This is a genomic window from Paenibacillus whitsoniae, from assembly GCF_003955665.1.
Taxonomy (GTDB): domain Bacteria; phylum Bacillota; class Bacilli; order Paenibacillales; family NBRC-103111; genus Paenibacillus_E; species Paenibacillus_E whitsoniae.
The window spans coordinates 403,701-461,371 of sequence record NZ_RXHU01000015.1; the positions used below are offsets into that span (position 1 = coordinate 403,701).

Consider the following 57,671-nt stretch of genomic DNA (forward strand, 5'->3'; position numbering starts at 1 on the left):
TTGTTGTCCGTAAGCCTCCAACAGTTTATCCAAAACTTCCCCGGCTACCCATCTGTCGTGAATTTCGTCGATTAACACACGGGCATCTTCTTTTTGCATCGTTCCAAGATCCGTAAACGCAACGCTCAGTTTTTTGATACGAATTGTATCCGGTATCGCAAACAAAACATCCTTGTTTAGCTCATAATATCGTTGAAGTACTTGATCCGAAACCGTAGATTCCTGCCCAATGTTCTTCTTTAGTTCCGCCGCCAGATTACCGATCACAATTCCATAATAGGCCTTTTCGTCGAAGCTTACAGGCCCATAAATTGCCTGTTTCTTTCTTACAGCTTCTTTTCTCCTTTCATTCTCGGCTTGAAGCTGTTGCACAAAGGCCGGATAACTGATATCTTTCACGACGCCTTTCTGCTTGGCTAAAAGCTGCTGAATTTTAATGTTAACGCTTTCATTTAGCGCTTTAGTTTTGAGCTTTTCTATGGGCACCTCCCCTCCATAGTTGCCGTTCCAGAATCGGAGGCTGTCGTCAACATTGTATTTACTTTTAAAATAGGTATAAGTCGAAGCTCTGTTTTTTGCGAGCAGCAATTTGAATTCTTCCGTTGTCAGAGGTTCGCCGTTAATCGTCGCAACGACTGAATTGCCTCCGGCTCTGCTTAAAGGCTCTTTTATGAAAAGCATGCAAGCGATACCCGCTACAGCCGAAACAAGGGATATCGTCATGATAATCAATGCTTTTCTGCTGACTCTCATCATCTCCTCACTCCCACCGATGGGTCTGGGTCGGATAAACTTCCCCGCGGCTTGCCGTGGGGAAGTTTATCCAGCAGCACCTCTTAGTTTTTGTTAAAATCGTCCAAAGCATCTTGGTAAACTTTGATTAATTCATCGGCCTTCATATCCTTGAGTTTCTTTACATACGAATCCCATTCCTGATCGATTCCGCCGTCGACAACCCACCTTGCCAGCGTTTTGTTGACATACCCCAATACATCCGTCGAGAGCGCGGCTTTCTTGTCATTCTGCTCGGATGTAAATACGACCGGAGGATAAAAGTTTTCGACAGAAGCAACGTAAGGCTTGTATTTATTCACATTTTTTGCGCGCTGTCCCTGCTGGCCTCCCCAGATCATCTTATCCATCAAATCGGGCGTCATGAGAAGAGCGAGCGTGTTGGATGGTATCGTTTTGCCCAATTCGTCTGCATTTTTATCGGGCAACTGCTTGATTTTTCCATCCGCCTGCTTTTCAAGGTAATCTCCGAACATCCCGTACATTCCCTGAATGGACCAATCCTGGTTCGCTACCGTATCGATCCAGCGGATGCTAGCCTCGGGGTTTTTGTTGTTTTTTGTAATCGCAAAATAGTTTCTATCCACGGTGTTCAACTGCTGTCTGAACAGAGGCTTATCCACACCTGGGCCTTTCACCGGCATCATGGCGTCATAGATCTGCTCCGTCAAATCGATATTAAAGTAGGAGCTGAATACTCCGGCTATAGGCGGATTGGAACGCGTCTTGGCCAAGTACGTGTTCCCGTCGTCCGTAAAGCTCTCTGGAGGAATCAAGCCTTCTTTATACAGCCGGTTCAAATACTTGATCGGCTCCTTGATTGCCGGATTGACGGCTTGGAATTGAACTTTTCCGTCTTTGACGATGATGTAATCAGAGTTAGGAACCAGGACGCCAAATGATCCGAAAATGTCGAAATTGCCACCGACAAACTGATTCCACCTGTAATACCACGGAATTACATTTTTCGGAATGCTGCCTTGGCCAGCATGACCCTTGAACGACTTAAGTACTTGATAGTATTCTTCCGTTGTCGTCGGCATCTTGAGTCCGAGTTCGTTTAACCATTTGACATTGATCAGCCACTGGTCGCGGATGCCGGAATTGGTCTCATCCATTCTTACAATTGGAAGACTGTATATCTTGCCGTCTTTCATAGTCGCGACTTTTTTCAAATACGGGTACTTGGCTAGTGCCTGTTTCCAGTTTGGTGCATACTTATCGATCAAATCATTCAAAGGAATAATATCGCCAGCTGCCGCCGCATCCAGTATTTGCTTATCGTTCGCTCCCCGCAAAATCATGTCAGGAAAATCACGGCTCGCAAACATCAGGTTAAACTTTTCCTGTTCGTTTGTACCGAAATTTTGAAATTCTACATGTACGTTCGTTTCTTTCTCCAGGTTTTGAAAATAGATTAATGTATTCCAGTTGTTGGTGGGCGCTACGACATTAGCAGTTAATTTTACCTTTTCCTTCACGATTGGCAGCCCCGTTTGGTTCACATTACTAGATGCTGCGGACGACTTTTTTTCCGGAGATGCCGTTTCATTATTCGTACAGCCAATGGTCAAGCCTACTGTCAGAGCGAACGCAAGCACTAGAGCTACTCTCTTAGTCATGGAAACTCCTCCATTTTTTATGGCTTCAAGCCCAGGCATTAACTGCATCCAACCAAGCTTTTGCTATTAAAGCATGTCCGGCTGGCGACGGATGAACTCCGTCAGTCGTCCAAAAAGCCGGAGGCGCATGTACGCTTGCTGCCGCAAAAAGACCGTCAAGCGGAACAAGCAAGGCATGATACTCCCGTGCAAGCTCTCTTACAGCGTTGATTTTAGGATCCAGGTCCTCTCTCCATTGCTTGCTGTCCTCCGGTAGTGGAAGTACGAACGGCTCGATGAGAACCAGCTTGGCATCCAGCTTTTCTTTGGTCTGCTCAATCAGATTCCGGTACCCTTGAGTAAATGTTTCCACAGATGTAGGATCATTATGAGAATAACGCCGCCAAGTATCGTTAATGCCAATATAAATTGAAACCCACGTAGGGTTTAGATCCAGGCAGTCCTGCTCCCAGCGCTGCTGCAAATCTGTGACCCGATTTCCGCCTATCCCCCGATTGATAAACTTCACTTGCTTTTCCGGATAATTGCTGGAAAATATAGCCGAGGCCATCATCGCGTAACCGCTGCCCAAATCATGTCCGTCTTCACGATTGCGCCCGAAATCCGTAATGCTGTCTCCTTGAAACAAAACGGTAGCCCGATCTTCAATTTTGGTCACTTGAGTTATGCTCCTTTTAACAAGGTATAGACTGATATTTAGCTCAGCAGCTTGCGAAATTGTTCGATCCGATGGAAAGTGAGATGATTCGCATCATGGAAATTTTTCGCACCGTTAATGGCGGTTCTGGAAAGGAAGAGGATGTCCTCTCCGTCAATCAGCCAATCCACGTATTGAAATGCGGTTTTCGACCGATCCTCGTACCATCCATTTTCTTCATAATTCAGAACATCGATAACGAACGACCAATCCAACAAATTTGACGACTTCGTCAGAGCTAATATATTTCGCTGCGCACCGTTATTTGTCGTCACCCTGTTCCCAAGAGACAAATAATGACCGGTTTGCCCGTCGTAATGAATGGCGAATTTCGTTTGACTTCCCGGGAAATCGATGACTTCCCGAAAAGCAAGGGCGCTGTCCGGCTGCTCCAAATTCACGTCCAATACGACCGCTCGGCCGATGGCCGAATCGCCTTCGATTGTATTATATCGCAGCACATTGACTAGACCGCCTGCCGGTGTAACTACGACATTTCCCTCGATCAGCACTGCCGTCTTGCAGTTTGCGACAGTCCCCTGCCAATGGCGGTCATATGGCAAGAAAGGAGTGACGGTCCATTGTTCCTTATCCAAAAGATCGGCTTCGACCGGTGCAGAGACGACCCCGGCGTCAAATCTAAGGTTATCCCACGTACCGAACTCTACGGCCGACCATACGCGGCCTTGATGCACAACTACCGGAACAGGAGCTTTGTGAATCCCGCCCGGGATCTGCCAATCATCCGGCGTAATCAAAACGGTAGGTTCCGACCACGTTTCTCCGCCGTCATCGGAACGGCCGATGAGGAGGGAGCCGTATTCCGTGCTGGCAGCCAGCATGTACAGGCTGCCGCGGAGCACGAATAATTTCCCCCAGAAGCAGGGAAATACATCCGTCAGAAACCTCCAGGTTTTGCCGCCGTCATCGGAACGGAATATTTTGGACAAAGATTGACCCGAACCGCGGTCCCCGAAGATGTCGTGCGAAGCGACCAAGCCTCCATCCGGAAGCTGCGCGATCGACGGACTTGCGGCGTAGTGCCCGGAAAACTGATACGCGTCATCGTCAGGGTGAATATAGTTCACGACGGTACCCGGGACGATGCCCGGACGCACGAGGCGCTCCAGGCTTTCCGATACAACCGTATTCGAGCCTGCGGCATAAGCGATCACGCGAACGGCGTAATTCTCGCCGTTGACCAATCCCGAAACCGTGAAGCTCATCTCTCCGTCCGCGACCGGATGTGCGGAGATTTCGTCTCCGCCTTTTAAACCGACCGTCAGCTCATACCGCAGAGGCAACACGTTTTCACTCGCGACAAGCATCATCCAATCCACTGTAACAAGTCCGTCACCCGGAGCCAATCTGACAATTTGCAAGCCAGCTCCGTTCGTATCCTCCGTCTTCTTACCCGGATCGAATACATGCTTGCTTCCCCATGATTTATGCAGCGTTTTCATCTAATAATACACCTCCTACTGTTTATTAAAGTCGTCCAAAGCATCCTGATACACCTTGATCATTTCGTCTACTTTCATATCTTTAAGTTTCTTTACATAAGCATCCCATTCCTGATCGATACCGCCTTCGACGACCCACTTCGAAAATGTTTTGTTCACATAGCCCAATACATCCGTCGAGATGGAAGCTTTCTTGTCGTTTTGCTCAGAAGTGAATAGAACCGGAGGATAAAAGTTTTCAAGTGGTGCGACATAAGGCTCGTATTTTTTTACATTTTTTGCTCGTATTGCATTTTGGCCGCTTAGGGTCATCTTATCCATTAACTCCTGTGGCAACAACAGAGCGATCGTGTTATTCGGTATGTTCGTGTTCAGATCAGCTGCGTTTTTATTCGGCACCGATTTAATGGTACCATCGGCCTGTTTTTCAAGAAAGTCGCCAAACATCCCGTAATTTCCTTGGATCGACCAATCCGGATCGGCAATCGTATCGATCCAGCGCATAGACGCCTCAGGATTTTTGTTTTTCTTTGTAATTTCAAATAAATTGCGGTCGACGGTGTTCACTTGCCGTCTATAAAGCGGTTTATCGACGCCTGGGCCTTTGATCGGTAACATGGCATCATAAATTTGCTCGGTCATATCAGGATTATGAAACGTGCTGAATGACCCGACTACAGGGGGATTGGAACTATATTTGGCTGCAAACGTATTCCCATCGTCCGTAAAGCTTTCCGGAGGAATCAATCCTTCCTTATATAACCGGTTCAAATACTTGAGCGGTTCCTTGATTGCCGGATTCATCGCTTGAAATTGAACTTTTCCGTCCTTGACGGCAATGTAATCGCCATTATAGACGAGCACGCCGAACGATCCGAAAAGGTCAAAATTACCACCAGAGAAATTATTCCATAAATAATACCACGGGATGACGTTTTTCGGGATGCTGCCTTTGCCAGCGTTTTCCTTGAATGCCTTGAGCACCTGGTAAAACTCTTCTGTTGTGGTCGGCATCTTGAGCCCGAGCTCATTCAGCCATTTGGTATTGATCAGCCACTGATCGCGAATGCCGGAGTTCGTTGTATCATTTCTGTAAATCGGCAAGGTGTATATATTACCGTCTTTCGCGGTAATGACTTTTTTCAAATAAGGGTTCTTGGCCAGCGCCGCTTTCCAATTCGGAGCGTATTTGTCGATCAAATCGTTCAAAGGAATAATGTCTCCTGCCGCCGCTGCATCCTGAATTTGCTTATCCAATTGTTTGTTATTGGCTCCCCCTCCACCCAAGATGATGTCAGGAAAATCCCTGCTGGCAAACATCAGATTGAATTTTTCCAGCTCGTTATTGCCGAAGCTTTGAAATTCGACATGCACATTCGTTGCTTTCTCTAAATCCTGAAAATATTTTTTCGTATTCCAATTGTTAGTGGAAGATACAACAGTGGCCGTTAGGTTCACTTTCTCCTTCACAATCGGCAGTCCGGTCTGGTTTAAATTATTCGATGCTAAGGAACCTGAAGGTTGACTTGAACCAGTTTCTTCTTGCTTGCTGCAACCAATAGCTATGGATGCTGTCAAGGCGATAGTTAACAAAACCGTAAAGCTTTTTTTCATGGGAACCCCTCCAACTTATAATTATGCCAATACTTGTAGTTCCAACCTGACGTTCCTTCCGTTTCATCGTTTGGTGGCATCACCTCCTTCAAAATCCAAGACCGGCCTTAGCCTTTAATGGCCCCAACCATGACGCCTTTCACGAAATACTTTTGGATAAAAGGGTATAGAATCAGCACTGGCAAACTGGAAACGATAATAATGCCGTATTTCATTAAATTAGCAGCTTCTGCCAATTTGTTTGCATTTTCATTTTGCACCTGATCTTGACTAATTTGCGTCTGAATCAGAATATCCCGCAAGATAAGCTGCAGTGGGTAACGGCTGCGATCCTTTAAATAAATAAGTCCGTTGAAAAATTCGTTCCAGTGGCCGACTGCGTAAAACAGAACCAATACCGCTATAATCGCTTGGGAGAGCGGCAGCACAACCTTAAAGAAATATTGGAAGTTCGAACATCCGTCCATGACGGCCGCCTCCCATAGCTCTTCGGGCAAGCTGGTCTGGAAATAGGTTCGCGCTATGATCAAGTTCCACACGCTGATGGCTCCCGGGATCACCATGACCCAAAACGTATTGTACAGGCCAAGGCCTTTGATCAGCAGATAAGTTGGAATTAACCCCCCGCTGAAAAACATCGTAAAAGCTATAAACCCCATGAACACATTCCTGCCGACAAGATCCTTTCGGGAAAGCGCATAGGCACCTGTCACGGTAAGTGCCACATTCAGAAATGTGCCAATAATCGTATAAGCGATGGTATTTCGATAACCAATCCATAAATCGCTCTGTGCAACGATCCTTGAATAACCTTCCAAGGTAATTCCCTTCGGCAATAAAATCACTTCCCCCAAACTTACAGCCGAAGGATTGCTGAAAGATGCGATGACAATAAAATACAGCGGGTAGGCAACAGTGACTAAGGCTACTAACAGGATCAGAAATCCAGCCGCATCGAACAATTTGTCGCCCCGGCTTTGATGAACCGTATGCATATCGTTCCCTCCCTATCGCTTACCAAAGGCTGCTCTGCCCTAATTTTTTTGCAATTCGATTAACCACTATTAACAAAACAAAATTGATGACCGAATTAAACAATCCCATTGCCGCGGAAAAGCTATACTGTGACGACACCAATCCGATCTTGTACACGTAGGTGGTAATAATTTCGGAAGTCGACAAATTCAGCGCATTTTGCATCAAAAAGACTTTCTCGAATCCGACCGACATAACGCTGCCCATATTCAGGATCAGCAATATGACGATCGTAGGTGAAATTCCCGGCAGATCGATATGCCAGATCCGTCTGAGTTTCGAGGCTCCGTCCACAATAGCCGCTTCATGTAAGCCCGGATCGATGCCCGCAAGCGCCGCCAAATAGATGATGGTTCCCCAGCCAGCATTTTGCCAGACGCCAGACCATACATAAATGGAACGAAACCAGCCTTCATCGGCCATAAAAAAGACGGAATGTCCGCCTAGTGCTTTGATCCATACGTTGATGATTCCGGTTTGCGGCGATAAATAAACCGAGAGCATTCCTACCACAACAACCGTGGATATGAAATGAGGCGCATATGTCACCGTCTGAACCACTTTCTTAAATCGTTTGCCCCCTGCGCTGTTCAGCAATAACGCAAGCACTATCGGCATCGGAAAACTCGCAAGCAATTGGTATACGCTGAGTGCAATCGTGTTGCGAATGAGCGGGCCGAAAGAATCCGAGCTGAAAAACCGCTCGAAATTCGCCATGCCAACCCACGGACTTCCTACAATCCCTAGATGAGGTTTGAATTCTTTAAACGCGATCGTGACACCGTACATCGGGATATAACAGAAAACTATGAAATAAACCAATGTGGGCAATAAAAATAAATACAATTGGTAATTGGAAATGATTTTCCGTCCCACTACACCACCTCATTCTGTTGTCTTTGTTGTTAGCGCTCGGTTATTTTGCGATGAAAGCGCTTAAGCTTACGGCAATGACTTTATTATGGCGAAGACCCTCTCCTCCGTAAATAAGTCAATCTGCAACCATATGCGAGTATGAAAACCATGCGAAATACACAAAGGAATATGCGAAATGTGGAAAACTAGAAAAAAAAGAAGCCTATTACTTCGAATAGGCTTGCCGATTTCAACCAATATGGATTTTACGGAACGTGCCTGGCGTCGTCCCGATCGTGTGCTTGAATTTGCGGACAAAGCTCGATACGTCCGAATACCCGATTTGCCTAACAATTTCGGAAAGAGAAAAGTCGGTGGTGAGTAGCAATTGTTTTGCCTTTTCCATTCGCAGATGATTGACATACTCGGAGATTGTAAACTCGTGCTTCTGTTTAAAATAATAATTTAAATTTGAAGATGACATCTGGAAATGATCCGCCATGTTCTGGATCAGAAATTGATTATCGCCGAAGTTGTTTTGGATATAATCTTTCATCCGATCGATCATATCTTGTTTCTGCCTCTCTCCTTTGTTCTGGATCGAAAGGCAGATATCGAGGCTGAATGTCCGGACTGCCGTCCAAAGTTCATCTACTGTTTCAAATCCAGCTAACGAAATCACATCGGGATATTCGTTTGTGTTATCGTGAATTTGGGTTTTGTTGATCATACACATCGATTTGATGACCGTATTGATGATATCGAAGCATAGGCAGCGCACTTCAAATAGCGGCATATCGATTTGATCGATGAGAGTAAACAGGCGATCCAAGATTCGCCGCGTCTCGTCAGAATTGCCTTCGAACACGGAATGTTCAAGCGCTTTGAGCTGTTGGACCGGATAATTGTAATTGAAGCCGACTCGGGGCGGAATGTCCCGAAAAAAAATGATCTGATTGCGTCCCTTGATTAATCGGTAATCCACCGCTGTCGATGCTTCGATATACGATTTCCCGATCCAACCGACTTCTTCCCACTCATTGCCGATTCCGATCGTTGTTTGCAGACCCCATTTCGTATTTAATACTTCATGCACGCTCGAAAAATAACCGTTCAATTGTGCCTCACTGCTCTCTTCAGCAGCAATTAACAAGATCAGTTTTCCATCTTCGGCGCTAACGGTTCCATAAGCCTCCATCTCAGGCGGAAGCTGGGACTCGATAAACGAGATTAACTGGCTACGATCAGGCCTTCCGTTAAAGTCGTAATCTTTAAAAAGGAACAGCGCGACTCGAAATTTAGGTTTCGTAAATGCGAGACCAATTTCCTTACCTTCCAGGTTGCATTCCCTGATTTCGGCATAATGACCTTTTAACAATTTGGCTAAGATGTACTCCTTGACAGCCAAAGAACTGTTCCGCACCCATTCTTCCTTGGCTGTTGCTATATGATCTATCGTAAAACGAAGCGCTTCAATTTCATTCACATTATGCAAAAGCTTGCCCAGCTTGTTTTCGGCGAATGCCTTCAACTGCCTTAAAGGACGATAGTTGAGTCTCATTGTGTATGCGATGACTCCTGCTGCCGCCATAAGAATGCAAAAGAGGGCAATGGCAAATAGGGTCTTCGTATAGGTTAATTGCTTCATGGCTTCATTCGCGGGCAACAAAATCAAATATCTCCAGCTCGTATTCGGCGACTCGACGGTCCAAGTATTAAACTCGTGCTCTTCCAGCATGATAGAAGATGAACCACCTGTCGTTCTCTGTTCAATTAAGGAATGCAGCGAATCCGATCGCAAATAACCGGCATTTTTTGAGGAAGTAATGATCTGGGAAGCTTCGTTGACAAGGATAATATCGCCATCCCCGTAGGCAAGCATCTTGTTCACCGCCTTCTCGTCAATCATAAAGAAAACGGTGATTTGGTTTCCCAGGTACGAGGAGTTCGGGTTTGGCACAATGTAGGTGATCATTTTCGTATCTACCCCGTACATCGAAACATCATCTGCCTGCCGTGTCGTATTATTACGAATCGATTTCATATCTTGAAAGAAGGAATCCCTATTCCAATTGGCGTAATGAAAATATTGCAAAAAATCGGCTGCAGAATACGCAGACGAAGAAGAGTACAACCGATCTAAGTCGTTATAGTAGACAAACACCTCGTATGGCAAATTATTGCCAACCATGTACTTTTTCAATTCCGTAATGCCGTCCTGTACGCTCAACGGCTTCTCGACTCCCATGTTGTATGACGTCAATTTGGGATCGTTGTATATTTGATACGCGATTTTGTTCATCTCGATTAGCTTGTTATCAAACGTATACTGCAATTGCATCAGCACGTTCTTATTATTTTTACTCAGCTCATTCGCCAATATATTGAAGAAGCTGTAATAAATCAGTACTCCTAAAATAATCAGAGGTATTAGAAGAACGGCAACATAAGAAAGCAAGTACCGCAAAAACAACTGTGATTGATTCGAACGATTCTCGCGTACTCTGCCAAACCGGTTCAACCATCTTTGAGTCATTTCGCTCCCCCTTAACAAGAGCGGTATGGTTCAAATGAAGATTGTAACCGCTCCCATAACTTCAGTATATCATTTTTCACGTATCATAACAGAATGAAATAAAATTCCAGGGGCATAGTTAAGTTGCCGTTCTTTTGATAAATGAATTGGAATTCCATGGTCAAGCTTCCCGAAGCAGTATCTTTTCCAGAGACGTGCCCAAATCGACGTGGAATTCGGGATCGGGATGATTGATGCCATTTGACAAACGGGAATGAATATTAATTCCTTCCCGTTCCATACGCTCCCACATTCCGTATGCGTCCAAGCAGGGAACTTGATTAGCCGATGCGAAATGCCGTAACGCATCGGCGTACGACCTCAGATGCCCCTCTTCGGCCAATTTCACGAATCGGGGGACGAGCGGTTTGTGCACATCTGCGACCCTGTCGTTGACCCGCCTCATCATCATGCATGGAGTAATCACCATAATATCAGATTCGGTCTCGGCCCGGACCAGGCCAATCAAATCTCTAATGGCTTGAATGTAGGGAGCGAGCCCGTCTTCTCCTCCGTGAGCATCATTGTGCCCGAAGAAGATCGTCACCAGATCGGGATTATACTGCAGAACATCCCTCTCCCAACGGGAACGGGAGCCCGCGGCTGTATCTCCGGAAACGCCGGAATTAATCACATTGAGCACAGTGCCCATATAGCGCCGCTCTATTCTTCTTCTGCAAACTTGATGATAGACTCGTTCATATTCGACGATGCCGTTCTGCATGCAGCCTTGCGTCACACTATCGCCAATAGCAACATAAGTGACGGCCCTGGCGAATGCATTTTCAGCTTTTTCCAGCAGCCTTGTATGAAAGCGTTCAAAAGGACTCATCTTTTCCCCTACCATTCCAGAATAATCCCCAGAAAATGTTCATTTTTGTCTACAATTACCCGCCATGCCTCGTCTGCTCGATCGACGGGGAACCTATGTGTTACAAGCGAACCGGTCTGCAGCCATTTATCGTGGACTCCGCTCAATGTTGCGTCCATCCGTTCTTTGTTCCAACCGGCAGGCGCATGCAGCGTAATTTCCTTATCGCGAAGCATCTGAATATCGATATTTCCATTCGAACCGTAGAAACCGGCTGAGACAAAATGAGCGTTACGCTTCATGAATGGAAACAATTGCTTCACGGTGTCCAAATCGCCGACCGTATCTACGAGGACAGCGATTCCTTCAGCGCCGGCGAAAGCATTAACCGCATCCGGAATGGAACCGTACTTTGCATTGACACCGACCACCACTTCAGGCAAATAACGAAGCCGATCGTCGTGACGGCCTACAACCAATACATTCGCCCCGCGATGCAGCAGCGTTTGCGCCGTCCAATGACCCACAAGTCCATCCCCTATAACAATGGAACAGTCGCCTGCTTGAACTTGTCCCCGCATGCCGCAGTTATATCCGACTTGGGTCAGCACCAGACCGCTGTAATCGAAAGGGCTCGAATCCGCCGGTAGCTTCCACACTTGATCTGCGGACGTCACCGCCGGACTGACATGACCGCCGAATGAATCGAACATGCCGGACACCCTGCTAATCGTGCAAAATACGCGGTCTCCTACCTTTACCCCCGAGACGCCGGAACCTACTTGCCTGATCGTACCAACCTTCTGATATCCGGCCACAATCGGGAAAGGCCATGGGGCTCCCGAATGGTACGGGGTATCCCCGGCAATTCTTTCGCCGCGCAGAAATGATGATTCTGTTCCGTTGCTGATCCAGGAAAACTCTACATCGATCACGACCTCATCTTGGCGCGGTTCGGGAATGTCTACCTCTTGAACGGATACTATGAATCGATCAGTGAAGACAACCGCTTTTCCTTTCATCTTACACTCCTCCTTCTAGGACGCCATCCTGCATCTCCAATAGCTGCTTATATCGTAGTTCGGTTCCATTGACGGTTTGATATTGTTCGGAGAAGGCTTTGGACAGCCGATGCAATTGCTCAACTTCAAGCCGATTGGTCGCAGTGAACTCATGATGATTTTTTGAGCGCGAATGGTAATTCGAGTAGACGCCTTCCAGCATGAGATAGTACTTCGCATTGACAGGGTATAATTGTTTTTCAATGAGCGAAGCCATACTAAGGAAATCGGCCAAATGGTCGGCCTCTTCCCGCTTGACCGACCATTTGCGCATGAGCCAAACATATAAATCGGGATGAAAATTGCCCATGATGCCGCTGTATCCCGAAATGCCTAATTGTAAAGTTTTAAGCAAAGTGGCCGTGTTTGCGTTGTAAATTTTCAGCCCGGTGCCTTTAACCGCTTCCATTTTCGCCATTATGTTGTCGATATCGCAGCTTGTATCTTTCAGAAACAGAAATCTTCCCGAACCCGCGCACACTTTCAGTAGCTCAGGCGAAACGAGCCGTTTATAAGGAAACGGACATTCATACAAGCCGAGAGGCATATGATCCGGCAGCTCTTCGAGCAACCTTTCCAGATTACTTTGCCAAACATGATCCGATTCCTCTTGCCTGGCTAACCGATTCGTAATTAACACCAGTGCATCGATTCCCGTCTCGGCCATGCGTTTCAATTCGTTGACCTGATCGTCAAAAGAGTCCGCAATATGTCCTGAAGCAATAACCGGTATTCTGCCGGCAGATTGCTCCTTTACAAACGATGCAATCTTGACTCTTTCTTCCAGGCTCAGGAAAAACATCTCGCTCGACTGACATACGGCAAAGAGACCGTCTACGCCATGATGGATATACCATTCAATTGCTCTTTCCAGGGCATTGAAATCAACCTCATTGTTTTCGGTAAAAGGAGTGACCATCGTCGGCCAAACGCCATCTGCAATCTTTTTCATAGTTACATTCCTTTCAGTCCGCATCATTTATTTTCGCCCGTTTAAACAAAATCCTTGCCCGGATAAAAATGTACTTTGATCGCTGTCTGCGATTTCAACAATTCGACAGCTTCTTTATAACGTGTGAATGGAATATGATGAGTCTGAATGCATTCCGTATCTAAGCCTTTATTTGCTACGGCATCGATCAGAAGCTCCCGGTCACGGACTGTGAAACGGCGATACTGATACGATTCCAGCTTCACCCCTTTAAACCACAGATGATCCTCATACTGCACCGTGCCTCTCAATACGCCGAAGATGACGACGTGCCGATCGACGATACGAAGCAGAGTCTGTACGGAAGGTGCCGCTCCGACGCAGTCGTATCCAAGATCGAAGCGACGGCTGCCGAGCTTGTCAGCGTGCACCGCTTCACCGATTCCAAGCTCGTTTACGTAATCGATTCGCTGTTCGCTCAGATCGACGCCGATTACTTCCGATGCGCCCCAAATCCGTGCCGTCTGCATCGCAAGAATGCCGGCCGGCCCCAAACCGGAAATAACAATCGACTTGCCGCGCATATCGCCGAATTGCGATAACCCAATCATGACGCATTTCAATAATTCAAACGACACTGCCTGCTTCAGCGATATCGAGTCGGGCAGTTTGATCAATTCATGTTCGCGATAACACAAATATTCGGCATAAGCGCCATTTCCCTCAATATGTTCAAGCGCGGCCACACGGTCGCCGACTTGAAATCCAACCACTCCGCTGCCCACCGCTCTAACAATGCCTGCGGCCTCATGTCCGGGCCATCCCGGCGGCAGCGGATATTCCGGGGCTTTGGAGTAATCGAACATATCTTTTCCACCCAACATGTTTATGTCCCAACGCGGACATGTCGCTACAATATCTATTTCTACCAATACTTCATGATCCTTAACCTCAGGAACATCCGCGCTCACGATTGCATATTCGCCAGAACCGGTAATTTGAAGCATCTTCATTTTCGTTTTCATCGGGAATCGCTCCTCTTCTAGCCTCTGATAGGCTAACTTCAGATTACTGGGAAAGAGCGCTTATGTCTTTGCAGAATCTATTTGACTTTCCGGCAAAAAGGGCAAAAATTTGGGTTGATACATCAATACTTTCCCGTGTTCGTTTGCACAAAATCGATTTTCCCAACTGTAAAATGGTTTATTAGCGCGGTTTCTATGATAAACTGAGGCTAGTGGCAGAGAGAAGGAGGACAGCCATGCATTTGCGCAAGATCGATACCGTGAACTTAACTGAGGCTCTTGGAGAGGAAAGCGGAGGGGGCATCCATCCGTACCATGAAATTCTGTTCATTTCGGAAGGGGTAGCCGCACTCAAATGGATGGGCCAGGATTATTTGGCACCGGCGCCGGCTCTATTCCTGTTGCCCCCGAATACCCCGCATTTATTGGTCAAGCAATCGCCCGCCTGCAAGATTGGATACATCGAACTGGACATGCGATGCTCGGCTGACTTTCTGGACTTATCGCATGCAGCTCTATGGAACCGGATGCAATCCGACAAAGATCCTCAATTGCCGGAATTGGCTTCAATTTATGAGAGCGCTTGCCGTATGTGGGACAGCCTGAGCCCGCAAAGCCCCTATAAAGCGATAGCTGAAGATCTCATCATGCTGGACATCCGTAAATTGCTGCTGATGATAGCATACTTCTTGCGCGCGCGCGAATCCCAATCTATCTATATTTCTGATTCATTCCAGATTAAAAGTGATACGAACGAGCGAATTCAAACGATTATTCGTTACATGGAGTCCAATTATTACAAGCAGATTACGGTTAATCTACTTGCCTCTCACGCTCATCTTGAGGTTTCCTACTTCATCCGTGCGTTTCATAAAATCGTTGGAAAAACACCGCTGCAATACCTACACGATCTTCGCCTGAATGCTGCAGCCTCGTTCCTGCAAACAACAAAGATGTCGGTTCAGCATATTACCGAAGCTGTCGGTTTTCAAAGCATTCATTACTTCAGCCGGCTGTTTAAGCAAAGATTTGGTGTAAGCCCCTCATTATGGCGAAGCCGGCACACTCTCTGAGCTTAAATGTCGCCTATGTCGCGCCGGTCACACTCCAATAGGAACGAGCTCCGGCACAAGGATCCGGTTTTCGATTTCGTTATTATCTCCGCCAAGACGGCGGATCAGCAAGTCACCGACAATTTCTCCGATGTACTGTGGATTTTGCATAATCGCCGACAGCTTATGGTGGAAGAGCGACGCGAACTCGAGATTTCCGAAAGAGACAACCTCGATGCTATCGAGAGGCAGCCCCAACTCTTGCAGGCCCAAATATACGCCGAACGTCATCTCATTTTGGCGGAAAAAATCGCGGTTGGAGGATCGAGCAAAGCCATCAGACGTCGGATCGCAAGCCTGTCCGACTCCCGTGTATAGCTTCCTTCCACGATATATTCCGGCGCTAGCGCAATCCCCGACTCCTCAAGCCCGATGAGTGCGCCCTGCCTTCTTTCTCGTGCCGTGCTGATCAATGACGGCCCGTTGATGATGCCAATCCGTGTGTGTTTTTCCCGGCAAATAATCAATAGCAGCTTTCGCGGCATAAATGTTATCCTCAGCTACGGTATCAAGCTTCAGGTTCGAGTATCGGCGATCGACGAGAATGACGTGAATGCCCGTGCCGCTGAGCGGCTGAATTTGCCCCCGGTTGCTGCCCGACCCCCGCAAGTATGAGCGCCTCGATTCTTTTTTCCAGCAGGAACTTAATAGCCTCCTTTTCTTTATCCGCACTTTCCTCCGCATCAACGAACAGCAGATGGTAGCCTTCTTGAAAGCAGCGGTGTTGAATTGCTCTGGCGATTTCCATGAAATAAGGATTCGTCATATCGGGAAGTACGATGCCGACACTGTCACCCAATATTTTCACTCACCCACCTGTCTGGTGACAAATTAGTTTTGAAGTGCAGAAAGCCAGCAAACTCAAGGGTTTGCTGGCTTTTCTTATAAAATCGGTTTACAAATTAAGTTTTGAAGTGACGTTTTACAGCAAAAACGCTGAATTACAAATAAGTTCTGAAGTACTTTCTACATAATAGTTCCATACTACTATCGGGCCAAACCGCGGCGAATCGCTCCTATGTCATTCAACGGGTTTAATCGAATTATCAGGATTAAATTCAAATTTATCAAATGCCAGTACGCGTTGTGAACTTACCCCGATTGTAACCAACCAATTCGTCCGTTTTTTTCGCTATCCACTTAAATCAACACACATACGGTATCGCCAATGACCTCAACCACATAACCACGCAGCCGTGCACCCTTCTCTTCGGCCAGATGCTTTCCGGTTAACAAATCAAACTCCCAGCCATGCCATGGACAACGAACAACTTCTCGATCTCGGCCATACTCGTATTCATAAACCAAGGAGGGCAGCCGCGTTCCGCAGACTACACCCTCGCAGACAGGCGCTGCCGCATGCGGGCAGACGTTCCGCCAGGCATACCATTGATTTCGAATATGAAATAGGCCAAGCTCCATGCCACGGACTTCCACAATTTTGCGGCCGCCTTCGGACACCTCATGAACAGAACACACAGGATATGCAGTTTTGTCCTTTCCTTTCACCGTGTCCATGGTTACGCCTCCCCCAGCATGGCAGCTGTCGAAGATACTTGCGGCCGTTCAAACAATTTGTACAAATGCATCGCATTATCGCACAGAATTTTCTGACGGAGATCCTTGCGAATCGGCTGCAAGACGACCTTGGGATTATCGAAATCCCAATGCGGATAATCGGAGGAGAACAGGATATTGTTATCTGCTCCGACCATGTCGAACATTTGATTCAATTGCTCCGGCTTATCCGGTTCTTCGATCGGTTGTGTCGTGAAGTACACATGCCTACGGATATACTCGGACGGAAGTCGTTTCAGCCATGGCACTTGATCGCGCAAAGCTTTATAATTTTTATCCATGCGCCACATCAGATGCGGAGCCCAAGCAATACCGCCTTCAATCGCGACAAATTTCAACCCTGGAAACTTCTCGAAGACACCTTCACAAACAAGGCTATTCACATGCGCCATATAATTGGTCGGTAAAATATTATGCCACTCGAAATACCTCGTGGGATAACCGGAAGGCGTCGGAGCCCCTGCGACGCCACGTCCTTCCGTTCCCGGATGAACGGCAACTGGTAACCCATTTCGCTCCGCGGCTTCATAGATGGGATGGAAAACTCGTTGTCCATACAACATTCTTGAGCCACTGCACATGATGACTTGGACCATGTCTTTATTACGAGCCATTCGATCTATTTCTTTCGCAGCAGCCTGTGGATCCGCATGATTAATGAGAATAGAACCTTTGAACACAGGACTTACGTTAAGCCAATTTTCCACCAACCAGTCATTATAAGCGCTCGCCACAGCATTACCATAATCCGGATCCGGATTGAGCGATATCCCTAGGATGCCTGAACCTGTTAGGATGCCGTAGTCGATGCCCCATTTTTCGAAGTGATGCTTAAGCATAAAATGCGGATCGCTGCCAGGCGTTCCACCGTTCGGCTGCTTCGCATCCTTGCGCATTACACCGATGGGCGAATACCATCCTCCTCCATAACCGGGCCCAACCCCGCGCCACTGATCATGCCATACCTTGGGTAGATACGGAAGTAAATCCTGCGCTTTGGCAATTGCATTATGAACATCTGCATCAATAATGCGTGGTTTACGATTAGCTTGCACCTCAGTTGTCATCTGCTGCATCCCCTTTGTGAATGTCATCCTTCTTGCTTTTAGAATAAAAGAAAAAGGACCTGCAGAACATGCAGAATCCGATGAGAAATCTGGATTTTTGGTTGATGACTACGCATGACGATAGTGGCTTGGTGTTAGTCCGGTTTCACGAGTGAATAATCTTGTAAAATAGAACGAATCGACGAAGCCAACCTCCTCTGCTACTTGCTTGATGGGCAATCTGCTTTCTTTCAATAGCTGCTTCGCTTTATCGATCCGGATTCGAGTTAAATACTGGATGGGTGAGTAGCCCGTGTGTTTTTTGAAAATACTGGAGAAATAAGAAGGGGATAAGGAAGCCCTTCGAGCCATGAAGTCTCTCGTCAAGTCATCCTGATAACCGGCTTTCATATATGCAATGGCCTCTCGCACGATGGCCGCTGTCCCCGCTTCTTCTACCTCTCTTCTTCTAGCCAAGGCTGATGCGATCTCCCTTATAGCACACAGAAATTCAACACGGGCTTCCCATTCGAAACCCGCTTCTTTTTGACCCCATATCCCAAAAAGATGCTTGAATTTCTCCATCATGCTCTGCGTTCCAAATTCAGGCAAGAAGTCCCCCAAGGGGAGCGGCCCATCGGCTTTCAACCACTTGGCGTTGATACCGTCCCACTGTAGAAGACCGTATTGGTAATGAATTGAGACAAAGCAAAGTGGATTGCTCGGGCTTGTGGTCATCTCCATCTTCAGGCCTGGCCAAATTTGAAAAATAGCACCTTGACGCATAACTTGCTCAGCGCGATCTCCAAGTCTAAGGATTCCTTCGCCCGAGATGACGATGCCCAAAATATGCATCCGCGTTCTTTCACGAAACAAACGGTAGTGGGATTGATGCCAGAAAGGTCCATCTCTTTGCACGATATCCATAATTTTCGGGCTAAGGCTATGGAGGAAATCATATTCCACCTTGATCAGTCCCCCTATTGATTCAAAATCTCTTCCGCATACCGCTGGCCAAGCAGCCTTTGGCTCGCGGCATTAAAGTGCGATCCGTCACCGATCGAGACCGTGTCCGTATTGGCAACCCAATATGAATTCGCAATGAACTGTGGAATTGTCGTAATCATCTGGTTAAAATCCGCGCTTTTGGTCGGTAGGAGTTGACCCGCTACAAAAGGAACGGTCGGACTGCTTAAATCGGCTCTTAAATCGCCGACCAGCTGCTGAAGACTGCTCATATACGTTGTGTTGGCCTTGGACTGGTCTGATTCACCCTGATGCCAAATAATCCCCTTCAACGTCCCCGTCTTCATCGCTTCCTTCGTCCTTCTAACCGCTTCCTCGTACAGTCCGGTTCCGGCCCCTTTTTGCCATTCCGCAATACTCGTCCCACCTCTTGCATTGGATATAAGGCCGACCGTGATTTGCGGGTTGCTGAGCGTAATTGCCTTTGCAAAGCTGCTTGCGACGTTCAAGCCGTTCACCTTCGTGCTGTCTTCAACCGAAGAATACCGGTTAAACCCTTGTGTTGCCGTAAGGGAAGGGCGATTGGTTACAAGACCGGGTTTGGCCTCCTCCCATTGGTTCAAACCGTTAAACAGGTACGCTCGGCTGATCGCAGGCAAATCCTGCGATTCCACTGGCGCCCGACCGGACATATTCGACTGCCCGATGAACAAGTACAAGTGAAAGTCCGCTTTGGCAGCTGTTACGGTTTGAGCAGCTCCTCCGTACAGGCCCGTATGCACAATCATGCTTCCATTCGGATTAGAAGGCGGGCTCACAGCGTTGTATACTTCCATTTCATACAAGCCAAACGCATAGAGGGCATTAGGAGCAGTAATCCGAATGTACCGGGCGGTCAAATTGTCAACGGGAATCGTCGTCTCACGATTGGTCGTTCCCGTATTGGTGAACGTATGCGTATAGACTTGATTCCAGTCCACCTGATTATCCGAAATATTCACGATCAGTTGAACCGCTTTCTGCTTATATTCGGTCAACACAATCGTATTGAACAGCTGCTGGCTGCCTAGATCCAGCGTCACCTGCGCAGACAATGTCGCCGGCGTACCTTCGGCATAAGCTCGCCACATCGTGGCCGAATCACCATCCGTTATGTTCGCGGCCACATTACTGCTGAAGGTGCCTCCTTCATTAATCGTAACCGTTTGGCCTAATGCCAGATTCCCTCCATAGACTTCAAGCTCATAAATACCGAACGCATAGACGGCGATAGGAGCCGTGATCCGGATATACCTTGCCGATTGATTTCCAAGCTGCATGTCGATGACCCGGTTCGTGGTCCCCGTCGCAGTGAACGTATTCGTGTACGCTTGCGTCCATTGCGTATTGTCATTCGATAGGTCCACCGTCAGTTGAACGGCTTTCTGCTTGTACTCCGTTAGCACAATTTTGTTAAACGACTGCACGCTGCCAAGGTCAAGCGTCAATTGTGCTGTCAGTGTGGCGGGCGTACCCGCTTCATAGGATCTCCACATCGTGGCAGCGTCCCCATCCGTTATGGCGCTTGCAAAGGTGCTCCCCAGTGTTCCGCCTTGGTTGATGGTTACAGACTTGCCCAGGGCCAGATTTATGCCCGCCGCCTGAACCTTCCCCGAAAGTCCGGGAGCCAGCGGGAGCATTCCCAAACATAACATTGCGATAAGAGCAGCCAATACAACCTTTCTCACCATTCGCAGCCTCCCTTACGTTGTAGTGTGTATTCACTTCAAACAACCTATCATTCCGCAGCGTTAATACGCTGCAAATTCCTTTGGTTCAGCTCGACCTTCGCTTGCTTCTTGAGCAGCTCAATGTGCCGTTCAAACCCTTGGTCGTTCCATTCATGCCTAATCGTTTCTTTGACCTGCTCGAATGGGAGATACTGATGGTCTGTTTTGCTGATGAGCTGAAGGACAGAGGCACGGTTGGCTAAATCAACACGAGCTGCCTTTCCTTCTTCCAGCTGCAGCGCTGTCTTCAGCAGAAGTTCCTCCGCTTCCGCGTGGTCCTCCGTGCCAGCGCCTCCCAGTCGGATCGCCTCCCCGTCCGCACGGCGGTTCATCACGAACGGCGATAGCTCGCTCCGCACCTGCGCAAACGAAGCGCCGCCAGTCAGCATGGACAGCGCATTCACAGCTCGATTTCCGTCACCAAGCGGAAACGACATCACATTCACCGTTGCTTCTTCCGGCATCCGGTAGCGGTTATCTTTTTGCTCCTCGTATATCTTGTACAGCGCCTCTTCGGTTGCAACCTCGCCGCCTTCCTGCAGCTTTTCCTTCAGCTTGATGATCAAGTTCGAATGCAAATAATCATAATAGCTCCATTCACTATATTGGGCGGGACCGTAGATCGGACTCCCGGTTCGAAGCGCCGACTTACGCTGTTCGTTCTCTTTCCTTAGGCGCTGTAGGAACTCCCCGTAATCTGACGATACGTCCAGCCCATGGCTACGCGCAAGCTGCTGCTCAACCCGATATTTGATCAGCTGGTCCAGCGCCGCTTGCTTGGCGTAATCTGCAGGCGTTACGCCATCAAAAGACGTCTCCCAGAACGTTTCGTTAACGGCCGCCTTGTAGTGCTGCTTGAAATACTGGACGGTCTGCGATCGCTGCTGGGCTAGAAGCAAGGCAAACTCTCTGCGGTCCACCGACGAATCATTGATGCGGCCCAAGCTATCGTCCTGAAAGCCTGTCAGCACCGCCACAGACACCGCTCCTCCCATGAGCAGCACACTTGCTATGAGCCAGCTTGCAAGCCGCTTTTTTACCCGTTGTTTACCTTTCATCGCGTTCTCCTCCTTTTCAATCGCCTACCGTCCATGGTCATCATTACTGCAAAGTAAGCTTAACGTAATCAAACGACAGGATATAGTCTGAGCTGGCTGCATTTTTCCCTGTCACGGTAAACTTCAGCCCTTTATCTCCAGCCTGATTGTACGTTACGTTTCCGATATTCAGTTCAACAACAGATGAGGTTGCCGAGTACAAATCCTGCTCCGAACCGATGGGGCTCCCCGCTCCTGACAATTGGAATTTGCCACGGTCGTTCAGCTTCTTCACGCCTACCTTCACGTTGTAGGTGCCGGGCTGCGGAATATTGACGCGATAGATCACATTATCGCCTACCCCGTCGGACGAGAATTTCGTGCACCGCCCTTCACTGCAAGCGGCATCGGCAAATGAAATATGCCTCTCACCTGAGCTGCCGGACAACAACAAATCTTCGGTCTGACGGGTAAAACCGGTGTACGTCACCCCAGCTCCTCCGTAGGCCCCGCGGTTAGGAGCGGCTGTCGCCGATACGGTATTCCCCCAGTAATCCTTTCCTCCATTGCCCGAAATCACTTTCCCGCTGCCAATTGCCGGCGATCCGGCAAGCAGCTTGTAGCCGTCCACTCCATCTCGACCGATGCCTCCCGTACCTGGTCCCACAAGCAGCGGATTCGAAGTGAGCTTATGCGTATCCACCGTCAATGAAGGTTCACTCGTCGGATGCTGCCCATAGAACGTATTGGAGTCGAGTGAACGCGTCGTTCCACTGGAAGCAAATACATAGGAAGCTGTGGAGCTGTTGTTGTAGATGATGTTATTGTCAAAAGAGTACGTATGCGTATTTACCGGGTTTTCCCTAATAATCGTTGGTGATAATCCCGAACCGATATAGAACGTGTTGTTATAGATCGATGCGCCTGTGAATGCGTAGTTGATATAAACCAGATTGCCCTTGTCATTCTGGCTGATGTTATACCGAACGATCAGACCGCTATCCTCCGGATCGGTGCAAAACCAGATCAATCCATGGTTGTTATCATGGCTATAACTGTACTGCCATACTGTTCCAGGACTTCTCAGGTCAGGATCGTACATGTTCCCGTCGACTCCCGGACTTTTGTTCAAGTAGCCCTCATTGTATTGCAGCACCGTATTTCTGGAGCTCCTTGTAAACATCGTATTTCCTGTCGTCCCTGTGGCCGTATCATGCGCAACGTTATATTCGACGACGCCCCCATCCGCAAGCCGGATAATCATCGCATTCTTGGAAATGTTGTACAATGTATTACTGCGGACAGCCAGATTCGAATATTTCACGTTATTCCAGCCGGATTCGCCAGGGTAATATTCATCTGCGCTGAAGTCGATGGCTGAGTTATTCGTCACAATGCCTTGATTCTTCACATCGTGAATGACATTATTTTCGATTACAATATCGTTAAACTGCGTCATCTCCGACTGGCCCTCGAAATAGATAGCTGCTGTCTTCTTGTTGGCAAGTGACCCTCCAACCGAACCCTCAATGTCGTGAATCGTATTGTTCCGGATATAAAAATGAGTAAACGTTCCAGCGCTATCAGCTATAATTTCAATTCCTCTGCGATCTCCCTCCGTTAACGCATCATTGGTAATATCGAGATTATTGATTTCCCAATACTCCTGATTCGAAAAAAAGATAACCCCTTGCCCCGTCATTCCGTTCCCATCGATCATCGGTTTATTTCCCGTCCCGTACATGTCGATCGAAATCGCGCCTCCGGCTGCGCTTCCCGATCCGCCCGGATGGAGCTGACCGGTCCAAATGCCGCCGGCTTTGAACAAAATTGTATCGCCCGGTTGGAACGTAACACTATTGACCTTGGTCAACGACTTCCAAGCAGTTGCCGTGCTGGTGCCATTTCCGCTGTCATCGGGCATCGAAGCATCCACATAATACGTCGTGCCCGCCGCTTCGGCCGGCTCGGGGATCGCTAACGCGCCGGCCAGCGAAACGAAAGATAACGAAGCGCAAAGTACCAGATGGGTCCATAAACGGTGTTTGAACATGAACGAATAACCTCCTCAACGATTCTAAAAGCTAATGCGCTCCACTCCCCTTTTGCGAAGGAAACGCTTTCAAAGCTAACTAACTTGAATCACCACCTTTTTGTCAATTCCGGTTTACAGATGCTGTCATGTCGGCCATTCTTGTGCCGCAGCCCGGTTACCCCTATCATAGCGGTCAAAAAAATCCTATGTAAATCTTCGATTTTTTGGCGGCTTTGTTTTCTTACAATCGTGACCGCAGCGGATAACGTGCAAATTTGCACAACCATTCAAAAATAACGAGATGAAAAAAAGTCAAAAAAAATGCCCAGTCCGATGATGTCACGCTCCAACATGCCATTTGAGCATGAAAAACGAACTAGGCAAAGGACCACGGGTCCTCGTTCCTCAGCTCAGCGCGAACTCAGCTTGAAGGAAGGTCAGAATCGCTTGAATGGACTGCTGCTGCGCGTCCGACGTAATTCCGTAGCTGAAGCCGTGCTTCACGCCTTGCAGCGCGACCACCTCCGCACGCGAACCGAGCTCATTCAGCTTCTCAGCAAATGCGCGCACTTCCGCCAGAGGCGTCGTCTTGTCTTCATCCCCATTCAGGATGAGGAATGGCGGTTCCCCTCCCGATATCCGGTCGATCGGCGAACCTTCACGGTATCGTTCGGGAGCGTCCGATTCGGGGGTAACCATAAACTTCAAGATAAACTCTCTGTCGACATGCAGCGTCGTCACCGGACAATAGAGGGCTACCGCATTCGGACGCGTATCCGTCATCACAAGCTCCGCCGTTTGTCCGAACCTGTCCTCCGGCTGGATTAACGCCAGCATTGCGGCCAAGTAGCCGCCAGCCGAAGAGCCGGCAGATGCGATCTTCGCCGAATCGAAGCCCAGTTCGTCCGCATGGTGCCGCATATACTGCATCGCCAGCCTAGCGTCCTCCAGGGCGGCGGGATACGGCTTTTCTGTGCTTAGCCGGTATTTCATCGACGCGCATACGAAGCCGTGCTCTGCGAACCAAGCTGCAACATCGCGGAACTGCCCCTTGTCTCCTTTGGCCCATCCTCCGCCATGAATAAACAGAATAGCAGCGCCATTCTTCTTCCCGTCCGGCACGTACAGATCCAACACTCTTGTCTCCGGCAACGTTGTACAATAACGAATATCATTAAGGATCGGCATAGCCGTTCACCTCGGATCAACTAATTTCATCTTGCCAGCTAAGCAAGTGTTCGGAATTTTCCCGGCGTAATGCCCTCGTACTTCTTGAATGTCGTAATAAACGAGGTGGCGGAAATAAACCCGACTCGCCCCGCAACCTCCTCCATGTTCAGCCCGGTCTCCTTCAGCAGCTCCTTCGCTTTATTCAACCTGACCTTGGCGACATAGTCGACGAACTTCTCCGAGGTATAATCCTTGAATATGCGGCTAAAATGGCCCATGGACATCCCGAGCTGACGCGCAAACTGCTCGAGCCCTAGATTTTCCGCATAGTGTTCGTGGATATACGCGGTGACTTGCTCCAGCAACATCGAACGTTCTTCCTTGCTCTCCGCTTCCGTCAGCATCGTGCCGCATGCCTCCGAGAAAACAAGCTTGAACTCCTCCAGTTCCACGCACATGGATAACTGCTCGAGTAGAGCCGGATAAGTCTCCAAATTGACCTCGACACCGGCCGCAATACTTCCTTCTCGGATGAGTGCGTTCAGCATATCCCGAGCGAGCTCCTTCGTCTCCTTCAGCGTATACTGCTTACGTACACTATCGTCCAGCAGCTCACAGCAATATCGGGCAAGCCCTGCACGATCCATCGTCTTGACCAGATTCGTGATCCGGCCTAGCTCTTGTTGAGTCAGACAGCCGTCAAAAGAACTTCGCTCATGCTTCCAGCCATCGCCTGTCAAAATTTGCTCCAGCTTGGATACCGGTTTGTTCTCCAGCAGATCAGCTGCTTGGCAGTACGATTCATAGAGCTGCTGAGGCTCTAGCGCGACAGCCCCAACCGAGATGACGCTTCGGAAATAGATCGAGAACGGTTGCAGGATTTTCTGTATTTGCAAGGCCTCCTCCGTACCATCCCCCCCTTCCGGCATCAGCCGAATGACGCATACGAGCAGGCTATCCGTCGGCTGTGTGAACCAGACTCGCTCAGGCAAAGCAGCTGCAATTTTGCTGCGCAGCTCCGTGTTATGCAGGGTCTTCTCGCTGACGCTCATCGTACGATGAGCGTTCACATCATAGAGAAGCTCGATAATCACCACGCATTTGGGTACGTTCTCATATAGATTAAAACCGATTTCTTTGGCATACTGCTGGACAAGGTACGGATTCCGCCACTCTCCGGTCACGACCTTACCGACAAAATGCTCATGGATAATCGGCTCTACCGCCCGCAGCGTAACCTCCATCTCACTACTGCGGTTCAGCAGATGATTGGACCATTTCGAAATCATGTGCAGTTCATCCTGCGTTCCGTCCGGCGCATCCTGCTTGTATTCGGGCATGAGCTCGAACTTCGATTTGATGCGGTAGATGGGCAGCGCCATCCTGCGGCTTAGCACATTCGAGACTACCAGCCCGATGACCGTGAAACCGAGCAAAAACCAGACGGATACTGTCCTCATCAGATTCGCAGAGCTGCGCAGTTCAGCCAGCTCCGTTAGCGTCACATAGTACCAATTGTTCAACCGTGAGCTGACGTAGGAGACGTGAACCTTCGTTCCATCCAGCTCCACAATGCCGGATCCACGCTCATTCGCAACGACAAGACTCTCCAACTGCAGGACGTTCTGCTCCGAATAACCAGGCGTCAGAGCAATAACGGAATGATTGGCTACGTCTAAAATTGCCGTTTCTTTGCTGGGCTCATCCCCCAGCGTAATCTCGGACTGCAGTGATTGCCCTTGCAGATCTGCAACCAGATACACCTCCGGCGAGTCGGAGGCGATCGGATAGCTCATTAACAGACTGACGGCCGGATAAGTGGCCGTTACTTCTTTGCTCAAAATATCAAGCCGCTGAACATTCAGCTTAGGGGTAAACGTCATGCGGTGTTTACCGGTGAACAGCTTCTCCAGCTCCGCTGCGGACAACCCCTTGTACACATGGCGATAAGTGAAGAACGTGTCCTTTGGCGATATGCCGTTTTTATCGATCACAAGCTGCTGCTGCGGAAAATATAGAAAGGCATGACTGAGGGTAAAAGCATTCTCGATCGTAGCCAGCTCTCGGTAGATTTCCTTGATCGTATCCACCCGTTCAACCTGGTCAACCGATTGTGGACTTCCCCCGTACTCGCTGAATTTGCCGACGAAGTAGGAGCCTGCCAGCTGAACCATATCTTCTCGCAGGTTGAACAGCATTTTGTCCGTGCTCTGCGAGAAGCTTTGCAGCATAAGCAGGTCCGACTTCTCGACCTCGCTGTCCATCATGCTTACCAAATACGTATAGATCAGGAAACACGCGGAAATGGCAGGCAGTAAAATCAAAATGATGTAGCTGGAAAAATACTTCCAGAAAATCCGGCCTTTTCTCTTTTTCCACATGTTCCCCGTTCCTCTCGTCCTAGACCTTTTGTTAAGGAGTGCCTATTTTTTCAACGCCCGTTGCAACTGATCGTTATACATCTTTATTAATTCGTCGCTTCCAAGCTTTTTACACTGTGCGATAAAATCATTCAATGCAGCGTCCGAAATCGGCGTTTTCCCCATGACGAACTCCGTCAGCTTTTGCTCGATATACTTCTCGAGACTCGGCAGCTTCGATTTCTCGAGGCTCAGCTCGGCCTCCGTCGCGATCACAGAGGGAGGAGGATCGATCGCCGACTTGGCATTCAACGTTTCGAGCTCTTGCAGCTTCTTGGTCATCGGCGGCTCAGCGTCTCTGCCTTTGTTCACATAGTTCAGCAGTGGAAAATTGTTGTACCGTATGCCGTAATCCGCTTTCAACTTGGATTGGATAGCCGTCGGAATTGTCCCCAATGCCGGCAAATACTTCGCCTTCCCGTTAACCCGCTCGTACGTAACGCCCTCAGCACCCAGCATATAAATATCCGAGCCTTCGTCACTATAGAGATAATCGAAGAACTGTACGGCGATTTCCGGATTTTTAATATTGGCGGACAGCGCCACGGATACGGGAGCGTTCACCTTGGCTTTGAGCAACTGGAACGGTCTCATTCCAGGTGCCGCCACAGGCGCCATGCCGACCATATTGTATTTCGTGTTAGGATCGGCCTTCACAGCTGCATCAGTAAAAATATCGATGCGGCCTTTGTTGTAATAGGTCATGAAGGAAGCGCCCGACTGCACACGTTGTTCCCAGTTCTGCGTCTTCATGATGGCGAACTCCTGATCAAGCAGCCCTTCCGTATATAGCTTGTTCAAGTACGTCAACATATTTTTGTACTGCGGATGGCTTGGAGCAAATTCATATTTCTTATTAAAAGGGTTATAGCCCAGCGTGGACGACGTCTCTGTAAACATGGTCGTAAACACGTTAAACAAGCTTGACACGTTGGACCCGGCAGCCGCTGCATTCTGCATAATTAGCGGGAACGATTTCGGATTTTTCTCCTTCATCGCCTTCAGCATGCGATACAGGTCGTCTGTATCCTTCGGCGGCTGCAAGCCAAGCTCCTTCATGACATCGTCGCGCACCATCCAGGAATAACTGAGCCAGTTCGGCTCACTCAAACCGGGCAGCGAATAAATACCGCCATCCCCTGCTGTTGTTACAGCCGCAATGTCCGGAATTTCGGACATCAGCTTCTTCACATTCGGCATCAAGCCTTTGTCGATATAAGGCTTTAGATTCAGGAACACTTTATCAGGCCCTGCTTTGAGCGCATCCGTCTCGTTCACCAAGGAAAAGTCAGGCACGTTGTTGGTTGCGATAAGCAGCTTTTTCTTCTCTTCATAGCCCGTTGAAGGGACAGGCTCGAACTGGATATTGACGTTTGTTTTCTTAGCTAGCTCTTTCAGCACGAGCCAGTCATTCTTGACGGGAATATCCGCTACCTCACGGATCAAAAATTTGTAAGTAACCGGCGTGCTGCTTAGCGGCAGACTCAGTCCCCCGGTTCGGGGATTGCTCTGCGCACTTGGAGATGCAGCCGTTTCATTCTTCGTGGCTGCTTCCTGCTTGTCGGAGCACCCTGCGATCAAGGTTACCATTGCTGCGACGGCGGTGATGCCGGCCAGCCATTTCGCTCTTTTGCCCATCTTTCTAGCCTCCCATAATCGATTATATGATAAATTTCGCTTCGCATCAGCAGCTTCTAACCCTTTATGCCGCCGATCATGCTCCCTTGCACAAAATATTTTTGGATAAACGGATAGACAACTAAAATCGGCGCGGTTGCGAAGATGATCGTGGAGTACTTCACGGTCTCCAGAATATACACATCCCCATCTTGACTGCCCGATACCTGCGAGGCAGCGGAGCTAGCAATAACGATATTGCGAAGATGAATTTGTAACGGATACATCTGTTTATCGGACAAATAGATCAGCGCTTCGAAGAACGAATTCCACTGACCGACTGCCGTAAACAACGCAACAGTTGCCATAATTGGTGCAGACAAAGGAAGCACCACCCGGAATAAAACGCCCAATGCGCTGCAGCCGTCAATGGTCGCCGCATCCTCCAGCTCTTCCGGGATCCCCTCGAAGAACGTCCGCATCAAGAACAAGTACCAGGTGCTGATTAAGGAAGGAAGAATCAACGCCCACGTCGTGTTGAGCAGACCGAGCTGCTTCACCACAAGAAATGTCGGGATAAGGCCTCCGCTGAACAGCATTGTGAAGGCGATCAGCAGCATGATGGTACGGCGGCCGAGCAGTCTCTTTTTGGCAAGCGGATAGGCCAGCATGGCGGTAAAAACTAGCGTAAACACCGTCTGCAGCACCGTATATTTAATGGTGTTGTAATAGCTGATCCAGATATAGGAATCCTTGGCGACGAGCATGTACGCTTCCTTCGTGATTTGCTTGGGGAACAGCAGCACTTCCCCTTTAACGACTAGACTTGGATTGCTAATGGATGCCGAAAACACGTATAGTAATGGGTAGATCATCAGCAGCATAAGCGCGATCATGAACAGCAGATTACCCGCGTCAAAAAGCTTGGAGCCAAAGCTCGTCTTCATTCTCATTGCTCACCCTCCGCTACCATAAGCTCGTCTCTGAATATTTCCGGGCCAGCCGGTTAAAGGCAACCACCAGAATCAACCCAATGACCGACTGAAACAGACTGACCGCCGAAGCAAAGCTGTAATCGGCATCCAGCAGCCCTCTTCGGTACACAAAAGTGCTAATGACATCTGCCGTATCGTAGACGAGAGGATTGTAAAGCAGAATAATTTTTTGAACGCCTAGTTCCAGAATGTGTCCGATTTTAATAATGAATAGAATGATCATCACCGGAATCATACCGACCAGCGTCACATGGCGAATTTGCTGCCAACGGTTGGCTCCATCCATCTTAGCCGCCTCGTACAGCGTAGGATTGACCCCGGCAATAGCCGCCAAATAGATGATGGTGTCCCAACCGGCCTTCTGCCAAAGCTCGGATGCAACATAAATCGGACGGAACCATTGTGATTCTCCGAGAAACATGATCGGCTTGATCCCGAACACTTCGAGAAGATGATTGATAATGCCAGTCGATGGCGACAAGAAGTTAACGATTATCCCGCAGATGACGACAGTGGAAATAAAGTGCGGTAAATAACTGATCGTCTGAGCCAGCTTTTTAAATAGCGGGAAGCGCAGCTCGTGGAACAAAACCGCCAGCACAACCGGCGCCGGAAAGACGATTAGCAGTTCCAGCGCATTTAAGACGAGTGTATTGCGAATGAGCACCGCTGCATCCGGTGAATCGAAAAACGCTTGAAAATGATCAAGACCCACCCACTTGCTTCCCCATATCCCTTTACTGATGGAGTAGTTCTGAAAAGCCATCAGCAATCCATACATTGGCACGTACTTGAAAATGAAATAGAACAGCAGCCCGGGAATCATCATCATATATAACACGCGATCCCGAACGATCGTACGGAAGACCAGCTTCATCCCCACTATCACCTTGTTTCTTTTTATCATTCGTTGCAACTCCCCGATCGGATAGCCCTATCATAGCGGTTTGCCAAAAAGGCTGTAAATCTTCGATATTTTCACGGTTTTGCTTTTTTGCATATCGGTTCGGAAGCCTTGTGGCGCAAGAAATCGGGATTGGCAAAAGAAAACGGAGCCCGCAAATTGCGCAGCTCCGCTATCGTTTAACTATCCTCGAATCCCCCGGCGTAAGCAATCTTCTGCTTTCTAAAGAAAATAAAGATGTAGACTGGAAATGTTGATATAACGCGGTTATTTGCGAACATCCATCCTTAAAAACTTAATTTGTGATTTCAAGACTTTATTTGTCACTTCAAAACTTTATTGTCTACTTCAAAACTTATTTGTCCTCCAATACTTTAGGCCGCTGTCGGGAGACATTAAAGTTATGAAGCGCAGAAATCCAGCAAACATAAGGGTTTGCTGGATTTTTCACGAAACAAAAATACAAATAAAGTTTTGAAGTGGTTGTGGTGATCAAAAATGTCTATAAACAATTTAGTTATGAAGTACTTCTGAGACAAATAAAGCATACAGTTCCCAACTGCAAGACCACGCCAAAGGCACGGGGAATACTGTCTGGTGTCCGTGAATGATATCGGCATTGAACAACAGCGGAATCCGGTGCGGTGACTGTTCGACAGCGATCTTCTGTAACTCAAACACGCGGCGGCTGTCAAAAGCGCCCATGATCGAACCAGCCCGACCTTCCGCAACCAGCTTCTCCGGTGGATCGGAAATGTCCAAGCAGCTCATCGACAGCCTTGCGGATTTCCTCATCCGATCGCTCGGTGACTCCTGTTTTCCGGTAAGGCGCCACTTCTTCAATCAGCATTTCCGAGAGAGAAGGACCACGGTCTTTAACTCCTTGCAGCGGTATGCTTCTCATATAAGGAAGCCTGATCTCGCCGCTGAAGATATCTCCATTAAAATTCAACTCAACCGATACCTCTTCCGTCGGCACCATTGCAAACACCATGTATTCTCTCAACTCTCTATCCTTTTTAATGGAATTAACCCTTCACTGCTCCAACCGTCATGCCTTTGACAAAATATTTTTGGAAGAACGGATAAGCAATCAGAATCGGAATGACACCGACCACCGCAATCGCCATCCGGAACGTTTCGCCCGGAATCTGTGCAACCGCTTCACTGGACCGGGAGCTCAACGAACTGTTGCTGGCCAGAAACTGAATATTGCTCATGATGCGGTTAAGCACATTCTGCAAGCTGAACAAGCTGGGATCCGTCACATATATCAAGCCGTTGTACCAGTCGTTCCAATAAGCAAGACCCTGAAAGAGACCTACAGTCGCCATAATCGGCAGTGACAATGGAAGAACGATTTTGTAGTACATCTTGAACTCCCCTGCGCCGTCAATGCTCGCTGACTCCAGCACAGGCACAGGCACGGTCGTCATAAAGAACGTTCGCATCAGCAGTACGTTGAAGCCGTTCATCAGTAATCCTGGGATGAGCAGTGCCCAGATTGTATTTTTTATATGGAAAATTTGTGTATAGATCAAATATGTTGGAACCAACCCTCCGTTGAACAGCAGCGTGAAGAAGAGCAGGAAGGCAAAGAATATACCCCCAGGAAGATCACGACGCGACAGTGGATAAGCAAGAAGCGATGTTATCAGCAGACTGGATGCTGTCCCTAGAACCGTCACCAGAATGGTGATGGCATAAGCATGCAAAAGTTGGGAGGACCGCTGCCACAAATAAACATAAGCTTCAAGGCCCAGTTCTTTTGGGAAAAAAGAATAGCCGTATTGGACAATCGCATTCTCATCGGTAAAGGATGAGACGGTCAGCAGAACGAACGGAAGCAGGCAAGCCAGGGAAAACAAGATTAGAATGATATGGGCCGCCGACTGCCAAGCGCGATTTTCTTTGTTCACAATGTTTCCCCCTTAAAAAAGTGCGTTCTCTTTGTTTATTTTACGAACGATAAAATTGGATACGATGACAAGCACGAAGCCGACGATCGATTGATAGAAGCCCGCTGCCGATGCCATACCGATATCGCCGAGCTGCATCAAGCCTCGATACACATAAGTGTCAACAACATTCGTTGTATCATAGATCGCACCCGAGTCCATGGGCACTTGATAGAACAAGCCAAAGTCAGAATAAAAGATGCGGCCGATCGCAAGCATTGTAAGCATGATGATAACGGGAGTAATCAGCGGTATTGTAATTGTACGGATCTGCTGAAACTTCGACGCACCGTCCAGAGTTGCTGCTTCATAGTACTCTTGGTCGATGCCGATAATCGCTGCCAGATAAACGATACAGGAGTAACCCGCCCCTTTCCAAATGTGAACGAAAGTCAAAATGAACGGCCAATATTTCGGTTCGCTGTACCATGAAATCGGATCCAAGCCGACGGCAGGCAAAATCGTTTTATTTATGAAACCATTTTCCATACTGAGCATGGAATAGACAAGATAACTAACCAGCACCATCGAAATCAGGAACGGTAATATAACGACACTCTGATAAAAACGCGAAGCAAATTTACTCTTGATTTCGTTTAGTAGAATGGCAAGTCCGACCGAAGCGATTAGACCGAGAATAATAAAAGCGGTGTTATATAATATCGTGTTGCGAGTAATAATGAATGCATCCTGTGTTTTGAATAAATATTCGAAATTTTTCAGCCCGATCCAATCACTGCCCCAAATACCCTTGGCATAGTCAATGTCTTTAAAAGCGATGGTGAGTCCGAACATCGGCATATAATTATTAATCAGCATGTACACGATTCCTGGGATCATCATGACGTAGAGCGGGCTATATTTCAGTATTCTTTTTACTTTCTTATTTGGCATTTGGATAGCTGCCATGGCGCCTTCCCCCTTCATTTAATAGGTGTTTTTGTGTCTTTTATACTCTTAATGATAGTGAAATTGGATTCCCCCAACTACCTTTAAACCGACTTTTCACTTTCACTCAGGCGACTAAGAGGCTGCCTCGTAAATAGAAAAGCCCGATCAACATGACGTTGATCGGGCAGGTGGAAGCAATATGATAACGCAGGTTTATTTATTGCTTTTCGCCCATTCATCGAGTTGTTTTTGCTTCTCCGCGATAATTTTATCCATCCCGGCTGATTTTAGCTTGGCTATGAAATCAGGGAGTACTGTATCCGGATCCACGGATCCTGTTTCAAGCGGCAGTTTATATTGCTTCACAACGTTCGTAACAGCCGCATATTCTGTTTTGATCGGGGTCACATCGAAAATAAACCCAAGAGCCTTCGATTTTTTGGCCGACTTGTTAAATTCATCCATATTTTTCCAAAGATTAGGTTCATCCCCGTTAAATACATAGGACAAGAATTGATTGCCAAACAACCATCCCATGTTCAGGTTGTATCCGCTGTTAGAGCTGTTAACGCCTTCCGGATAATCAATGACATTGTCTGACTTTTTCACATAGTGTTTGCCTTCAATCCCCCAATCAAACAAGTTGATGATATCTTTGTCCGCGTACATTAAATTCAGGAATGCCATCGCTTTCTCAGGCGTTTTGGTATTGCGTGGAATTCCCCACATAATAGAGGTGACGGTACTTGTTGTCGCAACTGGAGGAATCAACGAAACAGCAACCATGGGCTGACCTACGGACTTCGTTTCATTCACTTCAAAGCCTGGCTTTTGTTTGGATAGATAGGCAAATCCTTTGTTTGCTTTGATCAAATCGAATTGCGAGTCTTTATTCGTGGCAGCATCCTTAAGAATGTATCCGGCACTATACCAGCTTCTCATCTTCTTAACGAAATCCGCGTAGTCCTTCGATTCATACAAGTTAACAATCTTCAGGTCATTATCGTAATTCGGCAGTACTCCGATGTAGTCGCCCAGGTTGTCAAAGGGTACATACTCTTCCGTGAACGACCGGCCGACAGCGGACGGCACGAGCGGTGTAAAGTTCGGATTGCCATCTTTAACTGTCTTCAGTACAGCTTCCACATCGTCTAGCGTTTTGATTTTCGTCGTATCAATTTTATACTTGTCGACAATCTCTTTTTTCATTAAAATCCCATAATTGGCAGCAAGATCGCGAATCGTTGGTACTGCATAAATATCGCCTTTGACCTTGGCGGCATTCAAGTAGGCGGGATCCAGTGATTTTTTGATGCCTTCTCCCTGCTGATCCAACAGCTTAGACAAAGGCAGAACCTGATTCTTGGCAACGAGATTGCTGTAATTATTGCCTAATACGGCCATCAAATCCAGCTTCTCATTGCTTGTCAGCATCAAGTTATTCTGCTGCTGCCAGTCACCGATGCTAATCGGCGTTAATTTGACCGTTGCATTGATTTTCTTCAGGGAAATCTGATTAATAGCTTCCTGTACAGCGATAATATCTTTCGGTACGGCTCCGAAGATCGGAAAAGCAACATTTAATTCTACCGATTTCTCATTGGATGAAGGTGTTTTCTCCGTGGCAGTTGAGCTCGGTGTCGTTGTACTTGCCTGGTTGCCACTGCTGCCGCATGCGGAGAGGAAGAGCATGGAAGAGAGTACAACTGAGCTTACTGCCATTGTTTTTTTGTTCATGGTTATCCCCCGTTTCATCTTCTATTCGCCAAATTGGAACCGGTTTCTTCAACCTGTTTGCAGTTCCTGACGAATGTATCTTTATTTTACAATCAACTATACAAAGCATCTGCTACAGTCACGACTTTTCATTTTCACTCAGCCGACTTTTTGAGACATTCTGCCCAGTATGATATTTCAATCGGTATTCTGCCGGATTCAAGTCCGTAACCTTTTTGAAAACCCTGGAGAAATAAGAAAAGTTAGAATAACCGATTCGTGAAGCTATCGCTGCTACCGGCATGTCGGTATTGGTCAGCAGCTCCTGGGCGATTTTCACACGTTCCTGAATCAAATAATCTGAGATGATCAGTCCCGTTTCTTTTTTGAAAATACGCGCTAAATAATCCGGGTTTAAATACACATAGCCAGCGATATCATCACGTGATAATTCCTCGGAGATGTGCTGTTTGATATAGGCGATTACCTTGCCCACCACACTCTGGGATTGCTCCACAACCGCCATGTAATTCATTGCTTTACCGACTACATGCCTGATCCACTGGAGAAGATCGGTCACAGATCGGGTCGCATTAGCCGACAACTCCATGGTCTCGTGCTCACTCAATAATTGGTGCGCCTGTATCCCCTTTGTTTGGAGCAAGTAATGAAGCATTTGTTGAAAATTCTGATAAAATTGATGCAGCAGCTGGGCATTTAACCGCTCCTTGACGTTGAATTGCTCAAAAAAATGCGCTGCTTCCGCCAACACTTTTTCTGTAGCTCCCTCCTTCAACAAGACAGCCCACAGACTCATATCCGGCAGCTTGCCGCTTCCTTCGGCGATTTGCGCTTCATTTGACAAGAATACACGATTGTCATAGGCGACATTGTCTTTATCCAACTCCATCAACTTGAAAACCATGGTCGTCATTTCATGACCGACCACCTCATCCCCCATGTAACAAGACAAATCGCAAAAGAAATATTGATGGCAAGATGCGATGTAGTTCTGACAAGCTTGCTTCAAATCCTCTTGAGTGCCTGCCTCGACAGTCAAAATAGCCAGAAGCGTGTCAGCCCCCATCGCAATCAACATCCCATTCTGCTGTTCTTTGATGATTAATTCCTCTGCAGAGTTTTTTAACGCGTACTCCAGAATCTTCTTGTCACGCAGGCTGACACTCTTGTGCCAACGTTGAACACGGATTAGAACTGGGTAAAAGGACATTTCGTCAGCATATGGTATATTCCGTTCTTCAGCGGCTTTCCTCACAGCTTCGGGGTTTGATGGAATGGTCTGGTTTATAATGTCCAACCAAAACCGCTCGATCAACAGCGGTTGATGTTGAAACCAGTATTTTCCATACTGGCTGTATTCGTTCAACTCGCTCTCCTTACTTATCTTCTCAGTGGCCTTGCCGATGACTACTCCCAACTCCTCAAACAGGATCGGTTTGAGCATATAATCAAGACTGCCTAGTTGTATAGCCTGCTTCGCGTAAGAGAAGTCCGCATGGGAGGTCAAGAAAATCGTTTCCGTCTTGGGAAAACGTTCCCGCACCCACGCCAGCAGATCAAGTCCCGAAGCTTGAGGCATCTCGATGTCGCAGAGCAGAATATCGATCTGATGGTTTTCAAATATTTGTTTCGCTTGACGCACGCTATAGGCAGTATGAACAGAGGAAATGCCAAATTCGCTCCAATTCAAACCGAATTGTATGCTTTCTACGGCTATTTGTTCATCATCCACGATCAGTACTGAAAACACGGTCGATCATCCCCTTTTTTGTTCTGGCGGTTCAAGTGGAAGCGTCAATTCAACTACGGCCCCTTGTGGAAACCCGTTATAACAACCGATTCGAGCCTTATCCCCATACAGTAACTTCAAGCGTTGTGATACATTCCAAATTCCGATGTGATCTCCATGCTCATCAATGATTCTATTTCCTTTATGGATCTCATCAAGCACCTCTTCAGAAAAGCCTTTTCCCGTGTCACGAATGACTACCTTCAGTTTGGGCTCAAGTGCTGTTTCATCCAAATCGATATCTAGGGTCAACTCTATCGGATCATCCATCGTAATGGCATGTTTGATAACATTTTCTACAAAGGTCTGAATCACAAGCGGTGGAATCAGGGTCTCCGTTAAGAAATCAGGAGCTGATATGGTGCAAGTTAACGTCTGCGGAAAACGAAGCTTTTGAATACGCAAATAATTTTGAATATGCTTGATTTCATCTCTTAAGGTAACAAAGCTTAAGTTGCTGCGAAACATATAACGGAAATATTGCATTAAACAAAGCGTCATTTCCTGAATCAAATCAAAGTTTTTCATCCGGGCTAAGTTAAATAAAATATTCAGCGAGTTCATGAAAAAATGCGGATTGATTTGCAGCTGCAAATGCTGGAGTTCAGCTTTTTGCTTACTAAGCCGTTCTTCGTATACATTAATTTTCAGATCTTCAATTTGCGACATCATTTTATTAAACGTATCGTTTACCATCCGAAATTCGTCTGACGTCGAAAACGGTTCGATTCTTACACTAACATGTCCGTCACCGATCCTCCGCATTGTCCCCAATATCCGTTTTAGCGGAACGAGAACCGTCTTTCGCAGAAACCATAAGCTAAGTGGAAGCAATGCAATGGAGCCGAGCGTTATGGCTGTAATGATACGAGTAAGATAAGGCAAATGCTGTAATATTTGATCGTCAGGAATGACAGCCATCAGGCTGAAATCACCCATGCGTGAAGACTCGCCGACCACAAGGATATCATTTTTATCGCCTGTCATATAATATTGCTGCAACCCCTGAGTAAGATCGATCTCCCCGTCCGGTAAAATATTTGTGCTGCTCAGGGGCTCCCCTCTATCTGATACGAATAAAGCCGCTCCTGTTTTACCAAGATTAATAAAATTAAGTGGAGTCAGCAGCCTTCCGGCATCGAACCACGTTCCTATATAGATATCCCCGATTTGAAGAATACGGAAAAAATAAAAGCCTTGTCCGATTTTCTGTGCGAACCATCTGTTGCCATGAATACCGGCAAAATCCGGATTACTGCTCAAATAGGGATGTAGGTAGTTTCTAATTAACGTCCTTTCGCTATAAGTAATAGTGCCGCGGAACACATCTAACAAATCATCTTTTGGGATAGAGAAAACAAAAAAGGAATCGACTGGCTTGGACAATATATCGGAAGATAGTTTATTATTCAAGCTCGTTTTGGCTAACTGATAGGCAGTATTCGATTCTGGAGCTCCGAACGTTTGAATATCCAGATCCGTAGCGGCAAGGCTGACCACATGCTTGTCCGCATCATCCAGTTGATTATCGATTTGCTTCATGTAAAGCGACATCATATTCTTGTTAGACACGGCCACTTGATTATGAACGACGTGAATACTGTAATAGTTCGTATAGATCAGTAGAGTTATCAGCGGCACTGTGATGCACAAAAGTCCAACCACCAGTTTAAATCGAATTGAATTCCATGAAATATGCGATATGATTCCAAGCATGAACCAGCCCTCCTACATGTCCAAAAGGACCGCCAGCTTCTGCTCGACAGTCCTTGTTTTTATCAATTATTAATCAAATGTTGTATTTATACACTTCCACATAAAGCGCTGAGGGATTCCTGCCTATTGAAATCCCGTATGCCGCCTCATCCCCATTAAGTGCCCGCTTCATATTCCACCGATCTTTCACAAAGGATCCCTCTTCAATTTTCACAAAGCCAACTTTTTTGGCTTCCCCTCGTTTTGGGAGAAATTCTGCTGAAAATCCGATACCCACCAGGATAAACTCATCTTCGGAAACTTCGATAACCAGCCCTCCAGCTATTGGTTTACCCTGTTCCTGACGTTTATACGTCAGCTTTAAGTCATATTTTGAGAACGGAAGTATGCAACCGCTGTTGTGATGCTGCAAAAACCCTGTCATTTGACCCGTACCACGGTATTGGTTTATTATCCCCAGCATATTGCCGAGCAATTCATAACTTTGAGCCAAATAAGGTCCGGTTCCGTTCAAATGAAAAGCGGACCTGTCGATGTTCAACGCCATCATAAGTCCGAAATCAATACCTGTATCACTGCCGTCTGCGGGAGCAAGAAAATCTTCGATTCCAAAGGGCGCAAAACAAAGCGCATCATGCTTGCCAAGCGCATAAAAGACATTCGTGGCAGATACCATATCACGCCTCGCTTCAGGAATGAACAGCGGATTATCGCCTCCCGCCGTATACTCCTCACAAACTTTGGCGAAGTCGGCCAAATAAATATCAGGGGCATAGAGGGCTATCGTAGGTGCAACTGCTTTCCATATCTTCATCACTTTCGCTATCGGACCACCACTTGGATAAGCCCCCGCTCTCTCGGGGAATTGCTCCAGCCAAGCGTTTACGAACATAGGCAAAGCATACTCTTTCGTCCCGGCCTGTGCAATCTCCTCTACTGCCCGAGCATAATAATAGGCCATGAAATATTCCGCAGCGTCTCCCCCAAATACCTCGCTCCAAGTTCCGTTATTGCCAAAAGCCTCGCTCACGTCCTGCGGAACCGATTGAGCGAATTGTTCATTGGCATATGCGGAATAATCTCTATCGCTGCCTAGAAATCCGATCTCATTCTCCACCTGCACCATAATAACCGTATGCTGCTGGCCATCCACTTCTTTCAAGTGGCTCATTAGCTGGCTGAAAGCTTTGGCATCAGCCTGAACTGCTGCATCACACAGGGGTGAAATTGTATCCGTTGCTGACGGCCCCGGATAGCATGCTCTGAAATAGGTAGTGTCATCTCTCTTCACCCAACCTGGTACATACGTAGATCTTCCATTCTTCCATAATCCGAACCAGAGCAGTACGAGACGCAAATTCTCCTCGCGGGCTTGCTCAATAATGCCATCCACCAGAGTAAAATCAAAGCTCCCCTGGCGAAATTCCAACATTTCCCAAAAAACAGGTACAATAACGGTATTCAGATGAAGACCGCGTAAATTCGGCCACACTTTTTCCTTCATGTATTCAAGGCTTGAAGAACTGGAGTTGTGAATCTCTCCGGCAAGAGCAATGTAAGGATTGCCATCTACAATAAGGCTATAAAGTCCGTTTTCTTTTGCTAAATAGGGTAGCGGTTTCAATATAAGGCACCTCTTTCGTAATTAGTTCAGATAAACTATCATAAGTTTATCGTCCCATGATTGAACCAGGCTACTACTAAGGCGACTTATCTATCTCATAATTACGACCTTCTTGAGATGCAGTCGACGATAAAAAATAACCAGTAGGGAATTATCAGAAATACAATTCCGCGCAAAATGCGTTCACCCAATGGAGTGAACGCAACTACTGACTAAATATCTCTTGCTACTATACAATCTCACCGCACAGGTCATTTTCTAAAACTTCAAGACTTTATTTGTCTACTTCAAGACTTTATTGTCTACTTCAAAACTTATTTGTCACCCAATACTTTTGGCCGCTGTTGGGTGACAAATAGGTTTTGAAGTGCAAGAAGCCAGCAAACACAAGGGTTTGCTGGCTTTTCTAATAAAATCGATTTACAAATAAAGATTTGAAGTGGTGTTTTCGGTCAAAAAATCTAAATTACAAATAAGTTCTGAAGTACTACTTACAACCGTCCACATCAATTTCTAAGGTTTCAAATATACCCCGCCCCTATCTTTCTAAAGAAAGATTCTAGACCCATTTCACCCAACGTTGTGGAATTATCCTTTGTGTATAAATAGCGTGGCAAACATATACGCCGCCCCTACGTTGACTTTCCTCCAACAGTTATTCTCTTACTTTTTTCCGACCAAATAGACCAACTGGTCCGATTAAACCAGATGGGAGAGACTTACCATCATATTGATTCGCCAGGGTGTTTGTAACGGATACACGCAATACATTTACTCCTTTTAATGGTTCAAATTAGCTGGGTCTGTGTTAGTTTAATTTATATCTCTATCTCAAATTCGCTACTTGAGGTAAATTCAGCTCTTTCATTCCTTGTAAAACCAGTTTTGCAATTTCATTCGCACCATATTTACTAAAATGTGTATTATCATCCTTTTCTACTGTAAGATAAATTGGTTTTGATGCTTCGACACCAAGGGATTCTATAAGCAATTTACTTTTTGCAGTTAAGTCAATTAACTGAACGTTATTTGTACTAGCTACCTCTTTCATAGCAGCAGGAAGATCAACGCCAATCTCATTGATATGAAGGGCAGTAGAACTCAAAGTTAGATTGTCTTCATTAAATAGTCTTCTCACCACGGGTGTTATTAAAACAGGAACTGCTCCCTTGGCCTTAATCTGTGTAATCATGGTCTTTAAATTAGCTTGATAACTTGCTTTGGTCGTCGTTTTGTCGTTATGTCCGAATTGGATAAGAACATAATCATTTGTGTTTACATGTGAAATTAAATTGTTAAACAGTGCATTATCACTTAAATAGCTAACAGTACTTTCACCAGGATCTGCATAATTAGCAATACTTGTTCCAATTTTAAAATATTGCGGAAGCATCTGTCCCCAACCTGTCGTCGGATTACTTAACCAGTCGCTCATCGTTGAGTCCCCTGCTAAGTAAATCATACTTGGATTCTGGGCTGGAGAGATGCCAATACCATTAAGCTTCGGTATTCCAGATAAACTAAAATTTAGCCCAGGTGTTCCTTCACCATTTGACCCTCCAGTCGGCTGCCCTTCAGGTTCCCTTACATTAACTGTAAAATTTTGTAGAGACAATTTGCCTGCCTCGGTTGCTACTGTCCCAAGCATCGTTCGCCTTGCTTCTGCTTGCACGTTTGTCGAACCGGCAGAAGCGTTATCCCCCAATATTAGAGTAATGTCATAATTTCCTGGGGCTAAATCACTTAGAAAATTAATAGGATTGGTCCCGCTTACATTACTCATCAGTGATGGATCAACAGCAGGCCCAAAATTCGGCATCAGTTCAAGATAGTCAATTGTAAAGTTATAACTTGTACTTGACGTATTTTTACCTGTGACTGTAAACCGAAAAGTGTGGTTACCACTGGATAATGTAACATTTCCTAAATTAGTTGAAACATATGATGCAGTATTTGCATACTGATCGACGGCTATTCCTTGATTTACACCATCGATTGCTAATTGTGTTGTCCCTCTTACATAGTTTTTCTTATATCCAAAATTTACATTGTATACACCAGTAGCAGGTACATTCAACGTATATTCTACCCAACTGCCAGTGGTTGTAGAAGAACCTGTCTGAAAATAGCCGCCACCGCTTGCTGCTGCATCGCTTACTAGGCTGGTTGTGACACCACTGGTTGTGAAGGCAGAGTTTTCTCCTTCAAACCGAGTAGACAGTAATGTCAATTGAAGGTAGTCAACTGTAAAATTATAACTCGTACTGGAAGCATTTTTTCCAATAACATTGAAACGAAACTTATGATTACCACTAGACAAAACAACATTTCCTAAGTCGGACTCCGTATAGGAAGCTGAGCTTGCATACTGATCTACGGATCCCCCTTGGGGCAGACCATCAATTGTTAGCTGTGTTGTTCCCCGAACGTAATTTTTCTTATAACCGAAATCCAAGTTATAGACACCTGTTGAAGGCACGCTAACAGTGAATTCTACCCAACTTCCTTGTGTAGTGGAAGCTACAGTTTGAAAATAACCTCCACCGCTTGCAGCTGGATCTGTCACGTTTGTAGTCGTAACACCACTATTAATAGAAGTAGTGTTCTCACCCTCAAACCGTATAGGTGCATCACTAGCAATTGCAGACAAAGCCAATGTCCCTGTAAGAACCAGCACAATACAACTTATTAAGCCTACTCTTTTTAAGTTAAACAATTAGCAATCCTCCATTCGTTTGTTTTAAATGATCTGGCTATATCAATTTAAAAAGTTCGGCTAGCCCCCCTTCGCAAGGATTAACTTCAACTTACATTTCATATCGTAACCATACCTGTATTGGTAAACAATGTATAAATCCGATTAGTAAGGTGTAGAAATTCGCGAACTTATAAGCAATACAACCGAATAAATGAACAGCCCCATGCAAATGCATGGGCCTAGTTCATTTGAAATATCAACCAAATTAATTGAGTGTAAGTTCAAGATAATCTACTGTAAAGTTGTAATTACTACTCGATGAGTTCTTACCGGTAACTGTAAATCGGAATAGATGGTTCCCAGCCGACAAGGTAACATTGCCTAAATCTGTCGCCGAGTAGGCAGCTGGACTTGAGTACTGATCTACTGTACTCCCCAAATTAACACCATCGACTGTAAGCTGTGTAATACCTCTATTCGTATTTTTCTTGTACCCAAAGTCAACGTTATAAGTACCGGCTACAGGGACGTTGATTGTGAATTCCACCCAGTCGCCAACCGCTGTAGAGTTACTGGTTTGGAGATAACCTCCTCCGCTTGCAACTGAGTCACCCGTTATATTGCTTACTGTCACTCCACTAGTTGTATTAGAAGTAGCCTCACCTTCAGAGCGTGCAACAATGCTCGTTACTACTTGCGGCATCAATTCAATGTAATCAAATGTTGCTGAATAGCTGCTGCTCGATGTATTCATACCGGTCACCGTGAAGCGGAACGTATGGTTCCCTGCCGATAGCATCACATTACCGAGATCAGATGCACTGTAGGCTGCAGAAGCAGAATACTCATCAACCGCGCTGCCTTGGTTTACTCCATCGACGGCTAATTGGACGGTACCTCTGTTTGTATTTTTCTTGTACCCGAAGTTGACGTTATATACGCCATCTACAGGAACATTAAGGGTGTATTCTACCCAATTTCCTGTAGTTGACGAGCTTGCTGTTTGGCTATATCCTCCGCCGCTTGCTGCCGAGTCATTGACATTACTGATTGTCGTACCGTTTGCAGTAACAGATGTGAATTCGCCTTCATAGCGAACTGGGGCTGTTTCTTGATACACTTTGATGCTATCAAAATCAGCCACTCCAGCTGCATTTTCTGTGTAGAACTGTACTTTGGCAATGTTGGATACTGGTGTAACGAAAGGCGCCTGACTCAACATCTTGACACCATTGATATATAAATCATAAGTATCTGTATAAGTATTAAGAGTCATGTCAAGATCATACCAGGCTCTGCTTGAATAAGTTTGAAGCGTTGTCCATGCACCGGAAGAATTTTTATAGACGATATTTCCAGATGCATCAAAGGCAATGGCGATCAGCGTATTCCCTTGGCTGTCAAAAACAAATGGAGCTCCGAACCAAGATGAAGTTGCATTGAACCGTGTTCTAGCCTTTAGCTTTATAATACCATTCAAAGGGGCGAATGATTTTGATGCATAAGACTGGCCGGATGTTGTGGCAGTACGATTAATACGGAAGCTCTTATCGAGGAGCCCCGGTTTTTCTGTAATCGTAACTGAACCTCCTATAGATCCGGATGTCGTCCAGCCTGATGGTGCCGCACCTGTAGCTTGGCTATTAAAGTTATCATTCAAAGCATACGTCGTGTTTAAAATAGGAATAGTCTTTGTCGTCTGTACCAGAATTGTTTCGTAAGCATTCATACTTACAACGACATCATCACCACTTGTTGTAAATGTCTTGGAACCTTGAGAAATCCAATTGTTATCCACATCGAAAGAACCTGTCGTCATCGTAACCGGACCATAGGCGAGGGCATTTTTCAAAGTAAAAGTCGAAGCGGTTTTACTAGCTAGAGCGATGGATTTGTCGCTTTCCTCAACTGCAATACCGACACCTTGATTGCTTGTCGTGTAGTTCACGTCCATACCACGAAGCTTCTTCGTAATATTCGCAGAAGTACCTCCACGTTCATTAAAGAATTTCAGTTTTGTGCCGCCAGCACTGTCCGGTTTTTTAGTAGCAAGATCGTAACCTAATGACTTCAGCCAAATATTCGTATTTTTAATTGCAGCAATATTCGTGTTATTCGCTACCGGTACATTGTTCGTACCATTGTTATACATGTCGTTACCGTCATTAGCCATCATGTTGTAAAGATTATATGCCGAGCCTCCGGCAATCGTAGCGAGATTCAGATAATCAGAATTCGAACGTGCAGCTGATGTTTCCATAATCATCGGATAATTTTGTCCGTAGTTATATGGCAAATAATTTGAATCAGGCCACAATCCTAGCCCATATCGGTACCCTTCATCGGTAGTCCCAATATAGGGATCATACCCTACAAAATCGACATATGAGGTGCCCCCTGCAGCCTTTGTATCTTCATTTCTGTTAACGAAGCCCACCTGGAATGTATGGAAGTTAATTCTCGTCCATACTGGATAATTAGATTGTTTTACAGCTGCACCTAAGTTTTGTACCCAAGTCCAGTAAGAATCAGCCTCGAATGCAGTATGCGATGTATATCCACCCGCGGTGTAGTCAGCATTACTATAAGCATCGTAAGAACGAGCATCACCAATATCATTTCCTGGTTCATTACTTATATCTGCACCTATAACGGTTTTCTTATTACCATGAGCGGTATTATACACAGCTACATGATCGAAAAGATTTTTCAAGGCAGTATACTCTTGTGCCCTTAAATTTGGATCATTTTTGGACATACGGAAGATATATACACCTTCATTGGTATATCCCGCTGTTTTGCTAATCAAGCTTCTTCCGTCACTCGTCTGCATTTTTGTATAGTTTCGAATGACGTAGTAAGGTACTCGGCTATCAATCGTCTGCTTCGTTGTATCAGAACCAAACCACATTAATTCAAGTTTTAATTTAGCGTTCTCGGCAAATCCGATCACCTTATCTACCCAGGAATAATCCCATGCATTTGCCCTGGATATCACAAGTTTAGGTGGAGCGGTTGTCCCTGCTGCTCCATCCATCGTTACGCCAATGTTATTTGTTGTATCCGTTTGCAGAATGAATGATGCTTTTTTACCATCTCCAAATGCATGGTTATTAATAAAGTCAGTTACGTCAAAATCGTAGAAAGCTACCTGATTCACAGGGTCGTACGAAGGCGTAACGCCTAAATCAAAAAGGTCCGTCCCTAAAGTTCCTGTAACATTATACCCGCTGTGGTTTGGAGCCCCGTTGTTCCATGTCATTGTAGATGCATTCCAAGAGTCATCTGTAATGCCGTAGAGATGTAAATTTGCAGTACCAGTATCCATACTATTCACATAAATTCTAATTTTCGCGGCATCTGCAGAGGTGCCCAACAAAGTGGAAAAATCAAATTTCAAGTATGTTAACGCCTGATTGCTTGTATTTGCAGCATCATACTTCGCTTTAACAGAACTACTAGTCGAGAAATTCGTACTTGCATTTGTGCCCCCTGAAATATATGTGGAAGCGGTTGCAGAAAACTGCTGATCCGGTTGGACCATAGACCACAAAATCTGCGAATTTGCCACAGTAAAACCATTATCAGCCGCAAGTTGATACACATTTTGCATCTGGGCATCATTATAATTGAATCGAGTTAAAATCTTATCATCCCTAATTTGGATACCGTTGAAGAAAAACGGCTTTCCGTCAGCAACGAGGGTCGGTTTTTCATAAGTTGTCGTATCCAAGGTAGAGATCGGGGTCGCCGCACTTGCAGTTTCAGGTAATGATGAAATACCCGAGAGTAGTGACATAGAGCATACTAGCATGCATGACATCGTTAGCAGTTTTCTAAACATGTAATACTTACCTCCTCAAAGTAATATCATGAGTGTCGATCTAGCTGCAAAAAAAATCATTTCGTAAACTCCGCAGCCTCCTTTTTAAATTCTTTTAATTCACAATTATCGTACTTTACAAGATATCTCTTAACAATGTAAAAACTCGAGAAGAGATTGGAACAAAATCGACTTTTTATAGTTACACCGAAAATATAAAGAACAAGCCGCTATAATCAGTGGTTACATCGGCTTGTTACTTCTAGTTCAAATGGTTTTAGCCCTACTAATCAATTATTTGAACGCCAAACACTGTATCTTTGTTTGTCGTATAAGTAGTTTTTTTCCCATTACGTAGTCTTACATTTTTGAACGTAATTTGATTACATGCTTTTAAAAATATCTCTTTGATATCATCGTTTTCATTGCCAAGGATTATATTTTCCAAAAGAACATCTTGTACATAGTAGTCTTTCACATGCTCTTCCCCATCATGGGTAAATCCAATAAGCTCCACCGCTCTCCCAGCACCATCAATAACCGTATTTTTTATTGTGATCCCCTTAAAGTATGGTAACGTGGGGGCAGGAATTCCATCTGCATTATAAGTAACACTATGTGCCATAAATCTGTCGATTACACAATCTACCATTAGTAAATCCTCAATATAGCCACCTCTTGAATTATGTGCTTTTAGTTCCAGCCCATATTTCGTGTTTTGAATAACGCAGTCTCGCATATAGACGCCTTTCACTCCACCTGATTGCTCGCTACCAATCGCCATTCCATGGCCGCCAAGCATGTTCAAATCAAATATTCGAACATTCTCAGTAGGAATATTAACCCGATTGCCATCAGGGTTTTTGCCTGATTTTATGGCAATACAATCATCACCAGTGTCAAAGGTTGTGTCAAAGATCATCAGATTTCTAGAGGAATCCGGATCCCACCCATCACCATTATCAATGCCTCTCGACTTAATACTGACACCATGTGTAGTAACCGTATCGCAGTAAATCATGTGGACAGTCCAACATGAAGGATTTTCAATATTGATACCGGTAAGGTGTACGTTCTTGCACTGGATAAAACCAAGCAGTCGACCGCGTATGCGTCTCCCCCCCCATGCCGTCCGAAACATATTCAGGATACTTTTCTTTGTCTGCATATAATTGTTTCATGGCGGTCCCCAGTTCGTTTCCGCCACCGTAAATCGTACCATCACCACAAATTCTTATATTCTCACAGGTTTCTATCAAACGGTTTTCGGGATTTAAGTGGCCTGCATTAATCAAGCTACGGTAACAATACATCTCCCAGCCTTCATACCTCGTTAGGATTAGTCCATCTTCATTTACCATACCTTTATAACTTTGTCTGCGCTCTTTCGGTACGATATAGTCATTTGGATCAAGGCTCCCTTTTAACATTCCATCTACGTGAAGGGTCATTTCACTTTTAAGCTCGAGAGTACCTGTAAGAACAATTGCACCTTTTGGAATGAAAACCGTCCCACCTGCTGGGCAATCATCAATCGCTTTTTGCACGGTAATGGTGCTTATGCTCTCCCCAGAAGCATCTGCACAGTAGGGGGACTTTGTTACATCAATGATAGTGCATGCTGGCTTCGTTCTTACAGTTAAATTGGGAGTTGAGGGATTGTCGTACGCGCTTACAGCTTGAATACGAAATTGATAAATTGTATCTTCGCTTAATCCTCTTAATGAAAAATGAGTTTGATTGGGTTTGGTTATTGCAATTCTTACCTCATCCTGAAACACAGCATAACCAATAATGTTCGCATAATCTAAAGGCTTGTCCCATACTAAAGTTAGACTATCAGTGGCCAAAGTTGCAGGTGCTACCATCAGATCTATTGGCATTTGATTTATATTTTTCATTACCAAGTCTCAACCTCTCTTGTTTATGATTTAATGTATGCGATTATTTTTACCTACTCTCGGCCAATAAAAGGCATATTCCTTGTATTAACAAAAAGAAGCACCGTCTTTCACTGGGAATAGGCGGTGCTTCTCATGTATTTATTCACAACCATGCTGTTCATGGTTGAGCCACTAGTTTCTTCCTACAACATTCAACCTTTTAATCCCGTTGTACTAATTCCGTCCACAATGTAGCGTTGGAAGATAAAAAATACAGCAATAGGTGGAAGTATGGAGAGACTTGCCATGGCAAACATACCGGACCAATCCGTGTGTGAAGTTGGATCTGAAAACATCCGTAACGCAACGCCTAACGTATACATTTTAGGTCTACCCAAATAAATCATTGCGTCAAAGAAGTTCTCCCAGCTCCAATAAAACTGAAAGATAGCCGTTGTTACAATAGCCGGGACAATCAAAGGCAGCACGATTCTAAAGAAAACAGCGAACCTGCTGCAGCCGTCGATTTTCGCCGATTCATCCAGTTCATCCGGAATTGTACGGATAAATTGCATAATCAAAAAAATAAAGAAGGCTGAACCAAAGAAACTTGGCACGACTAGAGGTAAAATTGTATTCACCCAGTGCATTTTGTAAAAGATAATGTATTGAGGAATTAAAATAATTTGACTTGGGAGTAATAATGTTATCATAACTGTTGCAAACCAAAACTTTTTAAAACGAAAAGGAATTCGAGCAAATCCATACGCAATCCAAGAACATGAAGCAATCATGCCAGCAGTAGAAAGCAGAACAACAATGATCGTATTCTTATAAAAAGTTGCGAAGGTAATGCCTGCAAAACCCTGCCATCCACGGGCAAAGTTTGAGAAATTCCAAACCTGCGGAATCAAGGAATGGGCATCGACAAACACCTTCTCAGGCTCCTTAAACGAACTTGCGAGCATCCAAAGCAAGGGGTACATAGCAAGCAGCGCAATCAAAGTGCATAACACGTGGAACCCTACACTTTGAAAACTTGAGTTTCTGTATTTAACCATATCTTTTACCCCTTTGACTCATAATGAACCCACGAATTGGAGGTTTTAAAAATAATTGATGTAAGGATTGCCACAATGACTAGCAAAATGCAAGATAGTGCTGCAGCATATCCCATGTGAAATAGTTCAAACCCCTGCCGGTAGACATATAATTGATAAAATAATGTTTTATCTAGCGGGCCGCCGTTCGTAATAATAAGCCCCTGAGCAAAGGTCATAAATCCACCAATCGTCTGCATGATTAGATTAAAAAACAATACAGGGCTTAGCATTGGCATTGTCACTCTAATAAATCGTTGAAAACCTCCTGCACCATCCATAACAGCTGCTTCATAATAAGATGCAGGAATATTCTTAAGGCCTGCCAAGAAAATGACCATGGAAGACCCGAACTGCCACATACTAAGTAAAACAAGAGAGCCTAATGCCGTGCTCGGATCGCCGACCCACGAAATATCTGGTGTTCTGCCAAACAGTACACCGATCAGGGAGTTAATTGCCCCTGTACGTGAGAAGAGCAATCCCCACATGACAGCAACGGCTACACTTCCGCCAATAATTGAAGGAATGTAGAACACAGTTCTGTACACTCCAATGAGACGATGTTTCGTGTTCAACAACATTGCTATCGCTAGAGCTACAGCCAAACGCAAAGGTGTCCCAATAAACACATAGATCAGTGTAACCTTCAAAGATTGCAAGAACTTTCCATCACTTTTAAAAATGGTAAGGTAGTTATCCAGCCCAATCCACTTTGGGGCGGACAATAGATCGTATTTAGTAAAAGAGAAATAAATAAGGCACCCCATTGGAATTAGGGTAAATGCTAAGAATCCGATGATCCATGGAAGGATAAACGTATATCCTACCGAATTTTCATATCGTTTTTGTATGGTTCCCATTGCCACTATCACCTACCTATAAATAGCGGGAGCATTGGATTTCTCCGAACGTTCCCGCGTTTCACTATTATTTCTTGTTCTTTTCAATGATTTTAGCAGCTTCAACTTTCAATGTTGCATAGCCTTGTTGAGGCGTTATCTTATCATATAAAATTTGTTGCTCTAAATCCTTCATCAAGTTGAAAATCTCAGTGGATCCGTTTGGTACCGGCGGATCAATTGGAGAGCTTGCTTTAGCGATCTTATCGATATACTCTGCTACCGCCTTCTGTTCTGGCGCAAATCCTTCTTTAATACCTTCTCTGACCTTTGCAACCGCCGGCATCCCGCGCTCTGCATTCAGAATTTTGTTAGCATCCACGTTATTGACAAAATAGCTGATAAACTTCGCTGCTTCTTCTTTATTTTGAGAATTCGCAGCAATGCTAAATTGCGCCGATGCCGGGAGAGCCGCACCTTTGGCTGCATTCGGACCTGGAAGCGGTATCAGTTTCAGCTGTCTTCCAGCCGCTTTTGTGATATTAGGCAACTGGTTGGAGTATAAGAAACTGATTGCCGACTTTTTCTTCGCCAGCATAGATTCTTCCGGCGATTTGATGGATACAACAACGTCTACTGGTGGAATTAAGCCGTCCTTCATCAACGACTTCTTCATGGTATAGAAGTCTACGTATGTTTTTTCTTCAAATCCGATTCCAGTTTTGTCTGCATATTGAACCTGACCGAACTGTCTCGCATAATAAGGGAAAACGTCGTTCAAGGTCATAAAGTCATCCCCACCGTACGAACCCGTTACTGCTTTCAGCTTCACGAGGTCTTTACCAAGGTCTTCCCATGTGGCATACCCGTTTTCTGGAACCGTAAGACCCGCTTTCTGGTAGGCTTCAGGGTCGATAACCATGGCTTTTGCACTAACTCCCAATGGAATACCATAAGTTTTGCCATTAATTTTTCCTGCTGTTAGAGCACTTTCACTAATACCACTAACATCGATTAATCCTTTTGCAATAAGATCATCGATCGGAGCAACCTGATTTTTCTCAATGAATTGCATAGTATCCGCCGAACCTACAAAGTACTGGAACACATCTGGCATATTATTGGTGGCTGCCTGAAGTGTCATCTTTTGGAAATAACCGTCAAAAGCTTGGAATTCAGGTTGGAACGTAATGTTTGGATGACTACTTTTGTATAAATCCAGAACCTTATTTGTAGCATCATGCCGAGGTTGAGTCCCCCACCAGAACACACGAAGTGTTGCATTTTTATCCGGTTGAGCAGAAGCTGCTGCTGCCGGAGTTTGAGTAGAGGTAGTTGTCGTGTCCTTATTACCACTTGAACATCCGACTAATCCTAAAGCGACAACGACGCTTGCCGCCACGGGAGCTATCCATCTTTTTTTCATTCTCATTACCCCTTCTGTATGTGTCCGTTGAAAGACTATGACCTGCTCTTGGGCCCTGCGAGCTATCATCGTCTTATTTACATCATACTAACCATGGCATAAACGAACAATGAAATAACTCGAGAACTTCCCCGTAGAAAATCTACATTTTCTAACATCATTCGATGCCGCGGGATCTTCTTTCTTCGTAACTCCGTTTATATTCCGAAGGTGTCATACCGGTATATTTCTTAAATACCTTTCCAAAATACTGGGTCTCCTCACGGAAGCCCGTCATTGTTGAAATTTCATATATTTTAAAATCTGATGTCTGTTCAATTAGGTGTTTTGCCAATTCCATCCGTCGGTCAATTACATATTGCGAGAACTTCACGCCCATCTCTTTAGTAAAGAGTCTCCCCAAATAGTCAACATTAATATAAAGCAACTCTTTTCCAATCCAAGTGAGAGTTAGATCTGGATTGGATAAGTGCTCTTCAACAATTTGCAATACGGAAGCAACCATACGATGGTGCTTTGATGAAGAAGCATCTTGATTAGTCGTTGCAATTGTTCCCATAACTGATTTTAGATACTCAAACGTTTCTTGTAAGCTACTGAATTCTTGGAAACGAACTACCTGAGCGAGCTGCTCCGGGGCTGGGGGCAGCTGTCCCTTTCGAATAATTATTAAATAAAGCTCCATGCAGTAGGCGATGACCTCATTGATTTCCATTCGACGAATTTCAAATATCTGAAATAATTCTCTCAGTCTTTCCTCTGCTGCCTTTACGTCTCCCGCTTTAACAGACATTGTAATTTCCTCAAATGAAGCTGAAAAGTCCTCCTGTCTAGAGGAACCAACGCCGTCTTGTACATCTTCACGTGTAATTATACATCCCTCTGTAAAGTAAAAACGGTGCCTCAAATACCCTTGAACCTCTTTATACATGCCACGAATATCCTTAAATCCTCCATCAGTACTTACACCAATAAAGAGCTCTAGATGATAATAGGATTTATAAATCTCACTCATCCGATTGAGAATGGCAATTAATTTCTGGAAGTCCATTGAAGGTATTAGCAATAAAACACTTTCTTCTACCACAGTGCTTAAAATTAGTCCTTCAGATGTGAAGAGATCCTCTGCTATGTTTTTTAATGCAAATCTTTGTAAGTACCCACATGAGTCGCTAAATTGTACTAGCACGAGCTGAAATGTCTGAATATTAGTGTGTAACATTTCCATAAACTCATCAAAATCCCGCTGATTATACGCTCCCGTTAGGGCAATATCCCGAAGAAACTGCTCTTTAACATGTGGTAGCATCTTCTTATAATGATGGTGAAGCTTTGTTATAAAATTCTGTTTTTCATGTTCCTGTTCAATTTCTTTTTTGATTTCTGTCAAAACTTCCAATATTTGAACTTCATTACATGGTTTGAGTAAATAATGCTTAAGGCCACTTCTCATTGCTTCACTCATATATGCATAATCGTCATAGCCAGATAACACAACAAATACAACGGCATGCTCCTGCTTTTCTTGAATTTTACGAATTAATTCAAGCCCATTCATAATAGGCATTTTTATGTCCGTGATGATGATGTCCGGTCGCTCTGCTTCGAAAAGTTCTAGTGCCTCAAATCCATTTTTTGCAGCACCAACCAAAGCTAGATCATGTTCGGACCAACTTATTAATTGAGCTATACTGTCTCTGGATAGCTTCTCGTCGTCGACGATTAGAACTTTATGCATGGTTCTCCCCCTCTTTTGGAATACTCACCGTAACGCATGTGCCAAGTCCAACCGTACTTTTGAAGCGTAGTCCCGCCTGTTCTCCATACATTAGCTTTAGTCGCTCATTAATATTTTTCAATCCAATTCCTGTTCCTTTTGATGTAATTTCAAATGCTCGCAATCGTTCCAGGAACTCCTCCTCCATCCCAGGGCCATTGTCTGAAACAGACACTTCAATTATCTCTGTCGTTTCCGCGGCTTCAACGGTTATTGTGCAGCTTTCAAGCATGTTTTCCAAACCATGCTTAATTGCATTTTCAACAATAGGTTGGAGTAACATTTTAGGGATTTGATATGAATAGAAACGCTCATCTACACTTAGATTAAATTGGAGTTCGCTTTCATATCTTACCTTTTGAATGTTCATATAATCTTGTAACAATCCGATTTCCTCACCTAGAGTAATCACTTCAACTTGATTGTTCATGGCGTTACGAAGCAGACGGCTAAGTGATTCGACCATCGTGGAGATCTTGTGCTGACCGCCGACCCTTGCTATCCAGTTGATCGAAGTCAACGTATTATACAAAAAATGGGGGTTAATTTGAGCTTGCAATGCCCTAAACTCCGTATCCTTCAGCATAATTTGCCTTGTATAATTCTCTTCAATCAACGCCTCGATTCTCTGAATCATGATAAGAAAACGCCTTTGCAAATATCCGACTTCATCAGACCGATCGGTCTCCTCTAAAACAATCTCTCCGAAATCGCCTTTCTCCGCCTGCTTCATTTGCATCGATAAATTTTCAATTGGCTTCGTTATCCCTCTCGCTACTCGGTAGCTAATCGCAATAACTGTAAGCAACGAAAGGAGCACGACCACAAGAAGGGCGAAGCGCAAATCATTTTTTTTCTTAAAAATATTGTTGTAGGAAATAAGATTATAGTACGTCCATCCTGTAACACGGGATGTCGTGTAGGCGATAAAGTAACTCGATCCCTCTATTTTTTCAGTCAGATACCCTTGTTTGGAGGCGAGCATTGCGGTGCTTGGTTGAAACTTAAGGTCAGGTGTATAAATCGGTTGATTACCTTTCCAAATAGCAAGAGTTACTTTATCTTTGGTTATGGATAAATGATTCTGAATTAGAGAATCCAAATTCAATTGAACGATTAACGTGCCTAATGGAGCCAACATATCAACGCCGATAGACCGGATTTCCCGTGCAGACAACAAGTAAGCGTTCATATTATCGGGTTCAATCCAAACGTTGGCCCCTTTGCCTTCCTTGGCTTTAACAACCGCTTCATTTTTCTTATTTTCGTCTGGTACCTGTGCAGACTGATTCACCATCATATCGTAGCCACTTTCATTAACAAAACGGATCGACGAAATATATTTGTCAGTCAGCATGCTTGTAAATATTTTATTTTTAAAGTCCTGTAGTATCTGTGCCCTGTCGTACTCGTTAGTTATTTCTTTGGCTTTGCTGAGTTGCTGCTGTATCCGTGCATCGGTCGAAATACTCAAGGTAAACGCTTCAATGCTTTGGAGTTCAGTCTCAATGTCACCTATGGAATTGTTAATGGCCCCTGCCGACTGACTGTACAACATTTCATCATACGCTTTAAAGACATATTGCAAACAAATCACAACAACGATACAAAAACATATAATCAACAGCATCATGACACTCATCAATCGATACTTAATCTTCATGTTTTTGAAGTTCAGATGATTATTGAACCTCTCCATAGTCACGACGCCCCTCCCTATAACCTACAACGTATTCGAAAAAAGAAACGCCTATATTTCAGTTTCTCTTTTTAGCTTAACCCAAGTTGAAACGGTTTCAAACGGAAAATATCGATCTCTCTAAACACATTTGATATTACGTTAGCGAAAATTAGAACGGAACTCAATGTAAAAACTCGATAACAATTAGGAAAAAACTCGATAATTTTCTACATAAAAAAAAGCCACCCCGAATCAGAGTGGCTTGCGTTAAGTTCGTTTTTGCGTAATGCTATTCAATTCTGCTTGCAACCAAAGCTTCCGCGCCCGGCAGCAAATGACGCTGTAAAGGTTCAATCCCTTTACCCTCGATCTCACTGACAATTAATCTGGCAATTTCGACCGCACCCGGCTCGGTAAAATGCGTATTATCTTGCGTACCCTCCGGCAGATACTCATATTGTCCCGCTTCCGTCCAAAGAAACACTTGCTTCGTGCGCTCTTCGCCAAGCTCCTCAAAGTACTCTTTACTTCTGGCAGCCAGATCGATGAACGGTATGCCCTCTTGTTCCGCAAGCTGGCGCATCGCCTCGATATAATCGCCGTGTGTGTTTCGAATCGTGCCGTCCTCCTCAAAGAAGCGGCGATGCATAGGCGCAACCAGCAGCGGATACGCCCCTGTATCCCTGGCAAGATCGAGATATTGCTTTAAATACGTGGGATAGGTGGTAAAAGGCTCCGTACCGATATCACTCTCTTTCTCATCATTATGAGCGAATTGGATGACCAGGAAATCGCCGCCGCGAAGCTTCTTAGCGATCCGGCTTAAGCGACTTTCTTGAATGAAGCTTTTACTGCTTCTGCCGGAGCAGGCATGATTCGCGATCGCTAAGCCGTCGCTCAGAAATAAACCGATGGTTTGCCCCCAACCTGTATACGGATAATGAAAGGAAGGCTGGTCCGTGACCGTCGAATCCCCCGCGAGAAAGAGCGTTGGCAAACTCGCCAGCCGCATCACTTCTACCTGCTGGACACTAGGCGCCTCGCCGCTAAAAGCTAGCTTTAACTGCCCGTCGGCAACATGAACGGCAAACGACTTTTTCACAACAACCCCTGCTTCAGTCTTCAACTCGTACAGTCTTAATCGACCGAGTCCCTCCTTCACCGTCGTTACCGCTTGTCGATTCGGAGAGCCGATCGTAAGCGTAACACGATAGTTCCCGTTCGGAACATCCATGAGAAGTGTTGGGACCGCAGGGATAAAATAATCGCCTGGCCAGGAATCTCGCATATCCTCCACTTTGGAGCGCATCAGCGGAAGGGAGAAGCCATATCCTTGCTCCATATCATACGTACCACATAAGTCGGTTTTAATTGCGTAGCCAAATTCCATCCTTTAGACCTTCCTTTACATAAAGCTAATTTACACTCATGACGAGCTGAGCCGAATACATCCCTTCTGAATGCGCGGTTACCACGACACGCCCAGCTTCACCGGTCAGTCGGATGACCGTGCTGACACAGCCCCGATACATGTGCATCCAGTTACGATCGTAGGGCTCGCTTGAACACAGATCCCCATTATCGACAGCCACGATC

At 45.7% G+C, this 57,671-nt stretch carries 45 protein-coding genes (2 of these 45 cut by a window edge); 1 reads left to right on the forward strand and 44 read right to left on the reverse strand.

What is annotated here, in order from left to right:
• From EJQ19_RS06190 to EJQ19_RS06245, 12 genes are all read right to left on the reverse strand, one after another.
• Positions 1-756: the 5' portion of a peptidylprolyl isomerase gene (locus EJQ19_RS06190; RefSeq protein WP_126140311.1), read on the reverse strand. The gene continues 321 nt to the left of window position 1, outside the view; only the first 756 of its 1,077 coding nucleotides appear in the window; its start codon is at positions 754-756; its stop codon lies off the left edge, out of view.
• 80 nt (positions 757-836) lie between these two features.
• Positions 837-2,414 carry a type 2 periplasmic-binding domain-containing protein gene (locus tag EJQ19_RS06195; RefSeq protein ID WP_126140312.1) on the reverse strand — a complete coding sequence of 526 codons (1,578 nt, stop codon included), beginning with the start codon at positions 2,412-2,414 and terminating at the stop codon, positions 837-839.
• A 25-nt stretch (positions 2,415-2,439) separates the two neighbouring features.
• The gene (locus tag EJQ19_RS06200) at positions 2,440-3,072 is read right to left on the reverse strand and encodes an SGNH/GDSL hydrolase family protein (RefSeq protein WP_126140313.1); all 633 of its coding nucleotides are present in this window, start codon (positions 3,070-3,072) and stop codon (positions 2,440-2,442) included.
• A gap of 38 nt (positions 3,073-3,110) precedes the next feature.
• Entirely contained in the window at positions 3,111-4,574 is a 1,464-nt protein-coding gene (locus tag EJQ19_RS06205; RefSeq protein ID WP_126140314.1) for an exo-alpha-sialidase, read from the reverse strand.
• 15 nt (positions 4,575-4,589) lie between these two features.
• Complete coding sequence (locus EJQ19_RS06210) at positions 4,590-6,188, reverse strand: type 2 periplasmic-binding domain-containing protein (protein WP_126140315.1); 1,599 nt, start codon at positions 6,186-6,188, stop codon at positions 4,590-4,592.
• Positions 6,189-6,295: 107 nt separating this feature from the next.
• The gene (locus EJQ19_RS06215; RefSeq protein WP_126140316.1) at positions 6,296-7,183 is read right to left on the reverse strand and encodes a carbohydrate ABC transporter permease; all 888 of its coding nucleotides are present in this window, start codon (positions 7,181-7,183) and stop codon (positions 6,296-6,298) included.
• Positions 7,184-7,202: 19 nt separating this feature from the next.
• Positions 7,203-8,099 carry an ABC transporter permease gene (locus tag EJQ19_RS06220; protein ID WP_241242755.1) on the reverse strand — a complete coding sequence of 299 codons (897 nt, stop codon included), beginning with the start codon at positions 8,097-8,099 and terminating at the stop codon, positions 7,203-7,205.
• Between the two features lie 229 nt (positions 8,100-8,328).
• The gene (locus EJQ19_RS06225; RefSeq protein WP_126140317.1) at positions 8,329-10,614 is read right to left on the reverse strand and encodes a helix-turn-helix domain-containing protein; all 2,286 of its coding nucleotides are present in this window, start codon (positions 10,612-10,614) and stop codon (positions 8,329-8,331) included.
• A gap of 160 nt (positions 10,615-10,774) precedes the next feature.
• Positions 10,775-11,485, reverse strand: a complete 711-nt coding sequence (locus EJQ19_RS06230; RefSeq protein WP_164716353.1) for an SGNH/GDSL hydrolase family protein — start codon at positions 11,483-11,485, stop codon at positions 10,775-10,777.
• Positions 11,486-11,493: 8 nt separating this feature from the next.
• Positions 11,494-12,486 carry a zinc-binding dehydrogenase gene (locus EJQ19_RS06235; protein WP_126140319.1) on the reverse strand — a complete coding sequence of 331 codons (993 nt, stop codon included), beginning with the start codon at positions 12,484-12,486 and terminating at the stop codon, positions 11,494-11,496.
• A 1-nt stretch (position 12,487) separates the two neighbouring features.
• Entirely contained in the window at positions 12,488-13,477 is a 990-nt protein-coding gene (locus EJQ19_RS06240) for a dihydrodipicolinate synthase family protein (RefSeq protein ID WP_126140320.1), read from the reverse strand.
• A 41-nt stretch (positions 13,478-13,518) separates the two neighbouring features.
• Positions 13,519-14,481, reverse strand: a complete 963-nt coding sequence (locus EJQ19_RS06245) for a zinc-dependent alcohol dehydrogenase (RefSeq protein ID WP_126140321.1) — start codon at positions 14,479-14,481, stop codon at positions 13,519-13,521.
• 236 nt (positions 14,482-14,717) lie between these two features.
• Here EJQ19_RS06245 and EJQ19_RS06250 point away from each other — a divergent pair, with 236 nt between their 5' ends.
• On the forward strand, positions 14,718-15,554 hold the full coding sequence (locus EJQ19_RS06250) for an AraC family transcriptional regulator (protein WP_126140322.1): 837 nt from the start codon (positions 14,718-14,720) through the stop codon (positions 15,552-15,554).
• 27 nt (positions 15,555-15,581) lie between these two features.
• On the opposite strand, the gene EJQ19_RS06255 is transcribed toward EJQ19_RS06250, so the two are convergent.
• The 32 genes from EJQ19_RS06255 to EJQ19_RS06410 all read right to left on the reverse strand — a co-directional run.
• The gene (locus tag EJQ19_RS06255; protein ID WP_126140323.1) at positions 15,582-15,824 is read right to left on the reverse strand and encodes a substrate-binding domain-containing protein; all 243 of its coding nucleotides are present in this window, start codon (positions 15,822-15,824) and stop codon (positions 15,582-15,584) included.
• Complete coding sequence (locus EJQ19_RS06260) at positions 15,821-16,078, reverse strand: type 1 periplasmic-binding domain-containing protein (RefSeq protein ID WP_126140324.1); 258 nt, start codon at positions 16,076-16,078, stop codon at positions 15,821-15,823. The genes EJQ19_RS06255 and EJQ19_RS06260 overlap by 4 nt, the downstream gene beginning before the upstream one ends.
• 23 nt (positions 16,079-16,101) lie before the next feature.
• A complete protein-coding gene (locus EJQ19_RS06265; RefSeq protein ID WP_126140325.1) occupies positions 16,102-16,401 on the reverse strand; it encodes a type 1 periplasmic-binding domain-containing protein in 300 nt (99 codons plus the stop codon).
• Between the two features lie 332 nt (positions 16,402-16,733).
• Positions 16,734-17,111, reverse strand: coding sequence for a Rieske (2Fe-2S) protein (locus EJQ19_RS06270; RefSeq protein ID WP_126140326.1), 378 nt, complete (start codon positions 17,109-17,111; stop codon positions 16,734-16,736).
• Positions 17,112-17,113: 2 nt separating this feature from the next.
• Positions 17,114-18,238, reverse strand: coding sequence for an amidohydrolase family protein (locus EJQ19_RS06275; RefSeq protein WP_126140327.1), 1,125 nt, complete (start codon positions 18,236-18,238; stop codon positions 17,114-17,116).
• A 108-nt stretch (positions 18,239-18,346) separates the two neighbouring features.
• Positions 18,347-19,183: a helix-turn-helix domain-containing protein gene (locus EJQ19_RS06280; protein ID WP_126140328.1), complete on the reverse strand. Its 837-nt coding sequence runs from the start codon at positions 19,181-19,183 to the stop codon at positions 18,347-18,349.
• A 14-nt stretch (positions 19,184-19,197) separates the two neighbouring features.
• Positions 19,198-20,913, reverse strand: a complete 1,716-nt coding sequence (locus tag EJQ19_RS06285; protein WP_126140329.1) for a sialate O-acetylesterase — start codon at positions 20,911-20,913, stop codon at positions 19,198-19,200.
• A gap of 47 nt (positions 20,914-20,960) precedes the next feature.
• The gene (locus EJQ19_RS06290) at positions 20,961-22,010 is read right to left on the reverse strand and encodes a peptidylprolyl isomerase (RefSeq protein WP_126140330.1); all 1,050 of its coding nucleotides are present in this window, start codon (positions 22,008-22,010) and stop codon (positions 20,961-20,963) included.
• A gap of 43 nt (positions 22,011-22,053) precedes the next feature.
• The gene (locus tag EJQ19_RS06295) at positions 22,054-24,042 is read right to left on the reverse strand and encodes a hypothetical protein (RefSeq protein WP_126140331.1); all 1,989 of its coding nucleotides are present in this window, start codon (positions 24,040-24,042) and stop codon (positions 22,054-22,056) included.
• Positions 24,043-24,429: 387 nt separating this feature from the next.
• The gene (locus EJQ19_RS06300) at positions 24,430-25,212 is read right to left on the reverse strand and encodes an alpha/beta hydrolase (RefSeq protein WP_126140332.1); all 783 of its coding nucleotides are present in this window, start codon (positions 25,210-25,212) and stop codon (positions 24,430-24,432) included.
• Between the two features lie 38 nt (positions 25,213-25,250).
• Positions 25,251-27,575: a helix-turn-helix transcriptional regulator gene (locus EJQ19_RS06305; protein WP_126140333.1), complete on the reverse strand. Its 2,325-nt coding sequence runs from the start codon at positions 27,573-27,575 to the stop codon at positions 25,251-25,253.
• Between the two features lie 42 nt (positions 27,576-27,617).
• A complete protein-coding gene (locus tag EJQ19_RS06310; RefSeq protein ID WP_126140334.1) occupies positions 27,618-29,252 on the reverse strand; it encodes an extracellular solute-binding protein in 1,635 nt (544 codons plus the stop codon).
• A 56-nt stretch (positions 29,253-29,308) separates the two neighbouring features.
• Complete coding sequence (locus tag EJQ19_RS06315; protein WP_126140335.1) at positions 29,309-30,184, reverse strand: carbohydrate ABC transporter permease; 876 nt, start codon at positions 30,182-30,184, stop codon at positions 29,309-29,311.
• Between the two features lie 13 nt (positions 30,185-30,197).
• Positions 30,198-31,133 carry an ABC transporter permease gene (locus EJQ19_RS06320; RefSeq protein WP_241242756.1) on the reverse strand — a complete coding sequence of 312 codons (936 nt, stop codon included), beginning with the start codon at positions 31,131-31,133 and terminating at the stop codon, positions 30,198-30,200.
• Between the two features lie 688 nt (positions 31,134-31,821).
• Complete coding sequence (locus tag EJQ19_RS06330) at positions 31,822-32,136, reverse strand: hypothetical protein (protein WP_126140337.1); 315 nt, start codon at positions 32,134-32,136, stop codon at positions 31,822-31,824.
• A gap of 22 nt (positions 32,137-32,158) precedes the next feature.
• A complete protein-coding gene (locus EJQ19_RS06335) occupies positions 32,159-33,049 on the reverse strand; it encodes a carbohydrate ABC transporter permease (RefSeq protein WP_126140338.1) in 891 nt (296 codons plus the stop codon).
• Between the two features lie 12 nt (positions 33,050-33,061).
• Positions 33,062-33,997, reverse strand: a complete 936-nt coding sequence (locus tag EJQ19_RS06340; RefSeq protein ID WP_126140339.1) for an ABC transporter permease — start codon at positions 33,995-33,997, stop codon at positions 33,062-33,064.
• A 195-nt stretch (positions 33,998-34,192) separates the two neighbouring features.
• Positions 34,193-35,716 carry an ABC transporter substrate-binding protein gene (locus EJQ19_RS06345; RefSeq protein ID WP_126140340.1) on the reverse strand — a complete coding sequence of 508 codons (1,524 nt, stop codon included), beginning with the start codon at positions 35,714-35,716 and terminating at the stop codon, positions 34,193-34,195.
• Between the two features lie 118 nt (positions 35,717-35,834).
• On the reverse strand, positions 35,835-37,466 hold the full coding sequence (locus EJQ19_RS06350; protein WP_126140341.1) for a response regulator: 1,632 nt from the start codon (positions 37,464-37,466) through the stop codon (positions 35,835-35,837).
• A gap of 6 nt (positions 37,467-37,472) precedes the next feature.
• Entirely contained in the window at positions 37,473-39,221 is a 1,749-nt protein-coding gene (locus EJQ19_RS06355) for a sensor histidine kinase (protein ID WP_126140342.1), read from the reverse strand.
• Positions 39,222-39,294: 73 nt separating this feature from the next.
• Positions 39,295-40,845 (reverse strand): DUF5597 domain-containing protein, encoded by a 1,551-nt coding sequence (locus EJQ19_RS06360; RefSeq protein WP_164716355.1) that lies wholly within the window; start codon positions 40,843-40,845, stop codon positions 39,295-39,297.
• Between the two features lie 826 nt (positions 40,846-41,671).
• Positions 41,672-43,561, reverse strand: coding sequence for a GDSL-type esterase/lipase family protein (locus EJQ19_RS06365; RefSeq protein WP_126140344.1), 1,890 nt, complete (start codon positions 43,559-43,561; stop codon positions 41,672-41,674).
• 247 nt (positions 43,562-43,808) lie between these two features.
• On the reverse strand, positions 43,809-47,387 hold the full coding sequence (locus EJQ19_RS06370; RefSeq protein WP_126140345.1) for a CBM96 family carbohydrate-binding protein: 3,579 nt from the start codon (positions 47,385-47,387) through the stop codon (positions 43,809-43,811).
• Positions 47,388-47,652: 265 nt separating this feature from the next.
• Positions 47,653-48,507 carry a glycoside hydrolase family 28 protein gene (locus EJQ19_RS06375; protein WP_241242764.1) on the reverse strand — a complete coding sequence of 285 codons (855 nt, stop codon included), beginning with the start codon at positions 48,505-48,507 and terminating at the stop codon, positions 47,653-47,655.
• Entirely contained in the window at positions 48,413-49,267 is an 855-nt protein-coding gene (locus tag EJQ19_RS32410) for a fibronectin type III domain-containing protein (protein ID WP_338143323.1), read from the reverse strand. The genes EJQ19_RS06375 and EJQ19_RS32410 overlap by 95 nt, the downstream gene beginning before the upstream one ends.
• A gap of 194 nt (positions 49,268-49,461) precedes the next feature.
• Positions 49,462-50,184 carry a carbohydrate ABC transporter permease gene (locus tag EJQ19_RS06380; RefSeq protein ID WP_241242758.1) on the reverse strand — a complete coding sequence of 241 codons (723 nt, stop codon included), beginning with the start codon at positions 50,182-50,184 and terminating at the stop codon, positions 49,462-49,464.
• A 131-nt stretch (positions 50,185-50,315) separates the two neighbouring features.
• Entirely contained in the window at positions 50,316-51,212 is an 897-nt protein-coding gene (locus EJQ19_RS06385) for a carbohydrate ABC transporter permease (protein WP_126140348.1), read from the reverse strand.
• A gap of 67 nt (positions 51,213-51,279) precedes the next feature.
• Positions 51,280-52,617, reverse strand: coding sequence for an ABC transporter substrate-binding protein (locus tag EJQ19_RS06390; RefSeq protein ID WP_164716356.1), 1,338 nt, complete (start codon positions 52,615-52,617; stop codon positions 51,280-51,282).
• Positions 52,618-52,774: 157 nt separating this feature from the next.
• Entirely contained in the window at positions 52,775-54,355 is a 1,581-nt protein-coding gene (locus EJQ19_RS06395; RefSeq protein ID WP_126140350.1) for a response regulator transcription factor, read from the reverse strand.
• Positions 54,348-56,093 (reverse strand): cache domain-containing sensor histidine kinase, encoded by a 1,746-nt coding sequence (locus tag EJQ19_RS06400; RefSeq protein ID WP_126140351.1) that lies wholly within the window; start codon positions 56,091-56,093, stop codon positions 54,348-54,350. The genes EJQ19_RS06395 and EJQ19_RS06400 overlap by 8 nt, the downstream gene beginning before the upstream one ends.
• A 271-nt stretch (positions 56,094-56,364) precedes the next feature.
• On the reverse strand, positions 56,365-57,465 hold the full coding sequence (locus EJQ19_RS06405; RefSeq protein WP_126140352.1) for a rhamnogalacturonan acetylesterase: 1,101 nt from the start codon (positions 57,463-57,465) through the stop codon (positions 56,365-56,367).
• A 25-nt stretch (positions 57,466-57,490) separates the two neighbouring features.
• Positions 57,491-57,671 carry the end of a glycoside hydrolase family 2 TIM barrel-domain containing protein gene (locus EJQ19_RS06410; RefSeq protein ID WP_126140353.1) on the reverse strand. 2,123 nt of this gene lie beyond the right edge of the window, so only the last 181 of its 2,304 coding nucleotides appear in the window; the start codon falls outside the window, past its right edge; the stop codon is at positions 57,491-57,493.

Excerpts from the sequence above, each read along its gene's own strand:
- EJQ19_RS06195 (WP_126140312.1), bottom strand. The coding sequence starts at position 2,414 with ATGACTAAGAGAGTAGCTCTAGTGCTTGCGTTCGCTCTGACAGTAGGC.
- EJQ19_RS06205 (WP_126140314.1), bottom strand. The coding sequence starts at position 4,574 with ATGAAAACGCTGCATAAATCATGGGGAAGCAAGCATGTATTCGATCCG.
- EJQ19_RS06210 (WP_126140315.1), bottom strand. The coding sequence starts at position 6,188 with ATGAAAAAAAGCTTTACGGTTTTGTTAACTATCGCCTTGACAGCATCC.
- EJQ19_RS06215 (WP_126140316.1), bottom strand. The coding sequence starts at position 7,183 with ATGCATACGGTTCATCAAAGCCGGGGCGACAAATTGTTCGATGCGGCT.
- EJQ19_RS06225 (WP_126140317.1), bottom strand. The coding sequence starts at position 10,614 with ATGACTCAAAGATGGTTGAACCGGTTTGGCAGAGTACGCGAGAATCGT.
- EJQ19_RS06230 (WP_164716353.1), bottom strand. The coding sequence starts at position 11,485 with ATGAGTCCTTTTGAACGCTTTCATACAAGGCTGCTGGAAAAAGCTGAA.
- EJQ19_RS06235 (WP_126140319.1), bottom strand. The coding sequence starts at position 12,486 with ATGAAAGGAAAAGCGGTTGTCTTCACTGATCGATTCATAGTATCCGTT.
- EJQ19_RS06240 (WP_126140320.1), bottom strand. The coding sequence starts at position 13,477 with ATGAAAAAGATTGCAGATGGCGTTTGGCCGACGATGGTCACTCCTTTT.
- EJQ19_RS06245 (WP_126140321.1), bottom strand. The coding sequence starts at position 14,481 with ATGAAAACGAAAATGAAGATGCTTCAAATTACCGGTTCTGGCGAATAT.
- EJQ19_RS06250 (WP_126140322.1), top strand. The coding sequence starts at position 14,718 with ATGCATTTGCGCAAGATCGATACCGTGAACTTAACTGAGGCTCTTGGA.
- EJQ19_RS06255 (WP_126140323.1), bottom strand. The coding sequence starts at position 15,824 with ATGACGTTCGGCGTATATTTGGGCCTGCAAGAGTTGGGGCTGCCTCTC.
- EJQ19_RS06260 (WP_126140324.1), bottom strand. The coding sequence starts at position 16,078 with ATGCCGCGAAAGCTGCTATTGATTATTTGCCGGGAAAAACACACACGG.
- EJQ19_RS06270 (WP_126140326.1), bottom strand. The coding sequence starts at position 17,111 with ATGGACACGGTGAAAGGAAAGGACAAAACTGCATATCCTGTGTGTTCT.
- EJQ19_RS06275 (WP_126140327.1), bottom strand. The coding sequence starts at position 18,238 with ATGACAACTGAGGTGCAAGCTAATCGTAAACCACGCATTATTGATGCA.
- EJQ19_RS06285 (WP_126140329.1), bottom strand. The coding sequence starts at position 20,913 with ATGGTGAGAAAGGTTGTATTGGCTGCTCTTATCGCAATGTTATGTTTG.
- EJQ19_RS06290 (WP_126140330.1), bottom strand. The coding sequence starts at position 22,010 with ATGAAAGGTAAACAACGGGTAAAAAAGCGGCTTGCAAGCTGGCTCATA.
- EJQ19_RS06295 (WP_126140331.1), bottom strand. The coding sequence starts at position 24,042 with ATGTTCAAACACCGTTTATGGACCCATCTGGTACTTTGCGCTTCGTTA.
- EJQ19_RS06300 (WP_126140332.1), bottom strand. The coding sequence starts at position 25,212 with ATGCCGATCCTTAATGATATTCGTTATTGTACAACGTTGCCGGAGACA.
- EJQ19_RS06305 (WP_126140333.1), bottom strand. The coding sequence starts at position 27,575 with ATGTGGAAAAAGAGAAAAGGCCGGATTTTCTGGAAGTATTTTTCCAGC.
- EJQ19_RS06310 (WP_126140334.1), bottom strand. The coding sequence starts at position 29,252 with ATGGGCAAAAGAGCGAAATGGCTGGCCGGCATCACCGCCGTCGCAGCA.
- EJQ19_RS06315 (WP_126140335.1), bottom strand. The coding sequence starts at position 30,184 with ATGAGAATGAAGACGAGCTTTGGCTCCAAGCTTTTTGACGCGGGTAAT.
- EJQ19_RS06320 (WP_241242756.1), bottom strand. The coding sequence starts at position 31,133 with ATGATAAAAAGAAACAAGGTGATAGTGGGGATGAAGCTGGTCTTCCGT.
- EJQ19_RS06340 (WP_126140339.1), bottom strand. The coding sequence starts at position 33,997 with ATGGCAGCTATCCAAATGCCAAATAAGAAAGTAAAAAGAATACTGAAA.
- EJQ19_RS06345 (WP_126140340.1), bottom strand. The coding sequence starts at position 35,716 with ATGAACAAAAAAACAATGGCAGTAAGCTCAGTTGTACTCTCTTCCATG.
- EJQ19_RS06355 (WP_126140342.1), bottom strand. The coding sequence starts at position 39,221 with ATGCTTGGAATCATATCGCATATTTCATGGAATTCAATTCGATTTAAA.
- EJQ19_RS06370 (WP_126140345.1), bottom strand. The coding sequence starts at position 47,387 with ATGTTTAGAAAACTGCTAACGATGTCATGCATGCTAGTATGCTCTATG.
- EJQ19_RS06375 (WP_241242764.1), bottom strand. The coding sequence starts at position 48,507 with ATGTTTCGGACGGCATGGGGGGGGAGACGCATACGCGGTCGACTGCTT.
- EJQ19_RS32410 (WP_338143323.1), bottom strand. The coding sequence starts at position 49,267 with ATGAAAAATATAAATCAAATGCCAATAGATCTGATGGTAGCACCTGCA.
- EJQ19_RS06385 (WP_126140348.1), bottom strand. The coding sequence starts at position 51,212 with ATGGGAACCATACAAAAACGATATGAAAATTCGGTAGGATATACGTTT.
- EJQ19_RS06390 (WP_164716356.1), bottom strand. The coding sequence starts at position 52,617 with ATGAAAAAAAGATGGATAGCTCCCGTGGCGGCAAGCGTCGTTGTCGCT.
- EJQ19_RS06395 (WP_126140350.1), bottom strand. The coding sequence starts at position 54,355 with ATGCATAAAGTTCTAATCGTCGACGACGAGAAGCTATCCAGAGACAGT.
- EJQ19_RS06400 (WP_126140351.1), bottom strand. The coding sequence starts at position 56,093 with ATGGAGAGGTTCAATAATCATCTGAACTTCAAAAACATGAAGATTAAG.
- EJQ19_RS06405 (WP_126140352.1), bottom strand. The coding sequence starts at position 57,465 with ATGGAATTTGGCTACGCAATTAAAACCGACTTATGTGGTACGTATGAT.